Origin of the sequence: Streptomyces sp. CoH27 (assembly GCF_020181035.1) — a bacterium.
Classification (GTDB): Bacteria; Actinomycetota; Actinomycetes; order Streptomycetales; family Streptomycetaceae; genus Streptomyces; species Streptomyces camelliae.
Genome location: NZ_JAIQYY010000007.1, coordinates 1 through 56,463 on the forward strand (window position 1 = coordinate 1; position 56,463 = coordinate 56,463).

Annotated in this window: 50 protein-coding genes (1 of these 50 only partly in view); 18 read left to right on the top strand and 32 right to left on the bottom strand. The window is 71.0% G+C overall.

Translation table 11 applies throughout. The features are described 5' to 3' along the window. Positions 1–113: 113 nt before the first annotated feature. Positions 114–968: a helix-turn-helix transcriptional regulator gene (locus LE548_RS12385; protein WP_225096833.1), complete on the bottom strand. Its 855-nt coding sequence runs from the start codon at positions 966–968 to the stop codon at positions 114–116. Between the two features lie 119 nt (positions 969–1,087). Between LE548_RS12385 and LE548_RS12390 the strand changes: the two genes are divergently transcribed. Beyond that, complete coding sequence (locus tag LE548_RS12390; RefSeq protein WP_225096834.1) at positions 1,088–1,942, top strand: NAD(P)-dependent oxidoreductase; 855 nt, start codon at positions 1,088–1,090, stop codon at positions 1,940–1,942. 180 nt (positions 1,943–2,122) lie between these two features. Here LE548_RS12390 and LE548_RS12395 read toward each other — a convergent pair whose 3' ends face one another. Genes LE548_RS12395 through LE548_RS12410 form a run of 4 tightly spaced genes read right to left on the bottom strand, consistent with a single transcriptional unit; the run spans position 2,123 to position 6,127 of the window. Then, positions 2,123–3,379 carry an MFS transporter gene (locus tag LE548_RS12395; RefSeq protein WP_225096835.1) on the bottom strand — a complete coding sequence of 419 codons (1,257 nt, stop codon included), beginning with the start codon at positions 3,377–3,379 and terminating at the stop codon, positions 2,123–2,125. Further along, positions 3,376–4,713, bottom strand: coding sequence for a GH1 family beta-glucosidase (locus LE548_RS12400; protein ID WP_225096836.1), 1,338 nt, complete (start codon positions 4,711–4,713; stop codon positions 3,376–3,378). The genes LE548_RS12395 and LE548_RS12400 overlap by 4 nt, the downstream gene beginning before the upstream one ends. Positions 4,714–4,771: 58 nt before the next feature. Then, positions 4,772–5,038 (bottom strand): protealysin inhibitor emfourin, encoded by a 267-nt coding sequence (locus LE548_RS12405; protein WP_225096837.1) that lies wholly within the window; start codon positions 5,036–5,038, stop codon positions 4,772–4,774. 21 nt (positions 5,039–5,059) lie between these two features. Further along, the gene (locus LE548_RS12410) at positions 5,060–6,127 is read right to left on the bottom strand and encodes a M4 family metallopeptidase (RefSeq protein ID WP_225096838.1); all 1,068 of its coding nucleotides are present in this window, start codon (positions 6,125–6,127) and stop codon (positions 5,060–5,062) included. A 341-nt stretch (positions 6,128–6,468) separates the two neighbouring features. On the opposite strand from LE548_RS12410, the gene leuA reads away from it, so the two are divergent. After that, a complete protein-coding gene (gene leuA, locus LE548_RS12415) occupies positions 6,469–8,190 on the top strand; it encodes a 2-isopropylmalate synthase (protein ID WP_225096839.1) in 1,722 nt (573 codons plus the stop codon). 184 nt (positions 8,191–8,374) lie between these two features. Further along, positions 8,375–9,061, top strand: a complete 687-nt coding sequence (locus tag LE548_RS12420; RefSeq protein ID WP_225096840.1) for a TerB family tellurite resistance protein — start codon at positions 8,375–8,377, stop codon at positions 9,059–9,061. Between the two features lie 13 nt (positions 9,062–9,074). On the opposite strand, the gene LE548_RS12425 is transcribed toward LE548_RS12420, so the two are convergent. Then, a complete protein-coding gene (locus LE548_RS12425; RefSeq protein WP_225096841.1) occupies positions 9,075–9,737 on the bottom strand; it encodes a response regulator transcription factor in 663 nt (220 codons plus the stop codon). After that, positions 9,734–10,999: a sensor histidine kinase gene (locus LE548_RS12430; protein WP_225096842.1), complete on the bottom strand. Its 1,266-nt coding sequence runs from the start codon at positions 10,997–10,999 to the stop codon at positions 9,734–9,736. Before LE548_RS12430 ends, LE548_RS12425 begins: the two co-directional genes overlap by 4 nt. 192 nt (positions 11,000–11,191) lie before the next feature. On the opposite strand from LE548_RS12430, the gene LE548_RS12435 reads away from it, so the two are divergent. Genes LE548_RS12435 through LE548_RS12445 form a run of 3 tightly spaced genes read left to right on the top strand, consistent with a single transcriptional unit; the run spans position 11,192 to position 14,172 of the window. After that, positions 11,192–12,283 carry an ABC transporter permease gene (locus LE548_RS12435; RefSeq protein ID WP_225096843.1) on the top strand — a complete coding sequence of 364 codons (1,092 nt, stop codon included), beginning with the start codon at positions 11,192–11,194 and terminating at the stop codon, positions 12,281–12,283. Further along, complete coding sequence (locus LE548_RS12440) at positions 12,280–12,963, top strand: ABC transporter ATP-binding protein (protein ID WP_225096844.1); 684 nt, start codon at positions 12,280–12,282, stop codon at positions 12,961–12,963. Before LE548_RS12435 ends, LE548_RS12440 begins: the two co-directional genes overlap by 4 nt. Positions 12,964–13,005: 42 nt before the next feature. Beyond that, the gene (locus LE548_RS12445; protein ID WP_225096845.1) at positions 13,006–14,172 is read left to right on the top strand and encodes an exo-alpha-sialidase; all 1,167 of its coding nucleotides are present in this window, start codon (positions 13,006–13,008) and stop codon (positions 14,170–14,172) included. On the opposite strand, the gene LE548_RS12450 is transcribed toward LE548_RS12445, so the two are convergent. Beyond that, entirely contained in the window at positions 14,169–15,095 is a 927-nt protein-coding gene (locus LE548_RS12450) for a dihydrodipicolinate synthase family protein (protein ID WP_225096846.1), read from the bottom strand. The genes LE548_RS12445 and LE548_RS12450 overlap by 4 nt on opposite strands. Positions 15,096–15,335: 240 nt before the next feature. Here LE548_RS12450 and recO point away from each other — a divergent pair, with 240 nt between their 5' ends. Genes recO through LE548_RS12470 form a run of 3 tightly spaced genes read left to right on the top strand, consistent with a single transcriptional unit; the run spans position 15,336 to position 17,495 of the window. Further along, positions 15,336–16,082, top strand: coding sequence for a DNA repair protein RecO (gene recO, locus LE548_RS12460; RefSeq protein WP_225096847.1), 747 nt, complete (start codon positions 15,336–15,338; stop codon positions 16,080–16,082). 18 nt (positions 16,083–16,100) lie between these two features. Then, positions 16,101–16,937: an isoprenyl transferase gene (locus tag LE548_RS12465; RefSeq protein ID WP_225096848.1), complete on the top strand. Its 837-nt coding sequence runs from the start codon at positions 16,101–16,103 to the stop codon at positions 16,935–16,937. Between the two features lie 24 nt (positions 16,938–16,961). Next, the gene (locus tag LE548_RS12470; protein WP_225096849.1) at positions 16,962–17,495 is read left to right on the top strand and encodes a YcxB family protein; all 534 of its coding nucleotides are present in this window, start codon (positions 16,962–16,964) and stop codon (positions 17,493–17,495) included. Between the two features lie 33 nt (positions 17,496–17,528). Here the strand turns inward: LE548_RS12470 and LE548_RS12475 are convergent, their stop codons facing one another. From LE548_RS12475 to LE548_RS12490, 4 genes are all read right to left on the bottom strand, one after another. Next, complete coding sequence (locus LE548_RS12475; protein ID WP_225096850.1) at positions 17,529–17,948, bottom strand: Fur family transcriptional regulator; 420 nt, start codon at positions 17,946–17,948, stop codon at positions 17,529–17,531. Between the two features lie 63 nt (positions 17,949–18,011). Next, entirely contained in the window at positions 18,012–18,950 is a 939-nt protein-coding gene (locus LE548_RS12480) for a metal ABC transporter permease (RefSeq protein ID WP_225096851.1), read from the bottom strand. Continuing rightward, the gene (locus LE548_RS12485; protein WP_225096852.1) at positions 18,950–19,720 is read right to left on the bottom strand and encodes a metal ABC transporter ATP-binding protein; all 771 of its coding nucleotides are present in this window, start codon (positions 19,718–19,720) and stop codon (positions 18,950–18,952) included. The genes LE548_RS12480 and LE548_RS12485 overlap by 1 nt, the downstream gene beginning before the upstream one ends. Positions 19,721–19,731: 11 nt before the next feature. Continuing rightward, positions 19,732–20,691 (bottom strand): metal ABC transporter substrate-binding protein, encoded by a 960-nt coding sequence (locus tag LE548_RS12490; protein ID WP_225096853.1) that lies wholly within the window; start codon positions 20,689–20,691, stop codon positions 19,732–19,734. 150 nt (positions 20,692–20,841) lie between these two features. Between LE548_RS12490 and LE548_RS12495 the strand changes: the two genes are divergently transcribed. The 3 genes from LE548_RS12495 (at position 20,842) to LE548_RS12505 (ending at position 24,019) form a co-directional block, all read left to right on the top strand. After that, positions 20,842–22,224, top strand: coding sequence for a glycine--tRNA ligase (locus tag LE548_RS12495; protein WP_225096854.1), 1,383 nt, complete (start codon positions 20,842–20,844; stop codon positions 22,222–22,224). A gap of 135 nt (positions 22,225–22,359) precedes the next feature. Then, positions 22,360–23,382, top strand: coding sequence for an aldo/keto reductase (locus LE548_RS12500; RefSeq protein WP_225096855.1), 1,023 nt, complete (start codon positions 22,360–22,362; stop codon positions 23,380–23,382). Positions 23,383–23,422: 40 nt separating this feature from the next. Continuing rightward, a complete protein-coding gene (locus LE548_RS12505; RefSeq protein ID WP_225096856.1) occupies positions 23,423–24,019 on the top strand; it encodes a TetR/AcrR family transcriptional regulator in 597 nt (198 codons plus the stop codon). Here the strand turns inward: LE548_RS12505 and LE548_RS12510 are convergent. The 3 genes from LE548_RS12510 to LE548_RS12520 form a co-directional block, all read right to left on the bottom strand. Further along, positions 24,000–24,476, bottom strand: a complete 477-nt coding sequence (locus tag LE548_RS12510; protein WP_225096857.1) for a hypothetical protein — start codon at positions 24,474–24,476, stop codon at positions 24,000–24,002. The genes LE548_RS12505 and LE548_RS12510 overlap by 20 nt on opposite strands. Positions 24,477–24,692: 216 nt before the next feature. Then, positions 24,693–24,908: a hypothetical protein gene (locus LE548_RS12515; protein ID WP_225096858.1), complete on the bottom strand. Its 216-nt coding sequence runs from the start codon at positions 24,906–24,908 to the stop codon at positions 24,693–24,695. 104 nt (positions 24,909–25,012) lie between these two features. Beyond that, positions 25,013–26,440 (bottom strand): MFS transporter, encoded by a 1,428-nt coding sequence (locus tag LE548_RS12520; RefSeq protein WP_225096859.1) that lies wholly within the window; start codon positions 26,438–26,440, stop codon positions 25,013–25,015. Between the two features lie 101 nt (positions 26,441–26,541). Here LE548_RS12520 and LE548_RS12525 point away from each other — a divergent pair, with 101 nt between their 5' ends. Then, positions 26,542–27,438 (top strand): helix-turn-helix transcriptional regulator, encoded by an 897-nt coding sequence (locus LE548_RS12525; protein WP_225096860.1) that lies wholly within the window; start codon positions 26,542–26,544, stop codon positions 27,436–27,438. A 205-nt stretch (positions 27,439–27,643) separates the two neighbouring features. On the opposite strand, the gene LE548_RS12530 is transcribed toward LE548_RS12525, so the two are convergent. Continuing rightward, positions 27,644–29,095, bottom strand: coding sequence for an MFS transporter (locus LE548_RS12530; RefSeq protein ID WP_225096861.1), 1,452 nt, complete (start codon positions 29,093–29,095; stop codon positions 27,644–27,646). An 88-nt stretch (positions 29,096–29,183) separates the two neighbouring features. Beyond that, entirely contained in the window at positions 29,184–30,812 is a 1,629-nt protein-coding gene (locus LE548_RS12535) for an IS200/IS605 family accessory protein TnpB-related protein (RefSeq protein ID WP_225096862.1), read from the bottom strand. 75 nt (positions 30,813–30,887) lie between these two features. On the opposite strand from LE548_RS12535, the gene LE548_RS12540 reads away from it, so the two are divergent. Together LE548_RS12540 and dusB are read left to right on the top strand one after the other, a co-directional pair. Beyond that, a complete protein-coding gene (locus LE548_RS12540) occupies positions 30,888–31,331 on the top strand; it encodes a hypothetical protein (protein ID WP_225096863.1) in 444 nt (147 codons plus the stop codon). Positions 31,332–31,389: 58 nt separating this feature from the next. After that, a complete protein-coding gene (gene dusB / locus LE548_RS12545) occupies positions 31,390–32,523 on the top strand; it encodes a tRNA dihydrouridine synthase DusB (protein ID WP_225096864.1) in 1,134 nt (377 codons plus the stop codon). On the opposite strand, the gene LE548_RS12550 is transcribed toward dusB, so the two are convergent. The 3 genes from LE548_RS12550 to LE548_RS12560 form a co-directional block, all read right to left on the bottom strand. Further along, positions 32,524–34,314, bottom strand: coding sequence for a CDP-alcohol phosphatidyltransferase (locus LE548_RS12550; protein ID WP_374116069.1), 1,791 nt, complete (start codon positions 34,312–34,314; stop codon positions 32,524–32,526). Positions 34,315–34,442: 128 nt separating this feature from the next. After that, positions 34,443–36,380 carry a glycogen debranching N-terminal domain-containing protein gene (locus LE548_RS12555; protein WP_225096865.1) on the bottom strand — a complete coding sequence of 646 codons (1,938 nt, stop codon included), beginning with the start codon at positions 36,378–36,380 and terminating at the stop codon, positions 34,443–34,445. Then, on the bottom strand, positions 36,377–37,828 hold the full coding sequence (locus LE548_RS12560; protein ID WP_225096866.1) for a hypothetical protein: 1,452 nt from the start codon (positions 37,826–37,828) through the stop codon (positions 36,377–36,379). The genes LE548_RS12555 and LE548_RS12560 overlap by 4 nt, the downstream gene beginning before the upstream one ends. A 132-nt stretch (positions 37,829–37,960) precedes the next feature. Here LE548_RS12560 and LE548_RS12565 point away from each other — a divergent pair, with 132 nt between their 5' ends. Together LE548_RS12565 and ppdK are read left to right on the top strand one after the other, a co-directional pair. Beyond that, on the top strand, positions 37,961–39,184 hold the full coding sequence (locus LE548_RS12565; protein ID WP_225096867.1) for an ROK family protein: 1,224 nt from the start codon (positions 37,961–37,963) through the stop codon (positions 39,182–39,184). 454 nt (positions 39,185–39,638) lie between these two features. Continuing rightward, positions 39,639–42,359 (top strand): pyruvate, phosphate dikinase, encoded by a 2,721-nt coding sequence (gene ppdK / locus LE548_RS12570; protein WP_225096868.1) that lies wholly within the window; start codon positions 39,639–39,641, stop codon positions 42,357–42,359. 137 nt (positions 42,360–42,496) lie between these two features. Here ppdK and LE548_RS12575 read toward each other — a convergent pair whose 3' ends face one another. The 4 genes from LE548_RS12575 to LE548_RS12590 form a co-directional block, all read right to left on the bottom strand. Next, positions 42,497–43,330, bottom strand: coding sequence for a carbohydrate ABC transporter permease (locus LE548_RS12575; RefSeq protein ID WP_225096869.1), 834 nt, complete (start codon positions 43,328–43,330; stop codon positions 42,497–42,499). Beyond that, positions 43,323–44,225, bottom strand: a complete 903-nt coding sequence (locus LE548_RS12580; RefSeq protein ID WP_225096870.1) for a carbohydrate ABC transporter permease — start codon at positions 44,223–44,225, stop codon at positions 43,323–43,325. The genes LE548_RS12575 and LE548_RS12580 overlap by 8 nt, the downstream gene beginning before the upstream one ends. Further along, positions 44,222–45,493 (bottom strand): ABC transporter substrate-binding protein, encoded by a 1,272-nt coding sequence (locus tag LE548_RS12585; RefSeq protein WP_225096871.1) that lies wholly within the window; start codon positions 45,491–45,493, stop codon positions 44,222–44,224. Before LE548_RS12585 ends, LE548_RS12580 begins: the two co-directional genes overlap by 4 nt. Positions 45,494–45,617: 124 nt before the next feature. Beyond that, entirely contained in the window at positions 45,618–46,544 is a 927-nt protein-coding gene (locus tag LE548_RS12590; RefSeq protein WP_225096872.1) for an oxidoreductase, read from the bottom strand. Positions 46,545–46,801: 257 nt separating this feature from the next. On the opposite strand from LE548_RS12590, the gene LE548_RS12595 reads away from it, so the two are divergent. After that, the gene (locus tag LE548_RS12595) at positions 46,802–47,218 is read left to right on the top strand and encodes a DUF4232 domain-containing protein (RefSeq protein ID WP_225096873.1); all 417 of its coding nucleotides are present in this window, start codon (positions 46,802–46,804) and stop codon (positions 47,216–47,218) included. An 85-nt stretch (positions 47,219–47,303) separates the two neighbouring features. Here the strand turns inward: LE548_RS12595 and LE548_RS12600 are convergent, their stop codons facing one another. From LE548_RS12600 to LE548_RS12635, 8 genes are all read right to left on the bottom strand, one after another. Beyond that, positions 47,304–49,514 (bottom strand): FtsX-like permease family protein, encoded by a 2,211-nt coding sequence (locus LE548_RS12600; protein WP_225096874.1) that lies wholly within the window; start codon positions 49,512–49,514, stop codon positions 47,304–47,306. Between the two features lie 68 nt (positions 49,515–49,582). Beyond that, positions 49,583–50,263, bottom strand: a complete 681-nt coding sequence (locus LE548_RS12605) for an ABC transporter ATP-binding protein (RefSeq protein ID WP_225096875.1) — start codon at positions 50,261–50,263, stop codon at positions 49,583–49,585. Positions 50,264–50,274: 11 nt separating this feature from the next. Continuing rightward, positions 50,275–50,697: a hypothetical protein gene (locus LE548_RS12610; RefSeq protein WP_225096876.1), complete on the bottom strand. Its 423-nt coding sequence runs from the start codon at positions 50,695–50,697 to the stop codon at positions 50,275–50,277. 148 nt (positions 50,698–50,845) lie between these two features. After that, positions 50,846–51,637, bottom strand: coding sequence for an SDR family NAD(P)-dependent oxidoreductase (locus tag LE548_RS12615; RefSeq protein WP_225096877.1), 792 nt, complete (start codon positions 51,635–51,637; stop codon positions 50,846–50,848). 85 nt (positions 51,638–51,722) lie between these two features. Further along, positions 51,723–52,307, bottom strand: a complete 585-nt coding sequence (locus tag LE548_RS12620) for a TetR/AcrR family transcriptional regulator (protein ID WP_225096878.1) — start codon at positions 52,305–52,307, stop codon at positions 51,723–51,725. A 57-nt stretch (positions 52,308–52,364) separates the two neighbouring features. Next, positions 52,365–52,715, bottom strand: coding sequence for a nitrite reductase small subunit NirD (gene nirD, locus LE548_RS12625; RefSeq protein WP_225096879.1), 351 nt, complete (start codon positions 52,713–52,715; stop codon positions 52,365–52,367). Then, the gene (nirB, locus tag LE548_RS12630) at positions 52,712–55,321 is read right to left on the bottom strand and encodes a nitrite reductase large subunit NirB (RefSeq protein ID WP_225096880.1); all 2,610 of its coding nucleotides are present in this window, start codon (positions 55,319–55,321) and stop codon (positions 52,712–52,714) included. Before nirB ends, nirD begins: the two co-directional genes overlap by 4 nt. 1 nt (position 55,322) lies before the next feature. After that, positions 55,323–56,463: the 3' portion of an NAD(P)/FAD-dependent oxidoreductase gene (locus tag LE548_RS12635; protein ID WP_225096881.1), read on the bottom strand. 74 nt of this gene lie beyond the right edge of the window; 1,141 of the gene's 1,215 nt are visible here — the last part of the coding sequence; the start codon falls outside the window, past its right edge; it ends in the stop codon at positions 55,323–55,325.

Consider the following 56,463-nt stretch of genomic DNA (forward strand, 5'->3'; position numbering starts at 1 on the left):
CCTGCACGTGAAGGTGGCCAAGGACTGGCAGCGGGACCCCAAGCAGCTTCGCAAGCTGGGTTTCTGAGGGCGGGGGCTCCGTCCCCGGGCCCCGTTTCCCGCGTGGGGACTGCCTAGCCGACGGCCCCCTGGGGGGCCATGTCCTGCAACCCCACCACCCTCAGCAGCTGAAGCCGTTCGTGGGACTCCGTTCCCGGGCGGGCTGTGTGGACGATGAGGAGGTGGTGGTGTTCGTGGCTGAGCATGACCTCGCAGTCCAGTTCCAGGAGGCCCACCAGCGGGTGCTGGAAGCGCTTGGTCGCCCGGTTGCGCAGGGACACCTCGTGCTGGTCCCACAGGAGCGCGAACTCCTCGCTCGATGAACGGAGTTCGGCGACCAGCTCGGCCGGTTCCGGGTCGTCGGGGCGGGCCGCGGTCACCGCGCGCAGGTTGGCCACGTGGGAGCGCGCGTGCGGCTCGTGGTCCTCCGCCGGGAAGAGTGAACGCGCGGTCGGGTCCAGGAAGAAGCGGCGGATCAGGTTCCGTTCGTGCCGGGGGCGGGACATCACGTCGCCGACCAGCGCCTTGGCCATCGCGTTCTGGGCCAGGACCTCACCGCAGTCGTTCACCAGCTGCGCCGGAGTGTCGTACAGGCGGTCCAGGATCAGCAGCAGACCGGGCCGGACATGCGCCGACGCCGTCTCGCGGCGCGGCGGCTCCTCGCCGGCCAGGTGGAACAGGTGGTCGTGTTCGGCGTCGGTCAGGCGCAGCGCACGCGCCAGCGCCGTGAGCATCTGGCGGGACGGGCGCGGCCCCCGGGACTGTTCCAGCCGCGTGTAGTAGTCCACCGACATGCCCGCCAGCGCTGCCACCTCCTCCCGGCGCAGGCCCGGTGTGCGGCGGCGCGTGCCGGGCGTCAGGCCCACGTCCGACGGGGTCAGCCGGGCGCGGCCACGGCGCAGGAAGTCGGCGAGTTCGGCTCGGTTCACCTCTCCAGCGTGCGGCAGCCCGCCCGGCTTATCCAGGGACTGTCGATCCCCCGATCAGCAGGTCTCTCCCGGTCTCTCCCGCGTCGGCCGAGGCTGGTCACCGACGAGAGGAGCACATGATGCTGACATTGGTGACCGGGACGACGGGACAGGTCGGACGCCGCTTCGTGCCCAGGCTGCTGGCCCAGACCCGGCCGGGGGAGAGGGTCCGGGTGCTGGTGCGGGACGCGGCACGCGGGGAGCCGTTCGCGGAGCTGGGCGCCGAGGTCGTGGCGGGGGACCTGAGGGACGCGGAGGCGCTCGGCAAAGCGGTGGCCGGCGTGGACACCGTCCTGAACATCGCCGCGTCCTTCCGCGGGGTACCGGACGAGGAGGCCTGGGCCGTCAACCGGGACGCCGCGGTGGAGCTGGGCCGGGCCGCGCTGGCCTCCGGCGTGCAGCGCTTCGTGCAGGTCAGCACGGGACTGGTGTACGGGAAGGGACGGGGCCGCCCGGTGACCGAGGAGGACGAGAGCCGGCCCGGCGGCGCGATGTGGGGCGCCTACCCCGCGGCGAAGGCGGAGGCCGAACGGGCGCTGCTGGCCATGGACGGCATGGACGTGCGCGTCGCCCGGCTGCCCTTCGTCTACGGCGAGGGCGACCCGCACCTGCCCCAGTCGCTGCGGTGGGCCGCCGGCTGGGCGGCGACCCAGCGCCTGCACATGGGACACCACGCGGACGTCGCCCAGGGCCTGCTGCGCATCCTGCACGCGCCGGGCATCGCCGGCCGGATCTACAACATCGCCGACGACGCCCCCGTCACGGCGGTCGAACTGCACCAGCTCAACGGAGCCGAGGTCCCCGCCGCACTCCACGACCGCACCGACCCCGACCCGTGGCTCGGGATCATGTCCACCGAGCGGATTCGCCGGGAGCTGGGCTACCGGCCGGTGTACCCGTCGGTCTACGCGGCCCGGGATGCCGGGGCGCTCTAGTGCCGCAACAGGCAACGTTCGCCCCGTCGCGACGCCCTGCACGCTCCCCCAGAGGGGGTACCCCCACTCGCCGCACCGGCCGAAAGCCCAAGTACGTCCAGTACGAGGGCTTCCGGCCCGCACGCCGAGAGCACGCACCGGACGCCGCTCCTTGACGGGCAAACGTTGCCTGCCGCGGCACTAGTCCACGCCTCTGATCCGCCCCACCAGCACCGCCCCCGCCAGCCCGATCGCCGCCGCCACCAGGTACAGCACACGGTAGCCGCCCAGGTACGTCACGATCGGGGCGGCCAGCGCCGGGGCGGCCACCTGGGGCAGGGCGTTGGCCACGTTGATGACGCCCAGGTCCTTGCCCCGGTCCAGGGCCCTGGGCAGGACGTCCGTCATCAGCGCGAAGTCGACCGAGGTGAACACGCCGAAGCCGATCCCGAGGACCGCCGACGCGACGATCGCGCCCGGCCAGGTCTGCCACCCGGCCAGCGCCGCCGTCGCCACCGCCATCAGCACCCCGGACCAGACGACGAACGGCTTGCGCCGGCCCACCCGGTCCGACCACACCCCGCCCGCCACGACGGTCGCCATCAGCGTCAGGCTGTTGACGGCCGTCAGGATCAGCACCCCCTGGCCGGGGTCGTGGTAGTGGAGGCGGTCGCGCAGGTAGTACAGGAGGTACAGCAGCACCAGCGCGTTGCTGAGGTTCATCAGGAACCGGGTCAGCCACGCCCAGCCCAGGTCCGGATACCGGCGCGGGCTCAGCCAGAAGCCCGCCAGAAACGCCCGCCAGGACCACGGCGGGCGGTCGGCGGCGGACAGCCGCAGATCCGGGTACCGCAGCACGTACGGCAGCACCCCGGCCACCGTGCACACCGCGCACGCCGCATACCCGGCGCCGATCCCGCCGGCCGCCGTCGCGAGGCCGGTGCCGCCGACCACGCCCAGGATCTGCGCCGCCCCCAACCAGCCGCCCACCGCGCCCCGTTGGAGCCTGGGCACCCGGTCCGGCACCGCCGCCGTCACCGCCGCGAACGCCGCGTTCAGCGTGAGCTGCACCAGACACCAGCCCGCCGCCATGGACCACACCCCGCCCGCCCGCGCGAGCAGCAGCAGGGACAGCGCGCCGCCCGCCGTCCCGGCCACGATCCACGGCGTACGGCGGCCCCGGCGGGACGTCGTACGGTCCGAAAGGGCGCCGACGACCGGGTTCGCCGCCAGCGACACCGCCGCACCGGCCCCTGTCACCCAGGCCAGCATCGTCTCCTTCGACATCCCGGAGCCGGGCGCGAAATTCTTGGCCTGGGAGGCGAGCAGGATCTGCAGCGGGCCGAACCAGCCCACCCAGATCGCCCCGTTGGCCAGCGACAGCGCTGCCGTCCAGCCCCGGCCGACCCGTTCGACCGGTTCCGCGAGGGCGTCGGCCGAAGCGCCGGCCGTGGTCATCTCTGGGCCCGGAGCATGTCCCGGAACCAGTGGTAGGAGGCCTTCGGGGTGCGCTCCAGGGTGCTGTAGTCCACGTGCACCAGACCGAAGCGGCGCGCGTAGCCCTCCGCCCACTCGAAGTTGTCCATCAGGGACCACACGAAGTAGCCGCGCACGTCCACCCCGGACTCCAGCGCCGTGTGCAGGGCGCGGAGGTGGGCGTCCAGGTAGGCGATGCGGTCCTGGTCGTCGAGGCCCTCGTACGAGCAGCCGTTCTCGGTGATGACGATCGGCGGGAGCTTCGCGCCGTAGCGCTCGCGGAAGCCGGTCAGCAGTTCCGTCAGCCCCTCCGGGACCACCGGCCAGCCGAAGTCGGTGGTCGGGCGGCCCTCGATCTCCCGTACGGAGAAGGGGAGTTCGGCGGGGAGGGTCAGGCCGCCGTACTCGCTGTCGGTGCCGCCGGGCGCGCCCACCCGGGTCGGCGCGTAGTAGTTGATCCCGTACCAGTCGACCGGCTCCGCGATGACCTTGAGGTCGGCTGAGACGTCGTCCCCCGGCATCAACTCGCCCATCCCCTCCGGGTATGCGCCGAGGATGACCGGTTCGGCGAACAGGCGGTTGAGCAGGACGTCGTAGAAGCCGGCCGCCTCCATGTCCGCCGGTTCGCCGGAGGCGGGCCAGGTGGGGCCGTGGGAGTTGGCGATGCCGATGTCGGCCGCTCCGGCCGCGCGCAGGGCTCGTACCGCGAGTCCGTGGGCGAGGAGCTGGTGGTGGGCGACCGGGAGGGCGTCGAAGAGGAGCTGCTTGCCGGGCGCGTGGGCGCCCAGGGCGTGTCCCAGCAGTGTGTGTTCCGCCGGCTCGTTGAGGGTGATCCACTTCTTCACCCGGTCACCGAGGCGCTCGGCCACCACGCTCACATGGTCGGCGAACCGGGCCGCCGTGTCCCGGTCGAGCCAGTCCAGGGAGGCGGGCAGATCCCAGTGGAAGAGGGTGGGCACGGGCTGTACGCCCGCCGCGCACAGCTCGTCCACCAGGCGGTCGTAGAAGTCCAGCCCGCCGGGGGAGTTCACCCGGGGCCAGGAGATCGAGAAGCGGTACGCGTCCACGCCGAGGCCGGCGAGGAGGGCCACGTCCTCCCGGTAGCGGTGGTAGTGGTCGCAGGCCACCGCCGCCGTCGAGCCGTCCTTCACCCGTCCCGGCTCGGCCGTGAAGACGTCCCACACGGAACGCTCGCGTTCGTCGGCCGCCCCCTCGATCTGATGGGCGGAGGTCGAGACACCCCACAGGAAGCCGTCCGGGAAGCGGGGTACCGGGGGCACCGGGGATATCGGATCGCCTGCGTCGTCAGTCGCCATGGCCGGGATCATCCTTACCCCCGGTAACGGAAGTCAATGCCCCGGCGTGAAACGCCGGCTACGCCCCTTCCTTCAGCACCAGCGTCACCAACTCCCGCTGCTCCTGCGTGAGTCGGGGGTCGGCCGCGTACACCGTGCGGCCGTCGACGGTGATCTCGTAGGCGAAGCCGTCCGGGACGCCCGGCGGCGGGGTGCCCTGGCCGGCGGCGAGGACGCGTTCGGCCAGGGCCTGCAGGGACAGGGCGTCGGGCCGGCCCGAGGTGTCCACCTCGGCCCGGCGCTCGATCCCCGCGAAACCGCCCGTGCGCCGTACTTGGATACGCATGGGTCCCTGTCTAGTACGGAACTACGACGTCCGCACCCCGACCTGTGCCCACGCCTTCTGTACGGCGTCGACCTCGGCCCCGGCGCCGTACCGCTGCTGAGCCGCCTTCAGCGTCAGTGTGCCGAACGCGGCGAAGTCCGCGTCCGACGCCAGCTCGCCGCCGGTGAGCACGTCGTACCAGATCTGCCCGGCCTTCTCCCAGGCGTGCCCGCCGATGGCGGAGGCCACCAGGTAGAAGGCGTGGTTCGGGATGCCGGAGTTGGTGTGCACGCCGCCGTTGTCGCGGTTGGTGTGCACGTAGTGCGCCATGGTCGCGGGCTGCGGGTCCTTGCCGAGCCGGGGGTCGTCGTACGCCGTGCCCGGGGCCTTCATCGAGCGTAGCGCGGTGCCGTGGACACCCGGCGCGAGCAGGCCCTGGCCGATCAGCCAGTCGGCCTGGTCGGCGGTCTGGCCGAGCGAGTACTGCTTGATGAGGGAGCCGAAGACGTCGGAGACCGACTCGTTGAGCGCGCCGGACTGGCCGTAGTACTCCAGGTTCGCGGTGTACTGCGTGACGCCGTGGGTGAGTTCGTGGCCGATGACGTCGACGGAGGAGGTGAAGTCGGTGAAGATCTGGCCGTCGCCGTCCCCGAAGACCATCTGCTCGCCGTTCCAGAAGGCGTTGTCGTAGTTGGTCTCGTAGTGCACGGACGCGTTCAGCGGCAGCCCGTTGCCGTCGATGGAGTTCCGCTCGTACGCCTTCAGGTACAGCTCGAAGGTCGCGCCGAGGCCGGCGTAGGCGCGGTTGACACTGGCGTCCTGGACCGGGTCGTGGCCCTCCGCGCGGACCTCGGTGCCGGGCAGGTCGCTGCCGTGCTGGGCGTCGTAGATCGTGCGCTTCGGCTGGCTCGTGGCGGGCGCCGCGGCGGCGACGGCGGCCTGGGTGCGGACCGCGGTGACGCGGCGGCGGGTGCGCAGCGAGGAGTCGTGTTGCAGGGTGCGCAGCGCGGAGTCGGAGAGCGCCGAGTCCTCGTGCTGGGCGAGCCGGTCGAGGATGTGCGGCGGCACGATCGTGCAGAAGACGGGCTTCAAGCCCCCGTTGCTGGTCATGGCTCAGCACCATGGCACTGCGTGATGCCAGTGTCACTACCCGCAACCGTGATTGGTGAAATACGGTGACAATACGGTGATGCTTCGCCTGCGTACCGTAGTCACAGTGGTATGGTGCACTTTTTGTCCCTTTTGCTCCCGCGGTCCCGCATACTGATACAGGCCCTCGTGTCCGGCGCGGCTCGGCTAGGCTGCGGAGCATCATGCGTTTCGGGCTGCTTCTTCTTAGCTGCCGCGGTGAGGGCCTGTAGTCAAAGGCCGACTCCCTCCCCGCGGAGCTCTGGCGTTGCGTCGTCGGCCGTCCACTCGGATATCCGGACATCCTGAGGAGCCCACGCATCATGGCCAACCGCCAGCAGCCCAGCACCATGCCGATCCACAAGTACGGCCGCTACGAGCAGGTCGACATCCCGGACCGCACCTGGCCGGAGCAGCGCATCACCGTCGCCCCCCGCTGGCTCTCCACCGACCTGCGTGACGGCAACCAGGCCCTGATCGACCCGATGTCGCCCGAGCGCAAGCGCCGGATGTTCGACCAGCTGGTCAAGATGGGCTACAAGGAGATCGAGGTCGGCTTCCCCGCCTCCGGCCAGACCGACTTCGACTTCGTGCGCTCGATCATCGAGGAAGAGGGCGCGATCCCCGAGGACGTGACGATCTCCGTCCTGACCCAGGCCCGCGAGGACCTGATCGAGCGGACCGTGGAGTCCCTGAAGGGCGCCCGCCGCGCCACCGTCCACCTCTACAACGCCACCGCGCCCGTCTTCCGGCGCGTGGTCTTCCGCGGCTCCAAGGACGACATCAAGCAGATCGCCGTCGACGGCACCCGCCTGGTGATGGAGTACGCCGAGAAGCTGCTGGGCCCGGAGACCGAGTTCGGCTACCAGTACAGCCCCGAGATCTTCACCGACACCGAGCTGGACTTCGCCCTGGAGGTCTGCGAGGCGGTCATGGACGTCTGGCAGCCCGGCCCGGGCCGCGAGATCATCCTCAACCTGCCCGCCACGGTGGAGCGTTCGACGCCGTCGACGCACGCGGACCGCTTCGAGTGGATGAGCCGCAACATCTCCCGCCGCGAGCACGTCTGCATCTCCGTCCACCCGCACAACGACCGCGGTACGGCCGTGGCGGCGGCCGAGCTGGCGCTGATGGCCGGCGCCGACCGCGTCGAGGGCTGCCTGTTCGGGCAGGGCGAGCGCACCGGCAACGTCGACCTGGTCACCCTGGGCATGAACCTGTTCTCCCAGGGCGTCGACCCGCAGATCGACTTCTCCGACATCGACGAGATCCGTCGTACGTGGGAGTACTGCAACCAGATGGAGGTCCACCCGCGCCACCCGTACGTGGGCGACCTGGTCTACACGTCCTTCTCCGGCTCCCACCAGGACGCCATCAAGAAGGGCTTCGACGCCATGGAGGCCGAGGCCAAGGCCAAGGGCGTCACGGTCGACGACATCGAGTGGGCGGTGCCGTACCTGCCGATCGACCCCAAGGACGTCGGCCGCTCCTACGAGGCCGTCATCCGCGTCAACTCGCAGTCCGGCAAGGGCGGCATCTCCTACGTCCTGAAGAACGACCACAAGCTGGACCTGCCGCGCCGGATGCAGATCGAGTTCTCGAAGCTCATCCAGGCGAAGACGGACGCCGAGGGCGGCGAGATCACGCCGAAGGAGATCTGGGCGGTCTTCCAGGACGAGTACCTGCCGAACCCGGACAACCCGTGGGGCCGCATCCAGGTCAAGACGGGCCAGTCGACCACGGACACGGACGGCGTCGACACCCTGACCGTCGAGGCCACCGTCGACGGCGAGGACACCGTCCTGTCCGGCTCCGGCAACGGTCCGATCTCGGCCTTCTTCGACGCCCTGGAGTCCATCGGCGTCGACGTACGCCTGCTGGACTACCAGGAGCACACGATGAGCGAGGGCGCCTCCGCGCAGGCCGCCTCCTACATCGAATGCGCGATCGACGGCAAGGTCCTGTGGGGGATCGGCATCGACGCGAACACGACGCGTGCGTCGCTGAAGGCGGTCGTCTCGGCCGTCAACCGCGCGGCCCGCTGACCACTCTGACCGGGAGTTTCGGGGCCCCGACCGCTGTATACGGCGGCCGGGGCCCCGCCCGTTTTCAGCCATGGGGCCGGGCAGGTCACAGAAAGGTCTCTTCCGGGGTACTGACTCAGCCTCCGTGATGTGGCTAACATCACGCCAGCGCTGCGATGTTGCCGCGCGGTTACGGAGGTGCGACGTGCTGCCACTACGGGGACGAAACGGCCGGGCCCTGCGTCTTCTGGGTGCGCGCACCGCATGGACCCCGGTCGGGGACGGCGAGTTCTACTGCCCCGGCTGCGGAGGGGACCGCAACTACCAACGGCTCACCGGCCGCCGCCGGCTCACCCTGCTCGGGCTGCCCCTGCTGCCGCGCGGCACGGCCGGACCGGTCGTGGAATGCGCGGCCTGCCGCCGGCACTACGGCACCGACGTCCTCGACCACCCCACCACCCGCCGCTTCTCCGCGATGCTCCGTGACGCCGTGCACACCGTCGCCCTCGCCGTGCTCGCCGCGGGCGGCACCAGTTCCCGTACGGCCCTGGAGACCGCCGCCGCCACGGTCCGCGCGGCCGGCTTCGACGACTGCACCGAGGAGCAGCTGGCCGCGCTGGTCGAGGCCCTCGCCGCCGACACCGGCCGGGTCTTCGAGCAGGCGTACGGCGCCGGCCTGACGATAGAGCTGCACGAGGCCCTGGACCCGCTCGCCCCGCACCTCGCCCCCGCCGGCCGCGAGTCCCTCCTCCTCCAGGCCGCCCGCATCGCCCTCGCCGACGGCCCCTACACGCCCGCCGAACGGGACGCGCTCACCACGGTCGGCGCGGCCCTGACGATCTGCGCCGACGACGTCACCCGCCTGCTGGCGGCTGCCCGCACCCCCTCCTGACGCCTGAGACCGGTCAGCGGCGGATGAGCCCGAGGTCGCCGGCGGCGGCCACGGCGGCGGTACGGGAGTCGACGCCGAGCTTGGCGTAGACGCGGGCCAGGTGGGACTTGACGGTGCCCTCGGTGAGGTGGAGCCGGCGGCCGACGGCCTGGTTGGACAGCCCCTCGGCGACCAGGGCGAGGACCTCGGTCTCACGCCGGGTCAGCGAGGTGCCCGGGGTGCGCAGTCGGCTCATGAGCCGGTCCGCGACCGCGGGCGCCAGGGCGGTGCGCCCGCCGGCCGCCGAACGCACGGCCGCGGCCAGCTCCTCCGGAGGGGCGTCCTTGAGCAGGTAACCGGTCGCGCCCGCCTCGATCGCCGGAAGGGTGTCGGCGTCGGAGTCGTAGGTCGTGACGATCACCACCCGGGGCGCGTCCGGCCGTGCGGTGATCGCGGCGGTCGCCTCCGCGCCACCCATCCCCTTGCCGAACCGCAGGTCCATCAGCACGACATCGACGTCCCCCTCGGCGGCCCGGTCGACGGCCTCCTCAGCGGTCGCGGCCTCGGCCACGACCACCAGCCCCGGCTCGGTCTCCAGCACGGCCCGCAACCCGGCGCGTACGACGGGGTGGTCGTCGGCGAGGAGAAGGCGGACGGGGTGGTCGAGACGGCCGGGGTGGTCGGGGTGGTCGGTCACGGGTGGGCCTTCGTGTGGGTGGGCAGGGGGGACGGGGTACCGGTGGGGGCGGGCGGGGGCTCGGTCCCTTCGGGCGCGGGGAGCGGGAGGCGGGCCGTCAGGGTGGTGCCGTGGCCGGGGGCCGAGTCGATGGTCAGGGTGCCGTTCAGGGCGCGGAGGCGGGCCTCCATGGCGGTCAGGCCGAAGCTGCCCGTCTCGGGGTCGGGCACCGGCAGTCGGACGGGGTCGAAACCCGCGCCGTCGTCGGTGACCGTGAGGGTGATCCCGTCGTCGCGTCGGGCGAGGGTGACCTCCACGGTCGTAGCACGCGCGTGGCGCACGGTATTGGCCAGCGCGGACTGGGCGACGCGCAGCAGGGCGACCTCCTGCGCGGTCGGCAGGGCGGCCGGGTCACCGCTGAGACGGAAGCGGGCCCTGAGGCGGTGGCGGGTCCCGGTGGTGCTGCACAGCCGCTCCAGCGCGTCCGGCAGGCTGCTGCCCTCCAGAGCCGGCGGAGCGAGGGCGGCGACGAAGCGGCGGGCCTCGGCAAGGCTGTCGACCGCGGCCTGGCGGGCCTGGCCGACATGGCGCGCGGCGTTCTCCGCCGTGTCGGGCAAGGTGCGTTCGGCCGCGCGCAGCAGCAGCTGGATGCTGGACAGACCCTGCGCGAGCGTGTCGTGGATCTCGCGGGCCAGTCGCTCGCGTTCGGCCAGCACCCCCGCCGTGTGCTGGGCCTCGGCCAGGTCGGCGCGGGTGGCGGTGAGTTCCTCGATCAGACGCCGGCGCCGTTCGCTCTCCCGGTACAGCGCCTGGTATCCCCGCACCACCGCGACCGCGACGGCGGCCCCGAGCGCCGGCCCGATCACCATGGCCGCGCCGAACGCACCCTGATGGGCGGCGAACGCGACCACCGCCGCGCACGCGGTCGCGGCCACGGCGGCCGGACCCGCCCGGCGGGGCAGCAGATGGAGCTGGAGGAAGTACAGCGGGAAGGCTACCCACACCCCGTCGGCGGACAGCGCCAGCAGCACCAGCCACACCGCGCCCACGGCGGCCAGCCACCAGGCGGCGGCCCGCCGGCCGCTCCGGACCCGGGGCAGCAGCGGCCCCGCCGCGTACACCAGCCCGCACCCGGCCGCCACGGCGACGGTCGCCCCGGCATACGGCAGGGAACCGGTCACCGCCCGTACGGCGGCCAGCGCGAGCAGGCCGACGACCAGCAGGTGCAGGCACCAGGACAGGGCCCGGGTGGTCGGGGTGAGGGCGGGGGAGGCGGTGCTCACGGTTCGGCCGGCGTTGTTCACAGTCCCTCCAGAGTAGGGAAACGACGCGCCGGCCGGCCTCTGCCGAAAGTTGCAATGCGGGCGCCGCCCTTCGATCCGCGAAGTGCCCTCCGCCGCCAGATGCCCGAGCGGGGTGCGGGCGGCGACGGTGGGGGCACACCACATCCACCTCCGCAGAGAGCAGTCGCCGCCGTGTTCGTCGCCTGGAGAGACCTGAGGTTCGCCAAGGGCCGCTTCGCCCTGATGGGAACCGTCATCACCCTGATCACCCTGCTGGTCGGGCTGCTGTCCGGACTCACCGCCGGTCTGGGCCGGCAGAGCATCTCCGCGATCACCGGCCTGCCCGCCGACCGGATCGCCTTCGCCGCCCCCGGCACGGGGCAGAGCCTGTCGTACACCGACTCCACCGTCACCGCCCGCCAGTGGGAACAGTGGGCCGAGGTGCCCGGCGTCACCCGCGCCGAACCGCTCGGGATCACCACCACCAAGGCCACCGCCGGCGACCGGAGCACCGCGGTCTCCGCCTTCGGCGTCCGGCCCGGCTCCCGCCTGTCCCCCGACGGCGGCGCGATCCACGAGGCCACGGCGGTGCTGTCCACCGCCGCCGCCCACGGCCTCGGCGGCCTCACGCCGGGGGACACCCTCACCCTGGCCGGCCGGAAGCTGACCGTGGCCGCCGTGGCCGGCGACGCCTCCTTCAGCCACACCCCCGTGATCTGGACCAGCCTCACCGCATGGCGGCAGGCGGCACCGCCCGGCGGTGCGGGCGAGGGGCCGACGGCGACCGTGATCGCCCTGAACACGACGGCCGGCGCGGATGTCACCGCCGCCGACCGGACCATCGGCACCCGGACCGTCACCAAGGACGGCTCGCTGTCCGCGATCGGCTCCTACACCTCCGAGAACGGCTCCCTGCAACTGATGCGCGGCTTCCTGTTCGCCATCTCCGCGCTCGTCGTCGGCGCCTTCTTCACCGTCTGGACCATCCAGCGCAGCGGTGACATCGCCGTGCTCAAGGCGCTCGGCGCCTCCACCGCGCACCTGCTGAAGGACGCCCTCGGCCAGGCCGCCGTCCTGCTCGTCGGCGGCACCCTGCTCGGCACCGGCATCGCCGCCGCGCTCGGCGCCTTCGCCGTGGGGAACGCGGTGCCGTTCCTCCTCACCCCCGCCACCGTCCTCGCCCCCGCCGCCGTGACGATCCTGCTCGGCACGCTCGGGGCCGCCCTGTCCGTCCGCCGCATCACCTCCGTGGACCCGCTGACCGCCCTGGGGGGCGCCCGATGAGCCTCAACCTGTCCGAGATCACCCTGACCTACCCCGACGGCGAGGACCGCCTGACCGCCCTCGACCGGGTCAGCCTCGACGTGCCCCGGGGCACCCTGACCGCCGTGGCCGGCCCCTCCGGCTCGGGCAAGTCCAGCCTTCTCGCCGTCGCCGCCACCCTCGTCACCCCCGACGCCGGCATGGTCACCGTCGACGGTGTCACCACGACCGGCCTGAGCCGCGCGGAACTGGCCGAGCTGCGCCGCCACACCATCGGCATCGTCTTCCAGCAGCCCCATCTGCTGCCCTCGCTCACCGCGGCCGAGCAACTGCAGCTCATGGCCGCGATCGACGGGCGCGCACCGGGCAAGGCCCGCGCCCGGGCCCTGGAGCTGCTCGACGCGGTGGGCCTGGCCGCGCAGGCCGGACGGCGGCCCCACCAGCTCTCCGGCGGCCAGCGCCAGCGGGTCGGCATCGCCCGCGCCCTGATGAACGACCCCGCCCTCCTCCTGGTCGACGAGCCCACCAGCGCCCTCGACCACGAACGCGGCGCCGCCGTCGTCGACCTGCTCACCCGCCTGACCCATGAGCGGGCCACCGCGACCGTCCTGGTCACCCACGACCGCACCCATCTCACCGCGGCCGACCGGATCGCGGAGGTCCACGACGGCCGCCTCCGCCTGCCCACGACGGCCCCCTGACGGAGTAGGCGAACCCCGGCGAATCCGGGCAGCCATCACGGTGTGACCCCGCTCCACCGCACCCTCCTCGCCGCCCTGTCCCTCCTCACCGCCCCCCTGACCCCCCAGGTGACCCCGGCCCACGCGGCCCCCGGCTGTGTCGCCTCCGTGCCGTACGTCTCCGGCCGGGGCGGCTATCACACGTACCGGATCCCCGCGCTCGTCCGCACCCGGCGCGGCACGGTGCTGGCGTTCGCCGAGGGACGGCGGAACGGCGCCGGGGACTCGGGCGACATCGATGTGGTCCTGCGCCGGTCGGCTGACGGCGGCTGCACCTGGGGCCCGCTGACCGTCGTCGCCGCCGGGCACGGCGACACCCGGGGCAACCCGGCGCCGGTCGTGGACCCGCGCACCGGCGCCGTCGTGCTCGTCACCTGCGGCAACAGCGGCAAGGCGACGGAGCGCCAGATCAGCCGTGGCGAGGCCGACCGCAGGGTGTACGTGCAGCGCAGCCGGGACGACGGCCGCCGCTTCTCGCCCCCGGAGGACATCACGGCCCAGGTGAAGCGGCCCGGCTGGCGCTGGTACGCCACCGGACCCGGCCACGCGGTGGCCCTCACCCGGGGCCCGCACCACGGCCGCCTCCTCGTCCCCGCGAACCACTCCGTCGCCCCGCCCGCCGGCTCCTCCGGCGCCGGCCCCCGGTACGACGGCGGCCACGCGCTCTACAGCGACGACGGCGGCGGCACCTGGCACCTGGGCTTCGTGTCGGCCACCACCGGCGGAGTGACCAACGTCAACGAGACGACGGCCACCCAACTCCCCGACGGGGGGCTCTACTTCAACGCCCGCCACCAGTACGGCACCGCCCCCGGCCACCGCCTGGACGCCTACTCCGGGGACGGCGGCCGGTCCCTCGACCGCCCCTACACGGTCCAGCCGACCCTGAACGACGTGCCCGTGGTCCAGGGCAGCGTCCTCCAACTCCACGGCCCTAACGCCCCGTTGCTCTTCTCGGCCCCCTCCGTGCCGACCGCCCGCCGGGCCCTGGCGCTCTGGTCGAGCACGGACGCCGGCCACACCTTCACCAGGCTGCGCACCCTCACGGACCGCCCCGCCGCCTACTCCGACCTGGTCCAACTGGGCCCCGCCACGGTCGGCGTCCTGTACGAGACGGGCACCGCGCACAGCTACGACACCCTGGAGTTCCGCAGACTCACCCTGCCCTAGAGAAGCCCGGCCGCCGCCAGGAACTTGCCGACCTTCTCGGTCTCCTCGCCGGACAGCGGCACCTGCGGCTCGGCCGTCACCGGGCAGCCGATGATCCCGCGCAGGTGCAGTGCCGCCTTGAACGCGCCCAGCGCCGAGGAACCCCCGCCCATCCGCGCCGGATCACCGGCCCGGACCATCCCGAACAGCGCGCACAGCCGCTCCTGTTCGGCCCGCGCCCCCGCCCAGTCACCCGCTCGGCACAGGCGGTAGAGGCGGACGTAGCCGTGCGGGTCGACGTTGCCCAGCCCCGGCACGCACCCGTCCGCGCCCAGCGCCAGTGACGCGTCCACGATCAGCTCGGAGCCGGTCAGCACACTGAACCCGGGATGCGCACGGGCCCCGGTGACGACCTCCCGGAAGGCGCCCAGGTCCCCGCTGGAGTCCTTGAGCCCGGCCAGCACCCCGTCGGCAGCCAGGCCCAGCACCAGGTCGGCGGGGAGCTTGGTGTGCACGGCCATCGGGATGTCGTAGGCGATGACCGGCACCGGGCTCGCGGCGGCGATCCGGCGGTAGTGGTGGACGATCTCCGAGCGGTGGGTGCGGGTGTAGAAGGGCGCGGTGACGACCACCGCCTCCGCGCCGGCCGCCGTCACCGCCGTGACGTGCTCCAGGACGCGGGGCGTGGTCATGTCGATGGCCCCCGCGAGGACCGGCAGCTGGCCGCCGATGTGCCCGGTCACCGCCTCCACCACCAGTCTGCGCTGCCGGTCCGTCAGAAACGCCGCCTCCGAGGTGGACCCGAGCAGGAACAGCCCGTGCACCCCGCCGTCCACGAGATGGTCGACCAGCCTGAGCAGCGAGGGCACATCCACCTCGCGGTCCGGCGTCAGGGGCGTGCAGACGGGCGGGACGACACCGGTGAGCGGGGCGGGGAACGTCATCAGGGCTCCTGAAGCAGGCTCTGGCGCAGACTCTGTCGGGCCGGATCGTGGACTGATCCTCCTCCACAGGATGGTGGCAGCGGTAGCGGTGTCCAGGGCATGACGCGGCCGACAAGCCCGGCATCGACCCGCCGCACACCGCGTCCGCTTTCCGGCAGCGGCAGCGGCTGCGGAAGGGAAGGCCGGTGGTTTTCACTCGGACGGGCAGTGCAGCGGTTCCCGTGCGCGAGAATGGACGGCATGAGTCTGTTCCGCGACGACGGCATCGTGCTGCGCACCCAGAAGCTGGGTGAGGCGGACCGGATCATCACCATCCTCACGCGCGGTCACGGCCGGGTACGGGCCGTGGCGCGCGGGGTGCGGCGGACCAAGTCGAAGTTCGGCGCGCGGCTGGAGCCGTTCTCCCACGTCGACGTGCAGTTCTTCGCGCGCGGCAGCGAGCTGGTCGGGCGCGGGCTGCCGTTGTGCACGCAGAGTGAGACCATCGCCGCGTACGGTGCCGGGATCGTGACCGACTACGCGCGGTACACCGCCGGCACCGCCATGCTGGAGACCGCCGAGCGGTTCACCGACCACGAGGGCGAGCCCGCCGTACAGCAGTATCTGCTGCTCGTCGGCGGCCTGCGGACGCTCGCCCGGGGCGAGCACGCGCCCCATCTCGTCCTCGACGCGTTTCTGCTGCGCTCCCTCGCCGTCAACGGGTACGCGCCCAGCTTCGGCGCCTGCGCGAAGTGCGGTATGCCCGGTCCCAACCGGTTCTTCTCCGTGGCCTCCGGCGGCTCCGTCTGCGTCGACTGCCGGGTGCCCGGTAGCGTCGTACCCTCGCCGCAGACTCTGGTACTCCTCGGCGCTCTGCTTACGGGAGACTGGGAGACGGCCGACGCGTGCGAGGCGCGGTACGTCCGGGAGGGCAGCGGGCTGGTGTCCGCCTACCTGCACTGGCATCTGGAGCGCGGGCTGCGGTCGCTCAGGTACGTCGAGAAGTAAGAGGGAGACGAGAAGCACATGGTCGTACGCGGGATCCTGGGGCGCCAGCGCCGCGAGTACAAGGCGCCGGAGCCGCACCCGTCGGGTGCCCGTGCGCCGAAGCTCCCCGGCGAGCTGGTGCCGAACCACGTGGCCATCGTCATGGACGGCAACGGGCGGTGGGCGAAGGAGCGGGGGCTGCCCAGGACCGAGGGGCACAAGGTCGGTGCCGAGCGCGTGCTGGACGTGCTCCAGGGATCGATCGAGGTCGGCGTCCGCAACATCTCCCTGTACGCCTTCTCCACCGAGAACTGGAAGCGCTCGCCCGACGAGGTCCGCTTCCTGATGAACTTCAACCGCGACTTCATCCGCAAGACGCGGGACCAGCTCGACGAACTCGGCATCCGGGTGCGCTGGGTGGGCCGTATGCCCAAGCTGTGGAAGTCGGTCGCCAAGGAACTCCAGGTGGCCCAGGAGCAGACCAAGGACAATGATCTGCTCACCCTGTACTTCTGCATGAACTACGGCGGCCGGGCCGAACTCGCCGACGCCGCCAAGGCGATGGCCGAGGACGTGAAGGCGGGCCGGCTCGACCCGGCCAAGGTCAGCGAGAAGACCATCCAGAAGTACCTGTACTACCCCGACATGCCGGACGTGGACCTCTTCCTGCGGCCCAGCGGCGAGCAGCGCACCTCCAACTACCTGCTCTGGCAGAGCGCGTACGCCGAGATGGTCTTCCAGCACGTGCTGTGGCCGGACTTCGACCGACGTGACCTGTGGCGGGCCTGCATCGAGTTCGCCTCCCGCGACCGGCGCTTCGGCGGGGCGATCCCGAACGAGGAGCTGCTGGCCATAGAGGGCCACCAGCAGGCCTGAGCACTGCCGGTACGATCCCGCCTCATGGTCATGGACATGGGGCGGGAGGCCGTCCAGGAGGCGGTGGAGCTGACGTACCGGCACGAGGTGCGGGACTTCGCGTCGGCGGTGCGGGCGCGCCGGAAGGTCAGCAGGTCGGCCAGGCTGATGAGGGGGACGATGGGACTGGCGTTCGCCGCCTTCGCGTTGATCACCGCTGCCGGACTGGCCGCCGGCCGGGTGGACCCGTTTGCGTTGATCCTCATGTGCTACTTCGGCGTCGGGCTCCCCTTGGTACCCCGGCTACAGGCGCGCAGTCTGGCCCGGGTGGCCGACCTGATCGGGCCGTGCCGTGCGACGGTGACGGACGCCGGGGTGACGATCCGCGCGGAGCACACCACGGTCGTCCACGGCTGGGGCGCCCGGCCGGTGTACCGGGAGACCCCTGAGGCGTTCGTCCTGTTCAGCGGTGACCGCAACGCGCGCTGTCTGACCCTGCTGCCCAAGCGCGGGCTGGCCGATCCGGCGGACGCCGACCGGCTGCGGGCGGTCCTGGACCGGCACAGCGCCTGCGCCTGAGCGGCCGCCAGTTCGCCTGGGCCTGAGCGGCCGTCAGTTCGCCTGGGCCGCCGCGCAGTCGGCGCAGGTGCCGAAGATCTCCACTGTGTGCGCCACATTGACGTAGCCGTGCTCGGCGGCGATCGCCTCGGCCCACTTCTCCACGGCCGGACCCTCCACCTCCACCGCCTTGCCGCAGGCGCGGCACACGAGGTGGTGGTGGTGTTCGCCGGTGGAGCAGCGGCGGTACACGGACTCGCCGTCGGAGGTGCGCAGGACGTCGACCTCGCCGGCGTCGGCGAGGGACTGCAGCGTGCGGTACACCGTGGTCAGCCCGACCGAGTCGCCCTTGTGCTTGAGCATGTCGTGCAGTTCCTGCGCGCTGCGGAACTCGTCGACCTCGTTCAGGCACGCCGCCACGGCTGCACGCTGCCGGGTCGCGCGGCCCTTCACGGGCGGTCCAGCGGTCGTCACCGTCGTCTCCTCACGTCTCGCTTCTGCCCGGGCGGCCATTGTGCCAGCCCGGACTGACAGCGGTCAGACGCCGACCTCGTCCCCGGCGCCTCTCGCACCCGGAACGGCACCGGGAATCGCGCCCGGAACCGTGGCCGGGATCGTGCACTCCGCCGGGTCCCCGGCGGGTCCGGCGAGGGCCGCCGCGCGGGCGCGTCGCCGGGCCAGCGGGGTGGCCAGCGCGGTCAGCGCGATGAACGCGGCGATGGTCAGCAGGACGATCGTCGCACCGGGCGGCACATCCTGGTAGTACGAGGTGATCGTGCCGCTGACGGTCACGGCGATCCCGATCGCGACGGCGATCACGAACGTGGCGGTGAAGCTGCGGGTGAGCTGCTGGGCCGCCGCCACCGGCACGACCATCAGCGCGGACACCAGCAGCAGGCCGACCACGCGCATGGCGACGGTCACCGTCACCGCCGCCGTGACCGCCGTCAGCAGGTTCAGCGCGCGCACCGGCAGACCCGTGACCCGGGCGAACTCCTCGTCCTGGCTCACCGCGAACAGCTGGCGGCGCAGGCCGAGGGTGACCAGCACCACGAACGCGGCCAGCAGACAGATCGAGACGACGTCCGACTGCGACACCGTCGACAACGAGCCGAACAGGTACGACGTGAGGTTCGCGTTGGAGCCGCCGGGCGCGAGGTTGATGAACATCACGCCGCCGGCCATGCCGCCGTAGAAGAGCATCGCGAGGGCGATGTCGCCGCGCGTCCTGCCGTACCAGCGGATCAGTTCCATCAGGACCGCGCCGAGGACGGACACGGCCGTCGCCATCCACACCGGGGAGGTGGAGAGCAGGAAGCCGAGGCCGACGCCCGTCATGGCCACGTGCCCGATGCCGTCGCCCATCAGGGCCTGACGGCGCTGGACCAGGTAGATGCCGACGGCGGGGGCGGTGATGCCGACCAGGACGGCGGCGAGCAGCGCCCGCTGCATGAAGGCGTAGTTCAGGAAGTCCATCAGCTCAGCAGCCCCGTCCGCAGGGATTCGGAACCCGCCGGTGCGTGCGGGTGTACGTGGTCGTGGCCCGGCAGCGCATGCTGGCCCACGGCCTGCGGCGGCGGGCCGTCGTGCAGCACGCAGCCGTCCCTGAGGACGACCGCCCGGTCGATCAGGGGCTCCAGCGGGCCCAGCTCGTGCAGCACGAGCAGGACCGTCGTACCGGCCGCGACCTGGTCCTTCAGTGTCCGGGCGAGGATCTCCTGGCTGGCCAGGTCGACGCCCGCCATCGGTTCGTCCATGATCAGCAGCTCGGGCTCGGCGACCAGGGCGCGGGCGATCAGCACGCGCTGGTGCTGGCCACCGGAGAGGGCGTTCACCGAGTCCTTCGCCCGGTCGGCCATGCCGACCAGCTCCAGGGCCCGCCGCACGGCCTCCCGGTCGGCCTTGCGGAAGACGCCGAAGCGGGTGCGGGACAGCCGGCCCGAGGAGACGATCTCGGTGACCGTCGCCGGGACCCCGCCCGCGGCCGTCGTGCGCTGCGGTACGTAGCCCACGCGCGCCCACTGGCGGAAGGCGCGGCGCGGGGTGCCGAACAGCTCGATCGTGCCGCCGCTCGTCGGCACCTGGCCGATGATCGTGCGGATCGCGGTGGACTTGCCGGAGCCGTTGGCGCCGAGCAGCGCGACGACCTCGCCGCGGCCGACGGTGAGGTCGATGCCGCGCAGCACGGGGCGTGCGCCGAGTTCGGCGGTGACCCGGCGCAGGGCTATGACGGGCTCACTGGTCATCTGGTCCCCTGTCATTTCGCGCCCAGCGCCTGCTGGAGGGCCTTGAGGTTGGCTTCCTGGACGGAGAAGTAGTCCTTGCCGCGGGACTTGGCGGTGATGCCCTCGATCGGGTCCAGTACGTCGGTCTTCAGGCCCGCGTCACCCGCGATGGTCTTGGCGGTCTTGTCGCTGACGAGCGTCTCGTAGAAGACGGTGCTGACGCCGTCGGCCTTGGCCATCGTCTCCAGGTCCTTGACCCGGGCGGCGCTGGGCTCCGACTCGGGGTCGAGGCCGTTGATGGCCTCCTCGGTCAGGCCGTAGCGCTCGGCGAGGTAGCCGAAGGCGGCGTGGGTGGTGATGAAGACCTTGTTCTTCGTGTGGGCCAGGCCGTCCTTGAACTGCTGGTCCAGGTCGTTCAGCCGCTTCACCAGGGCCGCGGTGTTCTTCTTGTAGTCGGCCGCGTTCTTGGGGTCCGCCTTCTCGAAGGCGGCGCCGACGCCCTGGGCGACCTGGGCGTAGCGGACCGGGTCGAGCCAGAGGTGCGGGTCCTTGCCGCCGGACTCCGCGCCGGTGTGGGTGTCGTGCGCGGCCGCGTGTCCGCCGACCTCGTTGCCGTGCTCCTCCAGCGTGGTCAGGGAGGCCGCGTCGATCTTGGTCTTGACCGGGGACTGGGCCACCGCGTCGTCGACGGAGGGCTGGAGGTTCTTCAGGTACAGGACCGCGTCGGAGTCCTGGAGCTGCGCGATCTGCTTCGGGCTGATCTCCAGGTCGTGGGGTTCCTGGCCGGGGGAGGTGAGACTGGTGACGTGGACGTGCCCGCCGCCGATCTGCTCGGCCAGGAAGGCCATGGGATAGAAGGACGCGACGACGTCGAACGTGCCGTTGCCCGCCGCGTTCGCCTTGTCGCCGGAGCAGGCGGTGAGAGTGCCGAGGCCGAGGGCGGTCACGGCGGTGATCGCGGCGGCGGGTATGAGGCGTCGTCGTACGTTCATGACAGTCATTTTCAACAAATATGGAAACCGTTGTCAACAAAGCTGCTGAGCGGTACCGATTTGGTTGAGGGGGAGTCCCCGCCGGTACCCTGAATCATTCGCTGGAAGCATCTCGCTTCAACGCCCGTCGTCGTTAATGAAGAGAGCACCGTGGCCGCCGACAAGATCGACACCATCGTCAGCCTGAGCAAGCGCCGTGGCTTCGTTTTCCCGTGCAGTGAGATCTACGGCGGACAGCGTGCCGCCTGGGACTACGGACCGCTGGGTGTCGAGCTCAAGGAGAACATCAAGCGCCAGTGGTGGCGCTACATGGTGACGTCGCGCGAGGACGTGGTCGGTATCGACTCGTCCGTCATCCTGGCCTCCGAGGTCTGGGTCGCCTCCGGCCACGTCGCCACCTTCACGGACCCGCTGACCGAGTGCACCGCGTGTCACAAGCGGTTCCGCGCGGACCACCTGGAAGAGGCGTACGAGGAGAAGAAGGGCCACGCCCCGGCGAACGGCCTCGCCGACATCAACTGCCCGAACTGCGGCAACAAGGGCCAGTTCACCGAGCCCAAGCAGTTCTCGGGTCTGCTGTCGACGCACCTCGGCCCGACCCAGGACACCGGCTCGGTCGCGTACCTGCGCCCCGAGACCGCCCAGGGTATCTTCACCAACTTCGCCCAGGTGCAGACCACTTCGCGCCGCAAGCCGCCGTTCGGCATCGCGCAGATGGGCAAGTCCTTCCGCAACGAGATCACGCCCGGCAACTTCATCTTCCGCACCCGCGAGTTCGAGCAGATGGAGATGGAATTCTTCGTCAAGCCGGGCGAGGACGAGCAGTGGCAGGAATACTGGATGGAGCAGCGCTGGAACTGGTACCGCGGCCTGGGTCTCCGTGAGGAGAACATGCGCTGGTACGAGCACCCCAAGGAGAAGCTCTCCCACTACTCCAAGCGCACCGCCGACATCGAGTACCGCTTCCAGTTCGGCGGCAGCGAGTGGGGCGAGCTGGAGGGTGTCGCCAACCGCACCGACTACGACCTCAGCGCTCACTCCAAGGCCTCCGGCCAGGACCTCTCCTACTTCGACCAGGAGGCCGGCGAGCGCTGGACGCCGTACGTCATCGAGCCGGCGGCGGGTGTCGGCCGGACGATGCTGGCGTTCCTGCTCGACGCCTACGTCGAGGACGAGGCGCCGAACGCCAAGGGCAAGATGGAGAAGCGTACGGTGCTGCGCCTGGACCACCGCCTGGCCCCGGTGAAGGTCGCGGTCCTGCCGCTGTCCCGCAACCCGGAGCTGTCCCCGAAGGCCAAGGGTCTCGCCCAGGCACTCCGTCAGAACTGGAACATCGAGTTCGACGACGCCGGCGCCATCGGCCGCCGTTACCGCCGCCAGGACGAGATCGGTACGCCGTACTGCGTGACCGTCGACTTCGACACGCTTGAGGACAACGCCGTCACCGTGCGTGAGCGTGACTCGATGAAGCAGGAGCGCGTGTCGCTGGACCAGATCGAGGGCTACCTCGCCCAGCGCCTCATCGGCGCCTAGTCCGCCTAGTCACACCGCACCGGAAGCCGGGCGAGCTGAATCCGTTCAGCTCGCCCGGCTTTTGTGTGCCCTGCGGATGACAAAGTTGGAGTGACAGATATTGAAATCTGTCAGTCGTCATGGCAAGGTGAAGGCATGACGATGCGAACCCGAAACCTCGGCACCACCGGTCCTGCCGTCTCCGCCCTCGGCCTCGGCTGCATGGGCATGTCCGCGCTGTACGGCGACGCCGACCGCGCGGAGTCGATCGCGACCATCCACGCCGCCCTGGAGGCGGGCATCACGCTCCTCGACACCGGCGACTTCTACGCCATGGGGCACAACGAGATGCTGATCGGCGAGGCCCTGCGCAGCGCCCCGGCCGCCCTGCGCGAGAAGGCGCTGACCAGCGTGAAGTTCGGTGCCCTGCGCGACCCGGAGGGCAACTGGATCGGCTACGACGGCCGCCCGGCCGCCGTGAAGAACTTCGCCGCCTACTCCCTGCAGCGCCTCGGCGTCGACCACATCGACGTCTACCGGATCGCCCGCCTCGACCCGGACGTCCCCATCGAGGAGACCGTCGGCGCGATCGCGGAACTGATCGAGAAGGGGTACGTCCGGCACATCGGCCTCAGCGAGGTCGGCGCCGACACCATCCGCCGGGCCGCCGCCACCGCCCCGATCGCCGACCTGCAGATCGAGTACTCGCTGATCAGCCGGGGCATCGAGCAGGAGATCCTGCCGACCGTCCGCGAGCTGGGCATCGGGATCACGGCGTACGGCGTGCTCTCCCGCGGCCTGATCTCCGGCCACTTCACCCAGGACCGGCAGCTGGCCGCGAACGACTTCCGCGCCCACTCGCCCCGCTTCCAGGGCGAGAACCTCCAGCACAACCTGAACCTGGTCGAGGCCCTGCGCAAGATCGCCGAGCAGAAGGGTGCGACGGTCGCCCAGACCGCCATCGCCTGGGTGCTGGCCCAGAGCCCTCGGCACGACACGGACATCGTGCCGCTCGTCGGCGCCCGTACCCGCGAGCGGCTGAGCGAATCGCTCGGCGCGCTGGACGTCACCCTGGACGCGGCCGACCTGGCGGCGATCGAGGAGGCCGTACCGGCGGACGCGGCGGCCGGGGACCGCTACCCGACCGCGCAGATGGCCATGCTCGACAGCGAGCGCTGAGCGGACAAGCGGGTGCCGACCATGACGTACGGTCTATGACATGGCACCGACCAGCGAGACCCTGACCGCCGAGCGCATCCTCGAAGCCACCGAGGAGGTGCTGCGCCGTCACGGCCCGGCCAAGGCCACGGTGGTCGACGTGGCCCGCGCGCTCGGCGTCAGCCATGGCAGTGTCTACCGGCACTTCCGCACCAAGGCGGCGCTGCGCGAGGCGGTCACCAAGCGCTGGCTGGACCGGACGTCCGAGAGGCTCGCCGGGATCGTGGAGACCGGCGGGAGTCCGGAGGAGCGGCTGCGGGCGTGGCTCGCGGCGCTGTTCGAGGCCAAGCGGCACAAGGCGGGTGACGACCCCGAGCTGTTCGCGACGTACACGGTGCTGGCGGACGAGAACGGCGCGGCGGTCGGCGAGCACATCGCCGACCTGACCGGACAGCTGACCCGGATCATCACGGCAGGGGCCGGGTCGGGCACCTTCGAGGTGTCCGACCCGGCCGCCGCGGCTCGTGCCGTCTTCCAGGCCACCGGCCGTTTCCATGACCCCTGTTACGCCCGGGAGTGGATCCGCCCCGGCGTGGACGAGGAGTTCACGGCCGTCGTGGACCTGCTGCTGAGGGGACTCAGCTCACCGTCACCGTGACGGTGTTCGAGATGACCTTGCCGACCTTGCCGGCCCTGGTCAGGCTCGCTACCCGCACCGTCTCGGTGCCCTTGGTCGTGAACTTGGTGGAGATGGCGAACGAACTGCCCGTCTTCACCTTGCCGGTGGCGCCGAGGGCGGTCCACTTGCCGTTCTTCAGGTGCTGGAGCAGCAGCGGAGAGCCGACCTTCAGGCCCTTGGTGCGGCCGCGGAACACCACGGTCTGTCCGGCCTTCGCCGAGGTCGGCCTCGCCGTGAGGCTGATCGAAGCCGCCGTGGACGTCGGCATGGGCACGGGCTTGTGCGTCGCGGTCATCGTCGGCGACGCGGTCGTCGTGGGCGTGGGACTCGGCTTGGCGTCCGCGGCGAGGGCTCCGGCCGTACCGGTCGACAGCAGCGCGGCGGACAGGGTGCCGGCTGCGAGCGCTCGGGCGCGACGGCTCCGGGTGAAGCTCATGTGGGTCTCCTGTTGGTGGGAGTTCCCCCCTGGTCGCGAGCGGGGCCCGTTCAGGCCTGCTCGCGACATCCAGGCTGGCCCGAGTCCGGCGGCGCGGCATGTCGAAATCCGTTGAAATGTCTACTGATTTCGGCGAATCCGCAGGCAGGACAACGTTTTCCCGGATGTTGGTTTTGCCTGTTTCTTACCTGAGCGCTCATGGATGGTCACCGAGGGTCACCGCGGCAGAGTCGCCGGATCGACCGTCGCCTGGTGGGCCTCGGTCAGATGCTCCTCGGCCTTCAGCCAGGGCAGGAACTGCGCGCTCCGGCGCCAGCCGCAGGTGTCGCACCGGATCACGCGCTGCACTCCGGTGCGCTCCACCCGTACGACGTGCTCCCGGCCGTGCCGGTCCCAGCGGCTGACCTTGCTCGTACTGCTGCCCCGCGCCATCACGCCTCCTCGCGCCCCGCCACATCCCGACCGGAGGGAGTGTGCAGCACAACGAACATCAACAGGGGGAGATTCACCGGCGGTTGGCCGAGCCTGCCCGGAGCTCAGCGGACCTCGCGCGGCAGCCGCAGGCTCAGCAGGCCCGTCAGCACGACCCCGGCCAGCTGCACCAGCAGCGTCGTGACCAGGGCGTCCCGCATGCCCTGGTGCGGTACGAGGGTGAGGAACAGGGTGCCCAGGGTGGCCACGCCCAGGGCGAGCGAGGACTGCTGAGTGGTGACCATCACACCGCTGCCGACCCCGGCGCGGGCCGACGGCACCTCGGACAGCACGATCCGCATCACATTGGGCAGTTGGAGCGCCTGCCCGGCACCGGCCACGGCCACGCCCGGCAGCAGCGAGACGAAGCCCAGGTGCGGCCAGTCACGCCACACGGTCAGCACGATCAGCAGCACACCCACGCCCTGGACCGCGGACCCGGCTGTGATCACCCGGGTGCCGTGCCGGGCGATCAGCCGGGGCCCGGCGAGCGAGACGAACAGGAACGCCACAGCCATCGGCGCGAGCGCGAGTCCGGCCGGCACCGGACCGAGCCGGGCGCCCTGCTGCAACGCCAGCGCGATGACGAACATGAACCCACTGAATCCGATGGAGAACGGCAGGATCAGCACCAGACCGCGCCGCAGTGAGGCCAGCGCCAGCAGGCTCGGCGGCACCAGCGGGGTCCGGCCCGCCCGGTCGGCCCGCCGCTCCACCGCCCAGAACGCACCGGCGGCGAACGGGAACGCGGCCAGCGACAGCCACGTCCACAGCGGCCAGCCCGCCGCCCGGCCCTCGGTGAGCGGGGCGAGCAGCGTCAGCAGGGACACCGCGAGCAGCACGGTGCCGGGGCCGTCGACGGGCTCGGGACGCTGCGAGCGGGTCTCCGGTACGACGCGCAGGGCGAGGACGTACCCCACCACGACGACCGGCACGTTGACGAGGAACACCGACCGCCAGCCGGTCCCGGCGATGTCGGCGGCGACGAGGACCCCGCCGAGTATCTGCCCGGCCACCATGGCGAGTCCGGCGGTGGCCCCGTACAGACTCATGGCCTTCGCGCGGCGCGCACCGCTCGTGGTGGCCTGGATGGTGGCGAGCACCTGCGGCAGCATCGCGGCGGCCGACGCGCCCTGCGCGATCCGCGCCGCCACCAGGGTCCAGGCGTCGGGCGCCACCCCGCAGGCCAGCGAGGTCAGCCCGAACGCGGCCATTCCGCCGAGGAACAGCCGGCGCCGCCCGAACAGGTCCCCGAGCCGCCCGCCGAGCACGAGCAGCACGGCGTACGCGACGCCGTACCCGGCGACGACCAGCTCCAGCACGGCCTCGCTCGCGGCGAGATCGCGGCCGATGGTCGGCAGGGCGACATTGACGATGAAGAAGTCGATCAGCGGCAGCGCCGCGGCCAGCAGGACGGTGAACAGCCCGAGCCCGCCGAGTGCGGGCGGCGCGGCCGTCGTACGGACGGCCCGGGTGGTGACGGTCTCACTCATGTCCCCGAGCCTGCGCCGCCGCCCAGACTGGTACCAGAGTCTCTTCATCCTGGTAGCAGAAGTACCTGGCAACAGGATGAAGTACACGGCACCCTGGACCCATGACGACCACGGCCACGGACAGGCGGACGACCGCAGCGCAGCCGTCCCGGGGCGCCGAGATCCGCCGGCACGAGCTGGCCGCGTTCCTGCGCAGCCGCCGCGAGCGCATCACCCCCGAGCAGGTCGGCCTGCCACGCGGGGCCCGGCGCCGCACGCCCGGACTGCGCCGGGAGGAGGTCGCCCACCTCTCCGCGGTCGGGGTGACCTGGTACACGTGGCTGGAGCAGGCCCGGGACATCCAGGTCTCGGTGCAGGTCCTGGACGCCCTCGCCCGCACCCTGATGCTGGACGCCAGCGAGCGCGCCCATCTCTTCCAGCTGGCCGGCGCGACCGATCCGACCCCCGCCGCGAGCTGCCCGAGCGTCACCCCGGCGCTGCGCGAGATGCTGCGCCGGCTGGAGCCGGTCCCGGCCTGCATCCAGAACAGCCGCTACGACATCCTCGCCTACAACCGCCCCTACGCCCGCCTCTTCGGCGACCTGGACGCGATCCCGCCGGAGGACCGCAACTGCATGCTCCTCGTCTACACGAACAAGGACTGGCAGGAGGCGATCGTCCACCTGGAGGAGACCCAGCGCATCATGGCCGCCCGGCTGCGCGCCGCCCTCGCCGGCCACCTCGGCGAACCGGCCTGGAAGATGCTCATCAAGCGCCTGGAGTCGGTGTCCCCGGCGTTTCGCGAGCACTGGGAGCGCTACGAGGTCCTCGGCGCCCGCAGCAAGACCAAGGAGTTCCGCCACCCCCACGTCGGTCACCTCAGCCTGGAACACACCGACCTGTGGCTCGGCCCCGAGGCGGGCGCCCGGATGGTGACGTACACGGCGAAGGACGAGCAGTCCCGGGAGCGGCTGGAAAAGCTGCACGAGCTGGCCTGCGCGCCGGTACCGGCCGGCTAGTGCCGCAACAGGCAACGTTCGCCCCGTCGCGACGCCCTGCACGCTCCCCCAGAGGGGGTACCCCCACTCGCCGCACCGGCCGAAAGCCCAAGTACGTCCAGTACGAGGGCTTCCGGCCGGCACTCCCCCAGCCTTCGGCCGGGGGGACCCCCAGAGCACGCACCGGACGCCGCTCCTTGACGGGCAGACGTTGCCTGCCGCGGCACTAGGTCCTGGCCCCCGCGTTCACCGGCTCGCGGATCTCCGGTGCCTGCAGGGTCCGCGCCGTGCGGTCCGCCGTGGCGCGGGCCCACCGCCCGCTCGTGAGCAGCCCGAGCACCAGCACGGCCAGCCCGCACCCCGTGAGGATCCACCAGCCGGGGCGGGCCGCCGGGACGAAGGCCTGGTGGTACGAGGCCGCGCCGATGCCGGAGGCCAGGACGGAGCCGATCACCGCGACGCCGAGGGTCTGGCCCAGCTGCCTGCTGGTGGAGGCGACGGCGGCGGCGACCCCGGCCTGGGTGCGCGGCATGCCCGAGACGGCCGTGTTGGTGATCGGCGCGTTCACGAAGCCGAAGCCGATGCCGAACAGGACGTAGCCGAGGAAGCGGGTGACGTCCGAGGTCTCCGCGTCGAAGGCGGCGAAGAGGACACCGCTCGCCGTCATCGCCGTACCCGCGATCAGCAGCGGCAGGCGGGGGCCGCGGCTGCCGACCAGGCGGCCGGAGACCGGCGCGCACAGGAAGGTCGGCGCGGCCATCGGGAGCATCCACAGGCCCGCGTGCAGGGCGTCCAGGCCGCGGACGTTCTGCAGGTACAGGGTCGACAGGAACAGGAAGCCGCCCAGCGCCGCGAACGAGCCGACCGCGATCACCGTGGCCCCGCTGAACGGCGCCGAGCGGAAGAAGCGCAGGTCGATGAGGGGTTCGGTGCGGCGGGCTTCGTACCACAGCAGGGCCGACAGGGCCACGGCGGCGATCGCGACGAAGGGCGCCACCGCGGCCGCGCCCGAGTCCGGTGCCTCGATGATCGAGTACGTCAGCGCGCCGAACAGGGCGATGACCAGGAGCTGGCCGACCGGGTCGGGCCGGCGGCCCTTGGGGGCGCGGGACTCCGGGACGAAGCGGAGGGTGAGCAGGAGGGCGGCGAGGCCGACCGGGAGGTTGATCCAGAAGATCGAACGCCAGCTCACGGACTGCACGAGCAGGCCGCCGACCAGTGGGCCGGCCGCCATGGATATGCCGACCACCGCACCCCAGACACCGATCGCGCGGGCCCGCTCACGGGCGTCCGTGAAGGTGTTGGTGATGATCGACATGGCGACCGGGTTGAGCATCGAGCCGCCCACCGCCTGCACCATCCGGAAGACGATCAGCAGGGAGAGGTTCGGCGCCAGCGAGCAGAGCACGGAGCCGATGGTGAAGATCACCAGGCCCGCCATGAAGACCTTCTTGCGGCCGATGCGGTCGGCCGTCGAGCCCGCGAGCATCAGCAGCGAGGCGAGCACCAGCGTGTAGGCGTCGATCGTCCACTGCAGACCGGAGGTCGTGGCGTGCAGGTCGCGCTGCATGGCGGGCAGTGCCACGTTCAGCACGGTGTTGTCGAGGCTCACGATCAGCAGGCTCATGCAGCAGATCGCGAGCACGAGCAGACGGCGGCGGCGGCTGAGCTCGGGCATGGATCCCATCGTACGCCTATTTCAATAGTGCGTCTAACTAATGACTGTTGCACGATCTTTGTGAGCGCGCGCTGCTGATGGACCGTTTCTAAGGACTGAGCGGGAGTGGGTCCTGCTGCCAGGACGCATGCTCAGCCGCGTGCCCCGAACGGTGTTGGGTACGCTGGTTGCCCGCTTTCGCTCCGTATCCGGCGCGCACGGATCGTGTCCGTGGTCCGGGGATACGGGGGCGGGTTCCCTCACGCCCGGGGGCCACCGGTGCGGCCTGGACGGTCCGATGCCCGCACCCATCGCTCTGGTGGGTACGGGGCGGTGCCGTCCGTCGCCGGATCGAGTGCCCCAGGGCGCGCCTACCGATCGCCACAGCTGCCGCGTCGTGGCGAGTGGTCTTTGTGTTCTTGTTGGTGAGGGGCTTCTGCCAGTGCTGGGCGCCCCATCGGGAGGTGTAGGAAGGGTCGACTACGACGACGGCGATGCCGAGTTCGGCGGCCATCGACACCAGCCTCGCCCGCAGCCGGGCCACAGGCATGCCGGAGATAAGCTTCCGGAACCGCCTGCGGCGCCCGTGTTTCTCCCGGGTCTTCTCCGCGGCGAAGTCCAGGTCCTCGACGGCGATGGCGAGGCCGTGGCGCCTGGCGAAGTGGAGCAGCCGGATCAGGGCGTGGCGGACCTGGGCGTCGCGATGCTGGGCGGTGCCGGACAGGTCGTAGTTGAAGCGGTGCGGCCTGCCGACCGGGTTGCCGTGGACATCGAGCCGCCAAACGGCCAGGTGGTCGGCGTTGGTGTCGACGCCGACCAGCCCACCGGCACGGACCTGGACCAGGGGAACAGTCCTGACCAGTGGGATCTGCCAGGAGGCGGTAAGGTACCAACGGCGGCGGTGGATGTCCTCGTGGATGCGGTACGCCACCGACCGGTTCGCGGCTATGCGGTCGGTCCACTCTTGCCCCCGGTGATGGAAGACCACGCGGCAGGCGAGCCTGTACCGGCCGTTCTTACTGTTGGCCAGATGCGCAAGCGGGGCGGGCAGTTTGATGCTGACTTCGCCGTCCGGGCTGATCCGGATCGTCTCGTTCCCGAATCGCCTGCCCGACTCGCCATCGGCCTGGAAGAACCGGCGGGACGCTTCCCACTGGCGGCGCCAGGCGTTCTCGTTCAGTCCGGCCGCTTCGAGGTGATGCCGACTGTTCAGCAGCCGCTTGCTGCCGCGCACCACCCGCACCCGCCCGATCTCTCGGTCGGCGCGCTCGCACTCCAGACGTTCCGCGAGCACATGCAGCCGCCGTGACTTCGCGTGCCACTCCTGCCGGGAGCGGTACCCGCCCGGGGCCCGCCTGGTCCCCGCCTCCCCCACCGGCAAAGACAACCGGTGCGCGATCGTGCGCACACCCGCTTCAAGGCCTTGGATTTGCGCCGCCTGAGCGCGCCGGGCCAGCGCCCACTGATCATGCGTCGCCCTCGTGATTGACCCGGCCCAACGTGAGGAGGACTGCCCGGTCAGGGCCCGCTTGCGCTGCGCCCACGCGTCCATGTCGTGCTCCAGACCAGCCGCACACCGGGCCCGTAGATCCCGCCCGGCCAGCTTGCCGAGATGATCGCCGACCAGACGCAACACCTCCACGTCTTCGGGTGTCAGGTGCTTGAGCCGGGCACGGATGGCAACACCCGACGCGCCGAGAGCAACGAACGGCGCCGCAGGCTCGCGCAGCCCACCCATGCCCCACCCCCTGCCTGGTACCGAAGAACCCGTCACCGCATCCAACGAGCACTATCCGAAAAGGTCACACATTCGATGCAAGAACTTCCGTTCCTCGGAACACTGTGCGCGCCTCAGACACAGCGCCCCCGGGCCGACCGGAACTGCCTGTGGCTGCTGACCACCAGCGAGCGCTGGAAGCGGGACTTCCTCGACCGGGACGAGATGCTGCGCGACCTGATCGCGAAATACCGGGCCGCCATGGCCGAGCACGTGGCCGAGCCGGTGTGGAAGGAGCAGCTGGACCGGCTGCTGGGGGCGTCCGCGGAGTTCCGCGCGCTGTGGGAGCGGCACGAGGTCGCGCCGATGTCCCCGCACGTCAAGCGCTATCTGCACCCGGTGGTCGGGCTGATCCGGCTGGAGCACCGGAACATGTGGCTGGCCCCGCAGGCACCCGCCCAGCGGGTCGTGGCGTACGTCCCCGCCGACGAGGACAGTGAGGAGCGGCTGGAGCGGCTGGCCGAGGCGGCGGCGGAGTGAGGGACAATGGGTGCTTGCCCTGTGTCCCCGTGTCGTAGATCCGTCCCGGAGTCGTCTGATGTCCCACCCGCTCTCCATCGGCCCGCACGCCGTGACGCCGCCGGTCGTGCTCGCACCCATGGCGGGCATCACCAACGCGCCCTTCCGCACGCTGTGCAGGGAGTTCTCCGGCGGCAAGGGATTGTTCGTCAGCGAGATGATCACGACCCGGGCGCTGGTCGAGCGCAACGAGAAGACCATGCAGCTGATCAGGTTCGACGCGAGCGAGCAGCCGCGGTCGATCCAGCTGTACGGCGTCGACCCGGCCACCGTCGGCAAGGCCGTCCGCATGATCGCGGAGGAGGACCTGGCCGACCACATCGACCTGAACTTCGGCTGCCCGGTCCCGAAGGTGACCCGCAAGGGCGGCGGCTCGGCCCTGCCGTACAAGCGCAACCTGCTGCGGGCGATTCTCCGGGAGGCCGTGAGCGGCGCCGGTGACCTGCCGGTGACGATGAAGATGCGCAAGGGCATCGACGACGACCACATCACCTACCTCGACGCCGGCCGCATCGCCGTCGAGGAGGGCGTGACGGCCATCGCCCTGCACGGCCGTACGGCCGCCCAGCACTACGGCGGCACGGCGGACTGGGAGGCCATCGCCCGCCTCAAGGAGCACGTCCCGGAGATCCCGGTCCTCGGCAACGGTGACATCTGGTCGGCCGGGGACGCGCTGCGGATGGTCCGCGAGACCGGCTGCGACGGAGTGGTCGTGGGGCGCGGCTGCCTGGGGCGGCCGTGGCTGTTCGCGGACCTGGTGGCGGCGTTCGAGGGGCGGCTGGAGGGCCTGGCCCGCCCGTCGCTGCGGAAGGTGGCCGACGTCATGGTCCGGCACGCCACCCTGCTCGGCGAGTGGCTCGGCGACGAGTCCAAGGGCGTGGTCGACTTCCGCAAGCACGTCGCCTGGTATCTGAAGGGCTTCGCGGTGGGCTCCGAGATGCGCAAGCGGCTCGCGATCACCTCGTCGCTGGCCGAACTGCGCGCCGGGCTGGACGAGTTGGACCTCGACCAGCCGTGGCCCGCCGGCGCGGACGGACCCCGGGGCCGTACGTCCGGCAACAACCGGGTGGTGCTGCCGGACGGCTGGCTGAAGGACCCGTACGACTGCGCGGGCGTGAGCGAGGACGCCGAACTCGACACCTCCGGCGGCTGATCAGTTCTTCTTCGGATGCGGCGTCGAGCCGAACGCCGTCAGGAAGCGGTCGCGGAACGCGCTCATCTTCCAGACCGGTGCGGTGTGCGCGGGGCGCAGGCCGTCGGTCCAGCCCCAGCTCGCGATCTTGTCCAGCACCGTGGGGTCCTTGGCGACGATCGAGACCGGTACGTCACGGCTGGCATGGTTGCCGCTGGCGTGGGCGTTCGGCTGGTGGTCGCCGAGGAAGACCAGCACGGTGTCCTTCGTGCCGTACCGCTCCAGCCACTCGGTCAGGGCCGTCACCGTGTACTGGACGGACTTGCCGTACTCCTCCTTGGTGTGCGTGTCGTCGGTGAGGGTGTAGGAGGACGGGTGGCCCGCCTTCTCTATGCCGTTGAAGATGGAGCCGTCGCCCAGCTGGTCCCAGCCGACCATCTTCGGGATCGGTGCCCAGGGCGTGTGGCTGGAGGTCAGGATGAGCAGCGACATCCGTGACTTGCCGTCGGCGGGCTGCTTGCTGTGCACCCGGTTCTGGAACTGCTGGAGGGTGTACTGGTCCGGCATGGTCGACCAGCTGAACTTCGGCCCCTTGTAGCCGAGTTGGAAGGCGTTGTAGACCTTGTCGAGGCCGTACCACTTCTGTTCCGGCCAGGCCTTCTGCACACCCGGCATGACCCCGACCGTGTCGAAGGCGCCGGTCTTCTTGAACGCGTCGGTCAGGCTCATGTGGTCGCTCGCCATGACCGTGCGGTAGCGCTGCTGGTTGCTGATCCACAGGCCCGACATGGTGGTGGAGTGCCCGAGCCAGCTGCTGCCGCCGTAGGTCGCCGAGGTCAGCCAGCCGCTCTTGGCGTGGAAGCCGGCCTTGGCCAGTGCCTGGGTGCGGGCGTCGAGGGTGGCGTCGACGCCGGGCCCCATGATCGGGTCCTCGACGGCGCTGCGGCCGTAGCTCTCGATGAACGTGAAGACCATGTCCTTGCCCCGCAGATCCGGGACCAGCTGGCTGCCCGGCGTGTTCCCGAAGGCGTCGACCCTGGCCACCTTCCGGAACTCCGCCTCGTCCTTGAGCGTGTCGGAGATCCGGTGGGCCTGGTCCTTCAGGGCGTTCGCGGTGCTGTCGGCGGCGAGCGGCACGCCGGACAGCTGGAGGCCGAGCGTGGAGCAGGTGATCCAGGCGACGCCGGCGACCAGCGTGCCCCGGGTCGCGGTGGCGGGGTGCCGGGCGAGCAGGTTGCTCAGCCGGACCATGGACAGCGCCAGCACCACGAAGACCGACAGCACGAGGACGATCACACCGGCCACGGCGACGAGGGTGGCCGTACGGCCGTAGGAGTCCTCCAGATACGACTCCGCGTCGCCGAACAGGCTCCAGTCGAGCACGACGTTGAAGCCGCGGCCGAGGTACTGGTTGAACCCCGCATCGAGCAGGTTCAGCACGGTCATCGCGGCCAGCGACACCCCGGACACCACGGCCAGCGCCACCCGCGGCCGCCGTGGCAGCGCGATCAGCACGGCGGCCCCGATCACGGCCTCCGCCGGTATCCGCACAAACCGTCGAGGGTGCAGCTGGGCCATGGAGTTGGGCATCACCAGTGCGGCGACGACGAGCATGGCGGCGAGCACGGTGACGGTGACGGACAGCGCCTGCGCGGCGGCCGGATGCGCCGCCCGCCATCGCCGGGTCCACGCGGACGCCATGGCCCAGGGCCGGGGAAGGGATCTGGGGAAGGACGGGAGGGACGCGAGCACGGGCGTGGGACTCTCCTCCTCGCCACCCTCGACCGTGCTCGCCGCCTGCCGCGTACTCATGTCCTGAGACAACCCGAAGGTCCTTCCGTGCGAGACCCGTACCACAGTCGAGTACGGCCCCGCGCGGACAGGTGTTCAGGGCACTGTGCAAACACCGGGCAAATACAGCGCCTGACCTCACCCGGCGCCTAAGCCCCACCCACCGCCGTGAGCAGAGCGAGGGGCGCCGCAGCCGACCGGGACTCCCGCACACAGGCGTGCGGATACGGCACCGGCTCCGGATGCGTGTCCCGGCCGTACCCCGCCAGCACCTCGGGCAACCGATGCCCGCCCATGGTCGCCGCATCGACCAGCGCATGAGCGACCACCCGAGCCTCGTCATGCAGCCCGTACCGTGCCAGCCCCAGCGTGATCAGCGCGTTGTCATGGGGCCAGACGGAACCCCGGTGATAGGAGAGCGGATGGTACGCCGACTGGCCGGAGGCCACCGTGCGGACCCCCCAGCCGGAGAAGAAGTCCGGCTCCAGCAGCCGTCGGCCCACCACCTCGCCGTACTCCTTGTCCAGCAGCCCCGACCACAGCAGATGCCCGGCGTCGGAGGCGAGCGCGTCCACGCGCCGGCCGTCGCCGTCGAGCGCGAGGGCCGGGAAGGAGTGCTCCGGCATCCAGAAGTCCCGCTGGAAACGGTCCCGCAGATCGGCGGCCGCCTGCTCCAGCAGCGCGGCGTACGTCTCGTCGGCCCACACCGTCCGCGCCACCCACGCCGTGCGGCGCAGCGCGTCGTACGCGTACCCCTGCGCGCCCGCCGCCATCACCGCGCCGGTGGGCCGGGTGCCGTCGGCGGAGCAGATCGCGCCGGGGGAGTCCTTCCAGTTCTGGTTGGCGAGACCGCCCTCGTCGGCGCGGTAGACGAGGTAGCCGCGCGAGGTCAGCCCGCCGTGGTCCAGCATCCAGCCGACGGCGGCACGCGCGTGCGTCTCCAGACGGCGGGCCAGGGCCGAGTCCCCGGTGTGCTCGACGTACGCGCCGAGCAGGATCAGGAACAGCGGGGTCGCGTCGACGGAGCCGTAGTACCGCCCGAACGGCACCTGCCCGAAGTGCGCCAGCTCCCCGTGCCGTACCTCGTGCACGATCTTGCCGGGCTGGGCGACCGGGGACGGTCCGGAGCCGGTCGCCTGGGTCGCGGCCAGGGCGAGGAGCGTGGCGGCGGCCGGCCGTGGCCGGTACGGCAGCGCGAACAGGGAGGTGAGCAGGGCGTCCCGGCCGAGCAGGGTCAGGAACCAGGGCGCGCCGGCGGCCGGGACGCGCAGCTCCTCGCCGTCCGGTCCGGTGGCCGGCACCTGGAGCACGGCCAGGTCCGCGAGCCCGCGCGCACAGGCCGCGGACAGCTCCGGCCAGCCGGCCGGGAAGGCCACGCCCTCCATGAACTCCGTTTCCAGCGCCGCCCGTTGCTCCTGTATGGCGGCCGGGTCGCGGGGCACGCGCAGGGCCCGCTTCTCGCCGTGCGGGCGGGCGATCACGCGCAGCACCAGCTCCGTCGTGCCGTGCGCCGCGAGGTCGAGGGCCCACACCAGGCGGCGGGCACCGGTGCCGGTCTCCTCCACGGCGTCGGGCGCCGGGTCGGCCGTGATCGACGTACGGGAGTGCCATTCGGCGCGCCGGTAGGTGAACTCGATCCCGTCGTCCAGGATCTGGCGGGAGCGTACGGCGCCGGGCTTGACGTAGGTGCGGTGGTCGGCGCGCAGCTCGAACTGGTCGGTGAAGTCGGCGTCCACGGTGAGGGCGAGCCGGACGGTGGTCGGCACCGGGCGGTTGCTGGTGACCCGCAGGGACTCCGTGAACGAGCTGTCCCCGACGGCCTGTTCCCGGAAGACGGTGTGCGCCGGGGGCTCCCGCCGGCCGCCGCGCGGGACCAGTACGCAGCGGGCCGCGTCCGCGTCGGTGACCGGGGTGAGCACCTCGGGCACGGCGCCGTCGAGGGTGAGCTGCCAGCGGCTGAGGTGCCGGGCGTCCCGGACGAACAACCCGTCCGGGGCGCCGCTGCCCCGGACCCCGCTGATGTCGCCCCGGTCGCCCACGGCGGCGAACGTCGCCCCGTGCACGAGCAGATGATGCCGGTCCGTCATCGCCGGTCCCCTCCTTTGTCACTCGTGTCGAACGTGTCGGTGGCCGGGCTGGACACGCCCTCGCGGGCGCCCTTGACAAGCTCTTGGTGCAGCTCGTGATGCAGGTCCAGGGCGAGGGCCGCGGTCCAGCCGAAGCCGGTCGCGCCGCAGGCCTCGCCGGTGTACGGGTCGACGTACTCGGCGAAGCCGGTGGTGTCGGCGAGGTGGAGTACGGCCGCGCGCAGGGCGTCGGCCAGGTGCAGCTCCCCGTGCGCGCGCAGGCCCCGCTCCAGCAGCCAGCTGGTGTTGAACCAGGCGGGCCCGCGCCAGTACCGGTGCGGGTCGAAGGCCTCGCCGAGGAGGTCGTAGCTGGGGGCGAGCCGGGTGCGGTCGCCGAGCGAGAAGTGGGGGCCGCGCAGTGTCCGTACGAGGGCGCCGACGAGGTCCCTGGGCAGGCCGGGGAGGAGGAGCGGGACCAGCCCGGACACGCCCCGTTCCTGGATCAGCCCCCCGCCCTTCAGGTCCCGGCACAGGAACATGCCCGCCGCCGGGTCCCACAGCCGCTCCACCAGCGCCGCCGTGAGCCGTTCCGCGCGCGCGTGCCGGGCGGTGCCGGTCGCCCCCAGTTCCTCGGCGATCCGGGCGAGCGCGTGCTCGGAGGCGATGAGCAGGGCGTTGAACGCGGGGTCCTCGACCGCGAACTCCCCCTGCCCGTCGGCGTATCCGGCATCCCGGTAGTCCGCGGCCAGCCGCACGTACCGCCCGTAGTCCAGATCCGTCGGCCGGTCCTCGGCGGCCCCGTGGTCGAGGTCGGCGCGGCGGAAGGAGCGGGCCGGGGCCGGGGTGATCCGGGCCAGCGGGGCGTCCCAGCAGGGGCTGTTGTCCATGCCCTGCTCCCAGGGGTGGACGACCGACGCCAGCCCGCCGCCGCCCAGGTCGCGCCGGTGCAGCAGATAGCGGTGCCAGGCGGCCAGGCGCGGGTAGACCCGGGCCAGGAAGCCGCGGGAGCGGGACGTCTCGGGGTCGGCGTGGTGCACCAGCCAGGCCGCGAGCGCGTGCACCGGTGGCTGCACGATGCCCGACGTCTGTACGGTGCGCGGGGCGCCCGCGGTGTGCCCGGCGGTGGAGGAGCGCCAGAAGTCGGGGCTCGGGAAGTAGGCGTCGAGCGGTACGGAGGGGTTGAAGACGATGTGCGGGACGCGTCCGTCGGCCCACTGGGCGGCCAGCAGCGTCTCCAGCTCGGTCTGCGCCCGCAGCGGCGAGACATGCCGCAGGCCGATGGCGATGAACGCCGAGTCCCAGGACCACTGGTGCGGATACAGGCTCCGGGACGGCACGGTCGCCCGGCCCGTCCAGTTCGCCTCCAGCACCCGGGCCGCCCTGACGTGCAGGGAATCGCTGGAGCCCGGGGGATCGTATGCGATCTCGAACTCGGTGGAACGGCTGGTGAGCTGGGCAGTGCGGTCCACTCGGGGCTCCCCGAAGACTGAAGACGCCCGGCCGGGCCGACCGGGTTTGGCTATGTCTACCGTAGGGTTACGTCTATTTAACACGCAAAACTCACTATGTAATGCAGAGTTGGGAAACACAAGGGGGTGCGCATGACTGGACGTCCGGGAAGAGCTGTCAGGAGCGGCGGCGCCCAGGTCGGCGCCGGAGACCTGCTCGAACTGGTGCGCAGTGGGCGGGCGGTGACGCGGGGTGCGCTGCAGCAGGTGACCGGGCTGTCCCGGGCCACCGTCGGCCAGCGCCTGGACCGGCTGTTCCGGGCCGGCTGGCTGCGCGAGGGCGCCGGCGGCCCGGTCGATTCACCGCTCGGCGGCCGCCCCTCCATCACCCTGGAGTTCGACGGCTCCCACGCCGTCGTCCTCGCCGCCGACCTGGACACCCGGCACGCCCGCGCGGCCGTCCTCTCCCTGACCGGCGAGATACTCGCGGAGCATGCGGGCACGCTGGTGGTCGAGGACGGCCCGGAGACCGTACTGGCCGAACTCGGGCGCTGGTTCGGCGAACTGCTGGAGAAGGCCGGGCATCCGGCGGCGGAGGTCTGCGGCATCGGGCTCGCGGTGCCCGGCCCGGTGGACAGCGAGACCGGCCGGGTGGTGCAGCCGCCGATGATGCCGGGCTGGGACGGCTACGACATACGGGGCCGCCTCTCCCGCGCCTTCACCGAGCACACCGGGGCCCCGCCCGTCCCCGTCCTGGTCGACAACGACGCCAACCTCATGGCGTACGGCGAACAGCGCGCCGGACACCCGGACTGCCGGGCGTTCGTGCTGGTCAAGGTCTCGACCGGTATCGGTGCCGGGGTCGTCGTGGACGGCTCCGTCTACCGGGGGATCGACGGCGGGGCCGGTGACATCGGGCACATCCGGGTCGGCGCGGACGCGCTGTGCCGGTGCGGTTCGTACGGCTGTCTCGCCGCCGTCGCGAGCGGCGGGGCCGTGGCCCGGCGGCTGGCCGAGTCCGGGGTGCCGGCGGCCTCCGGCTCGGACGTACGGGACCTGCTGGCCGCCGGGCATCCGGAGGCGGCGGCGCTGGCCCGGGAGGCGGGGCGCCGGGTCGGGGACGTGCTGGCGACGGTCGTGACCCTTCTCAACCCCGGCGTGCTGATGATCGCCGGCGATCTGGCCGGAACCCCCTTCCTCACCGGCGTGCGCGAACTGCTCTACCAGCGGGCGCTGCCCCGCTCCACGGCCCACCTGGACGTCCTCACCTCCCGGCTCGGCGAGCGGGCCGCGCTCATCGGAGCGGGGGCCCTGGTCGTGGAACACCTCTACGCGCCGGAGCGGGTGGAGGAGCGCCTGCTGGCGCTGGGTGTGTGACAGGGGCGTGTGACATGGCTGTTTCCGGGTACCTGAAGCGGTCCGCAGTGGTCCGCGGCCGGTCCTGCAATCGGTCCGCATGGTGAAATCCGGGCCGCTGTGGCAGCGTGATTCTCGCCACCCTTGATAAGGGCTGCGCTCAGATGAGCGGATCATGGGCGACTGCACTTCTCCAAGGGGTGGCACTGGGTGCCACCCCTTGATCGTTCATCGATCGAAAACAGACGTGCACGATGGGCGCTCATGTGAGCAGAAAATCCGGCATCTGGGCGTACTTGCGTTCAAGAAGTGAAAACATAAACGGGCCACGGCTTGCCAAGCCTTGACTTTCGATCCAGTGGCGGACGGGTGGTTACAGGCGCATGACGGGCAAGTGGACATACCCATAGACCTTCGATCTGGGTATGTTCCTGGCCGTCAGGGCAGCCACCGTGGCCTCAAGGAGTCGAGACCCGTGTCGGAAAACAAAGATCCCCACGTAGCGAAGTTCGTTTACGACTTCACCGAGGGAAACAAGGACCTCAAGGACCTCCTCGGTGGCAAGGGCGCCAACCTCGCCGAGATGACCAACCTCGGTCTGCCGGTCCCTCCCGGCTTCACCATCACCACGGAGGCCTGCAAGGTCTACCTGGACAGCGGCGAGGAGCCCGCGGACCTGCGTGACGAGGTGAGTGCACACCTCGACGCCCTTGAGCAGCGGATGGGCAAGAAGCTCGGCCAGGCCGACAACCCCCTCCTCGTGTCCGTCCGCTCCGGCGCGAAGTTCTCCATGCCCGGCATGATGGACACCGTCCTGAACATCGGCCTCTCCGACAAGTCGGTGCAGGGCCTGGCCAAGCAGGCCGGCGACGACCGGTTCGCCTGGGACTCCTACCGCCGCCTCATCCAGATGTTCGGCAAGACCGTCCTCGGCGTCGACGGCGAGCTCTTCGAGGAGGCCCTCGACAAGGCCAAGGAGGCCAAGAAGGTCACGGTCGACACCGACCTGGAGGCCGCCGACCTGAAGAAGCTGGTCACCACCTTCAAGAAGATCGTCAAGAAGGAGGCAGGCCGGGACTTCCCGCAGGACCCGCGCGAGCAGATGGACCTCGCCATCAAGGCGGTCTTCGACTCCTGGAACGGCGACCGCGCCAAGCTGTACCGCCGCCAGGAGCGCATCCCGCACGACCTCGGCACGGCCGTCAACGTCTGCTCGATGGTCTTCGGCAACCTGGGCCCCGACTCCGGCACGGGCGTCGCCTTCACCCGCGACCCCGCCTCCGGCCACCAGGGCGTCTACGGCGACTACCTCCAGAACGCCCAGGGCGAGGACGTGGTCGCGGGCATCCGCAACACCGTCCCGCTGGCGGAGCTGGAGTCGATCGACAAGAAGTCGTACGACCAGCTCATGCAGATCATGGAGACCCTGGAGAACCACTACAAGGACCTCTGCGACATCGAGTTCACCATCGAGCGCGGTCAGCTGTGGATGCTCCAGACGCGCGTCGGCAAGCGCACCGCCGGGGCCGCCTTCCGGATCGCCACCCAGCTCGTCGACCAGGGCCTGATCGACGAGACGGAGGCCCTCCAGCGCGTCACCGGCGCCCAGCTGGCCCAGCTGATGTTCCCGCGCTTCGACGAGCACGCGAAGGTCGACAAGGTCGCGCGCGGCATCGCCGCATCGCCCGGCGCCGCGGTGGGCAGGGCGGTCTTCGACTCCTACACGGCCGTGAAGTGGTCCCGCTCGGGCGAGAAGGTCATCCTGGTCCGCCGGGAGACCAACCCCGACGACCTGGACGGCATGATCGCGGCCGAGGGCATCCTCACGTCGCGCGGCGGCAAGACGTCCCACGCGGCCGTGGTCGCCCGGGGCATGGGCAAGACCTGTGTCTGCGGCGCGGAGGAGCTGGAGGTCGACACCAAGCGCCGCCGCATGACCGTCCCCGGCGGCCAGGTGGTGGAGGAGGGCGACCTGATCTCCATCGACGGCTCCTCCGGCAAGGTCTACCTGGGCGAGGTCCCGGTCGTCCCGTCCCCCGTGGTGGAGTACTTCGAGGGCCGGATGCACGCGGGCGCCCACGACGCCGACGAGCTGGTCGAGGCCGTGCACCGGATCATGGCGTTCGCCGACCGCAAGCGTCGGCTGCGGGTGCGGGCCAACGCGGACAACGCCGAGGACGCGCTGCGCGCCCGTCGCTTCGGCGCACAGGGCATCGGCCTGTGCCGCACGGAGCACATGTTCCTCGGCGACCGCCGTGAGCTGGTCGAGCGCCTCATCCTGGCCGACACGGAGGACGAGCGCGAGGAGAGCCTGAAGGCGCTGCTCCCGCTGCAGAAGCAGGACTTCGTGGAGCTGTTCTCGGCGATGGACGGCCTGCCGGTCACCATCCGTCTCCTCGATCCGCCGCTGCACGAGTTCCTGCCGGACATCACGGAGCTCTCGGTCCGCGTGGCCCTGGCCGAGTCCCGCCAGGAGCCGCACGAGAACGAACTGCGCCTGCTCCAGGCGGTCCACCGCCTGCACGAGCAGAACCCGATGCTGGGCCTGCGCGGCGTACGCCTCGGCCTGGTCATCCCCGGCCTGTTCACCATGCAGGTACGCGCGATCGCGGAAGCGGCGGCCGAACGCAAGAACGCCAAGGGCGACCCGCGCGCCGAGATCATGATCCCGCTCGTCGGCACCGTCCAGGAGCTGGAGATCGTGCGCGAGGAGGCCGACCAGGTCATCGCCGAGGTCCAGGCGGCGACGGGCACCGAGCTGAAGCTGGCCATCGGCACGATGATCGAGCTGCCGCGAGCCGCCCTCACGGCCGGCCAGATCGCGGAGGCGGCGGAGTTCTTCTCCTTCGGCACCAACGACCTGACCCAGACGGTCTGGGGCTTCTCCCGGGACGACGTGGAGGCCTCGTTCTTCACGGCATACCTGGAGAAGGGCATCTTCGGCGTCTCCCCGTTCGAGACCATCGACAAGGACGGCGTGGGCTCCCTGGTCAAGGCGGCGGCGGAAGCCGGCCGCCGCACCCGCCCCGACCTCAAGCTCGGCGTCTGCGGCGAACACGGCGGCGACCCGGAGTCGGTCCACTTCTTCCACGAGGCCGGCCTGGACTACGTCTCCTGCTCCCCGTTCCGCATCCCGGTCGCCCGCCTGGAGGCCGGCCGCGCCGCCACGCAGTCGGCGGGCAGCGACCACCGATAGGCCCTCGCGGGCCGGTTGAACCCCGGAGCCGCCGCTGGTCCCCGACCCTCACCGATCGGCGGCGGCTCCGGCGCATGAAAGAGGAGAGGCGGCACCCTGTGCGGGGGTGCCGCCTCTCCGGCGTGTCGGGCCGTGGCTCAGTCGATCCCCGACCGCTCCACCCCCGCCACGATCCACCGCTGGAAACACAGGAAGACCAGCAGCAGCGGCAGGACGGACATGACGGCGGCGACGAACAGCTCATGCAGCCGCACGACCTGGGACGTGGTGAAGGACGACAGCGCGACCTGCACCGTCCAGGCGCTCTGGTCCTGCCCGATCACCAGCGGCCACAGGAACGAGTTCCACGCCCCGAGGAACACGATCGTCCCGACGGCGGCGAACACCGGACGCGCGTTGGGAACGACCACGAGCCAGTACGTGCGCCAGTACCCGAGCCCGTCGACCTGGGCCGCGTCCTCCAGCTCCCGTGGAAATCCCAGGAAGTACTGCCGGAAGACGAAACAGGCGAAAGCGGAGAACAGCGTCGGGACGATCAGCCCGCGCAGCGTGGAGATCCAGCCCAGCGACGACACCAGCACGAAGCTCGGTACGAAGGTCACGGCGGCCGGGACCAGCAGGGTGCCGAGGATGCCGTAGAAGACCTTGTTCGCGTGCCGGTAGGGGATGCGGGCGAGCCCGTATCCGGCGAGGGAGGCCGGCAGCAGGGTGCCGACGGTCGTGGCCACGGCGATCAGCGCGGAGTTGAGCAGCGACCGGGCGAAGGGAACGGACGGATCGTCGAACAGCTCCCGGACGTTCCCCCACCTCAACTCACCTGGAAAGAACGTCCATCGGGGCGAGGTGATGTCCTGCTCGCTCGACAGCCCGTTGCGCACGAGCAGATAGAAGGGAATGAGGAAGAGCAGGGCGAGCACGATCAGCAGCACCACCCGCAGGGCCCGACCGGCCCGCACCAGGGCGTCATCCATCGGCGTCCGTCCTTCCCAGCCGCAGCCACCGCGCCTGCCCCACCGTGACCACCGCGATGACCAGCGCGAGGATCACCGCACCCGCGCTGCCGAGCCCGAGGTTCTGCCCCTGCCCCAGGGCGGTGTAGTAGAGATAGACGAGCGGCGGCCGGGCGTACGGCGGGTAGCCCCTGGCGTCGGACAGCAGGTTGTAGAACTCGTCGAAGGCCTGGAAGGCGTTGATGACGAGCAGCAGCACCACCGCGACCGAGGTGGCCCGCAGCTGGGGCAGGGTGATGTGCCGCAGCACCGTCCAGCCGGGCCGGGCCCCGTCCACGGCGGCCGCCTCGTAGAGCACCGGATCGATCCGCTGCAACCCGGCCAGGAAGAGGATCATGTAGAAACCGGCTTGCAGCCACAGCCGTACGGTGACGATGACCAGCCAGTACCAGGGCGGATCGGTGATGGACAGCCAGGCGACGGGATCGCCGCCGAACCACCTGAGGACGGTGTTGGCGAGCCCGAACCGTACCCCGTTGAAGATCGACATCTTCCAGACCAGGGCGGCGACGACGTAACTGCACGCGGCCGGAAGGAAGAACACGGACCGGAAGAAGGCCCGTGCCCGGCGGACCCGGTTGACCATGAGGGCGAGGGCGAGGGAGAAGACATAGGTGGCCGGCACGATGAAGGCCGTGAAGACGAGGAACGTCCTCAGACTGCCGACGAACGCGTCGTCCCGCAGCATCGCCGTGTAGTTGTCCAGGCCGACGAAGTGGGTGGGCGTGACCGTGTTGTGCGCGTCGAAGAAACTCAGGGCCACGCTCCACAGCAGGGGAACGTAGGTGAAGAGCGCCAGCCCGGCGGCGAACGGCCCGACGAACACCCAGAACCAGAGGGCCCTACGGCGCCTCACGACGACTTCTTCGTGTTCCGGAGCTTCTTCACACGGTCGAGTTCGGCGCTCACCTTCCGTACGACGCCCCGCAGTTCACTCTCCGGACTCGCCCCACTCCTGATGATCCGGCTGAGCGCGTCCTGATAGGCGGTCTGCGCGGCCGGCGTCCACAGCAGTGGCTGGGCGTAGCCGTGGTCGGTGGTGAAGCGCACGGCGTCCGCGGCAGGGCCGTTCTTCAGCTTGGTCGCCTTCTTGGCGAGGGAGATCCGGGCGGGGATGTGGAAGCCGTAGCTGAGCGCGAAGTCCTCCTGATAATCGGTCCGTTCGACCCACAGCCACTTCACGAACTCCTTGGCGGCCTCCTTGTGCCGGCCACGCGCGCTGACGGCGGCCCCGTACGCCCCGACGGGCACGGTCGGCTTGCCGTTCCCGCCGTCGCCGGGGAACGGCAACACCCCGAAGTCTTCTCCGAGTTGCTGCTGGATCTGCGGCAGCGCCCACAGCCCCGACCACTGCATCGCGGTCAGCCCCTGGATGAAGGCGGACGGGTCGGCCCAGTCGGCGGGGGCGCCGAGGAGGAGGGACTTGCCGGCGTACAGCTGATGGAGCTTGCCGAGGGTGCGGGCGGCGGAGGGATCGTCGAAGCCGACTTTGCCATCGTCGGTGACGAGCCGAAGTCCGGCCGCATAGAGGGGAGTTCCCCCGAGCACGCCGGCTCCCCCGTCATTGCCCAGGAAGAGCCCCTTGACCTTGCTGGTGCTGAGCTTGCGGGCGGCGTCCACGAGGGCGTCGAGCGTGGTGGGCGGCTCTACTCCCGCATCCCTCAGCAGACTCTTCCGGTAGTAGAGCATCTGCATGTCGATGACCTGCGGAATGCCCCAGACCCGCCCGTCGTACGTCTTGGGCGTGAGCACGGCCGGATTGAAGTCGGCCTCGACCCCGGCCAGCAGCTCGGTGAGATCGACGACCTGACCGCCCTGGATCTGGTCGAGCGTGGGACCGTTGACCTCGAAGACATCCGGCCCGGAGTCGGTCAGCAGCGCGGCGGCGGTCTGCTGGTCGTAGTCGCCCGGCCGCCACTGCACGGTGACACGCGCCTTCCGGTAGGCGGAGGCATACCGCTGAACGGCCCGCTGAGTGCCGGCCTCCCCATACTGGTGATACCACTGGGACAACGCCGTCCCCGAACCCCCGCCCCCACGCCCGGTGTTGGACCCGCACGCGGCGAGCAGTCCCGCTCCGGCCCCGGCACCCGCGGCCAGCAGTCCCCTACGGCTCATGGTCATCGTCTGTGCCCCCTGACGTCGGTCATCGATGCACGGTCCAACGATCAACCTTGCGGGATGATTACGAAAGGGCGGTTGCAGCCGTGTGTCACCGGGGCCGCGTGCTGTGTGTTCGGGGCCTGTGTCACGGGGCGAGGGAGTCGTAGGAGACTCCCGTCAGCCGCACGGACTCCTCCCAGAGTCTGCGCGAGACCGCGTCATCGACGGTCCAGGGCGCCCGCCAGGAGCGAGCCGGCGCACCCCGCCACATACCGAACCACGGCCCGAAGAACTCATCGGCCCGTACGCCGTCCGCGGTCGCCGCGTACAGCACCGGCAGCGCCCCCGCCTCGGCCGACTGCGCGAACACCCGGTTGGCCACCTCCATCACCCGCTCGGCACCCCGCCGCCCCTCGGCGCGTGGCCCAGCGGTCTGGAGATTGGTGGCGGCGTACCCGGGGTGCGCGGCGACGGCGACGACATCGGCACCGCGTGCGGCGAGCCTGCGGGCAAGCTCGTGGGTGAAGAGGAGGTTGGCGGTCTTGGAGCGTGCGTAGGAGATCCAACGACCGTATCGTTGTCGGCTGTTGAGATCACGGGGGTCGATGTTCGCCAGGGCGTGCATGAGGCTGGAGACGGTGACGATGCGAGCGCCGGGGGTGGCGAGCAGCCGGGGCAGCAGCAGCCCGGTGAGCGCGAAGTGCCCGAGGTGATTGACTCCGAACTGCGTCTCGAACCCGTCCGCGGTCGTCCCGTACGGTACGGCCATCACGCCGGCGTTGTTGACGAGCAGGTCGATCCGGTCGTACGGCAGCCGGCGCGCACATGTGTGCACCGAGCCGAGATCCCCCAGGTCCAGCACCAGAAGCTCGACGTCGGCACGAGGCACCTCACGCCGGATTCTCCCGACGGCGGCCTCACCCCGCGCCGCACTCCGACAGGCCAGTACCACCCGGGCGCCCTTGCGGGCCAGCTCCAGGGCGGTGACCTGGCCGAGGCCGCTGTTGGCGCCGGTGACGACGGCGAGGCGGCCGGTGAGGTCGGGGATGTCGGAGGTGCTCCAGCCACGCATGGTCCGATTCCTTCCGGGTTGCGAAGATGAGAGGGCGCAACTTTTCCGGGCCGGGGTGCATCCAACATAGTGACCTTCATCCACCTATTCGCCCGATGGAGGCGGATATGCGCATGATCCCTCATCGGAACCCTCTGAACCCTCTGAGCCGATCCCGAGCCCTCTCCCGCACATCCCCCGGGCGCGGCGCGGCAGCCGTGCTGACCGCGGCCCTCGTGGGCCTGACGGCGGCGGGAGCGGCATGGAGCGCGCCCTCGATGACGGCTTCTCTCCGTACGTGCACGGTGAACGATCTGTATCTCTCGATGGGCCGCAAGGAGGGGGCAGCCGGGTCGCTGTACTGGCCGATCCGGTTCACCAATACCAGCACCACCAGCTGTGCCCTGCGCGGCTACCCGGGCGTCAGCGTCCTGGACACCGCCCACCACCAGCTCGGTCCCGCCGCCACCCGCAGCGGCAGCCCCTACGGCACGGTCACCCTCACCCCGGGCCACTCGGCCTCGTCGGTCATCCGCACCACCAACGGCCCGATCGGCGGTCCCTGCCTGCGCACCGGCACGTACCTCCGTGTCTACCCACCGGCCTCGCGCACACCGGCACTGATACCGGCCGCTTGGACGACGTGTTCCGGTGTCTTCCAGGCCGGTCCAGTGAATGTGGAGGGGTCGATCTGAGGGGGTGGTGGTGGCAGAGGAAAGCAGAGGAAAGGGGGGGCGGCACATCAGGTGTGCCACCCCCCTTTCCTCTCAGCCCCGACTTTCAGTCCCGCCGGATGAGCTCAGGGTCGATGCGGCGGCCGACCAGGGGGAGCGAGCCGAGGGCGGCGACGGCTACGACGCACAGGGTGCCGGTGAGGAGGAGGGGGAGGCCGGCGGTGTCCCAGAAGACGGTGCCGCCACCGGTGATCAGATAACTCGCCTCGGCCATCTTCCCCATCACGACGGCCAGCAGCAGCCCCACCGCCAAGGGCAGCACGACCTGGGCCACCTGCACCGCACGAAGGGTGCGGCGGCGGGCGCCGAGGAGGGTGAGGGCGGTGACCTGGGGGCGGCGTTCTACGGCGCGGTCGGCGGCGGCGACGAGGTAGGCGGCGATGCCGATGACCACGGCGAGGAACATGCCGATGGCCAGGAGGGTCTTCACGACCGCGATCTGCTGGAGGGCGGTGACGTTCAGACCCTGGGGTGCCACAGCGATGGTGGGCACGACATGAGCGATCCCGTCCAGAACCGCACGCACGGTGTCCGGGTCGGAACCGCTCATCAGACTGAGCGTGGCTTCCTCAGGACGCGCTCCCTGAGGAAGCGCGGAGGGAGGAACGAGAATCATGCCACTACCGAGAGCCGGGAGACCTGCGTGATCCCGGTAGGGCAAGGTGCGCCGTGGTGCCTTGAACTCCAGGCTGCCGCGCCCGCCAACTAGCGTGACGACCACCTTCTTGCCCGCCTCGGCAGTCCCGCTCTGCTCCTGCACGGAGGAGTCCCGGAGGCGCTGGGGCTGGCCGTCAGTGCACTTACCGACCCAGGGCAGGGCCTTTCGCAGCTCGGCGCAGGTGGCCAGGACGATCTCGGGTGGCCCGCCGACCGCGGTCTCGTCGCCGTGCGTCGGCGCAGTGGCCCAGTGAGCGCGGATGCCTGGTATACGTTCGAGGGCCGCTCGCTGAGCTGCAGTGAGTCTGCCGTCGGGCATGTCGTACATCTGGATCGGAGCTGTGTTCCTGGAGACCTGGTCCAACTCGATCAGCACGCCCTGCGCAAGAGACGCTGCGAACACCAGCAGTACCAAACCGGCGGCCACCCGAAGCGCACCACCCGGTTCCGCCTCGTTGCGCCGCATGGCCAGCCCGAGTGTCAATGAACGGGTGGACCGGGCGATCCGTCCGGCAAGGGACCGGGACAGGCGCGGCAGGATCGTCACAAGGCCGACGCCGATGAGGACGACCATCGAGGGAATCAGCAGCGCGGACGGCCCACTGTCCGAGGGCACATGCCCGGTCGCCCCGGCGACGCAGTACCCGGCGGCGACGCCCGCTCCGGCGAGCAACGGAACGAAACCCCAGGCGGACGGAGACTTCTGCGGAGCTGTTCTGCGGACGGCCAGCGGATTGGTGGCGGCCTTCCGCGCACTGACCCGTCCCACGACCCAGGCGAGCGCCGGGCAGCCCACCAGGCATGTTCCGACCGTCGAGCCGGCCAGTGTGCCATCGCTCGGGTACCAGGTGAATCCGGGGAGCCCGACTCTCGACACAAGTTGATTCAGCACCCAGTACACGCCCAGCCCCAAGAGTGAGCCGATGCCGGCGGCGGCGACCGTCTCGGCAGCGTTGACCCGTTGCACCTCCTTGGCACTCATGCCGAGCAGGCGTAGCGCGGCCAGTCTGCGGGCCCGCTCGGCTGCGGACAGGCGTGCGCAGACCGAGAGGAACACGGCCAAGGGGACCAGAACGATCCCCACCATGGTGAAGCGCAGGATGCCGAGTGTTGCCGCCGCCACGGTGGGATCCGGAGCCTCCTCCTTCCCGAAGCGCGCGACGGGTACGCCGTCCGGTAGCTCAGCACGGCGTACACCGATGTAGGCCACCAGTTCCTCGGGCCGCGCGAGCCCTTGGGGGCCGATCAGTCCCGATTCCCGCCCCGGGAGACGTTGGGCGAGAGCCGGCTCGGCACGCAGCACTTCACGCAGCCCGGGAGAGACGAGGACCTCTCCCGCACGCGGGAACGACGACAACCCCGGTGGTGGCTCGATGTCCTTGGAGCCCTGAGCGAGGAAGATACGGGTGAGGGGCCTCGCGCCGTACGGGTCGGTCCGCCGCAGTAGCAGCGGGAACCCCGCGAAGACCGGGTTGCGCGACTCGTCCCGCGCCACAACCGGCTGTCTCGCCGCGACACGCGCGTCCTGGGCGGCCAGGATCCCGGGAATTGTCAGCACGATCGCCAGACAGCACACGCCGATTGCGCCACCCAGACTCATCAGGGCGAATCGCACACGGTTCCCGCGTCCGCTGCCCAGCAGCAGACGCAGTCCCAGAAGTAGTTCTTTCACGATCCGACCGGCCCTTGTGTGGTGAGGACGCCGTCGACCATGGAGTAGCGACTGTCGGCGCGAGCCGCGACGTCGGGGTCATGCGTGACGATGAGGACCGCCGTGCCCTGTGAGCGGGCCAAGGTCAGGAACTCGTCCAGTACGGCCGAGGCGTTGGCACTGTCGAGGGAGCCCGTCGGTTCGTCGGCGAAGACCACGGCCGGGCGATGAACCAGGGCTCGGGCCACGGCCACGCGCTGGCTCTGCCCACCCGACACCTGGGACGGCCGGCGTTCCCGCAGCTCCGACAGACCCAGCCTGCCCAGTACTTCGCCCGCGGCGGCGAGCGCGGCCCTCTTCCGCTGACCGGCCAGGCGCAGTGGAAGGGCAGCGTTTTCCTCCACCGTCAGCTCCGGCAGCAGCTCGCCGTACTGGAAGACGAAGCCGAAGCGGTCGCGGCGCAGAGTGCTCAGCTCGTCGTCGTCCAGCTCATTGAACGGGCGCCCCTCGAAGCGGATTTCGCCCTGGCTGGCGGGGAGCACACCGGCGAGGCAGTACAGCAAGGAGGACTTGCCTGAGCCGCTTGGTCCGGTGATCGCCGCGATTTCGCCCCGGCGCAGCAGGATCGACGCGCGTTTGACCGCTTGCGATGCTCCGTAGAAGAGATCGACGTCTTTGGCGACAAGAGTTTCCGGCACGACGACCTCGGTCAGCCGTGGAGTCGGTAGCTGAAAAGCAGGTCGGGCGCGCAGTTGTCAGGACGAAGAGTGCCTTTGTCGCGGCAGACGTGAAGGCGTGCGTCGTCGGTGTAACGCTGGGCGCCGTCCCAGTTGGAGTGGTGCATGAACACCGTCTGCCGCTGCTTGCCGTAGTAGCGGACCCAGTCATGGCCTTCGACCTTGACTTCTACGTACCCGTTGTGACCATCTCCCGGATCGGTGTCCCGCAGGTACCCGCGCCACTCGAACGAACCGTGGTTCTGCTCGGCGGGGTTGAGCCGGTACTGGCCCCTTTCGAAGGCGACTCCTGCCGTACGCTGCGCCCGCAGGCTCTGCCAGGTGGAAGCAAACGCCGTACCCGCTCCGGTGATGAAGACCCCCGCCGCGATCAGACCCGCTACTGCCTTGTTCATACGCCACCTCTCAACAAACCCCACCTGCCCTACTGACAGCCGGAGTTACAGAAAGTAGCGTTACGATCACGTGGTGAATCCTTTACCCGCTTCTTCACCACCGCATCAGGTGATCCAAAACAAGCCAGCACTCACATCACGCCACACCTCAGGCCGTCGACCCCCCGTCCACCACCAGATCCGCCCCCACGACCGACGCCGCGTCGTCCGAGGCCAGGTAGAGGACCGCTGCCGCGATCTCCTCGACCGTCGACACACGGCCGACCGGGGACTCCGTGCGCATGCGGGCCGCGCGGTCGGAGTCCGTTTCGCCGGGCTTGAAGGACATGTCCGTGGCGGTGGGGCCGGGGCTGACCGCGCTGATGCGGATGCCGTCGGCGATGTGGTCCAGGGCGGCGGCGCGGGTGAGGATCGAGACGGCCGCCTTGGTGGTGGCGTATGCCGCGGTGCCGGGCAGGCGGCTGTGGACGCCGATGCGGGAGGCGATGTTCACGATGGCGCCGCCGGTCGGCTGGGTGCGCATCTGGGCGATCTCGGCCTGGAGGGCCAGGAAGACGCCGGTGACGTTGATGTCGAGCATCGTTCGCCAGTCCTCCTCCGGCAGGTCGGCCACCGAGCGGCCGCGTCCCGTCAGGATGCCCGCGTTGTTCACCGCCACGTCCAGTGAGCCGAAGTGTGCCACCGTCCCGGACACCAGCGCCCGCAGGTCTTCGGGGCGGGTCACGTCCGCCGTCATCGGCAGGGCCTTGCCGCCCGACTCCTCGATCAGGGCTGCCGTCTCCTCCAGAGGGGATGTGCGGCGGCCGGCCACGACCACCTGCGCGCCCTCCCTGGCGAAGGCCAGCGCGATGCCCCGGCCGATGCCCGTTCCGGCGCCGGTGACGAGGGCGGTGCGGCCCGCGAAGCGGGTGCGTGCGGTTGCGGTGATCCCCGTGGTCATGTCTCCCCTTTTCCTGAATGATCGGTTTCTTGAATGATCGGTTCAGAATGAACCGATGAAAAACGGCGCTGCTCGACCAGTTCACTCAGTCGAGCAGCGCCAGCGCCTGCTCCGCCGCGTCCCGGACCCTCGCCGGGTCCGTGGACGCCTTCCCCGCCACCCGCAGGCCCTGGAGCAGGACCAGCAGCATGCGGGCGAGGGTCAACGGGTCGCGGTTCTCCGGCAGTTCGCCCTGGGCCTGGGCGCGGGTCAGGGCCGAGTGCAGGAGGGTTTCCATGTGGTCCCAGCTGTGTGCCACCCGGCGGGCGGCGGCCGGATCGTGCGGGGCCAGTTCGACCGCCGTGTTGGTGACCAGGCAGCCCTGTTCCCGGGTCGGCTCGGTCGTGGCCTCGGCGGCGAACCGCCGGACCACCGCGCGTACCGCCGGCAGTACCGGGCCCGGCTGGGACAGCTCCTGGGTGAGCAGGGGGTTCTGGATCTGTCCGTACCGGTCCAGTGCCCGCACGTACAACTCGTGCTTGTTCCCGAACGTCGCGTACAGGCTCGCCCGGCCGATTCCGAGGTGCTCGACCAGGTCGGCCATCGACGTCGCCTCGTAGCCGCGCCGCCAGAACAGCTCCAGGGCTGCCTGCAGCGCGGCGTCCGGGTCGAACTCCTTGGTCCTGGCCATGTGTCAGAGCCTAGGATTGTCTGGAACGATCAGTCAAGTAAGGGAAGGAGCAGTGCGTCAGACGGCGCGGACCTCGTACGACGTCACCCGTACCGTCTCGTCGTCCAGGCACTCGCCGGTGACCAGGTCGAAGCGCTGCTTCAGCAGGGGGGAGGCGACGAAGGGGCGGCCTTCGTGGGTGCCGGTCAGGCCGCGGGAGAGGACGGCCGCGCCGCTGAACGGGTCGCGGTTGTCGATGGCGTAGAGGCGGTCCGAGCGGTCGCGGAACAGGGCCACCTGGCGGCCGTCGGGCAGCAGGGCGGCCGCCCCGCGGCCCGGGAGCAGCGCGTTCAGGTCACAGGCCGTGAACCAGCCGTCCGCGAGCTGGAGCTGGACCTTCAGAGTCGTGGCTTCGACAGTCAGGGTCATCGCTGGGTGCTTCCTTCCAGGACGTCGGCGGCGGGCCGCATGCCGATCGCGAGCAGCGGCAGGTCGGGCTTCATCTGGTCGCGCTCCGGGACGAACGCGACGACCGGGTCGGGGGTGTCCGGGGCGTTCACGAAGGACACGAACCGGGCCAGCTTCTCGGGGTCGCTGATGGTCTCGGCCCACTCGTCGCGGTAGTTGGCGACGTGCGCCCGCATCAGCGCCTCCAGCTCGTCGCAGATGCCGAGCTTGTCGTGCACCACCACATCGCGTACGTGGTCCAGGCCGCCCGGGATCCGCTCCAGCCAGACGCTCGTGCGCTCCAGACGGTCGGCGGTGCGGATGTAGAACATCAGGAAACGGTCGATCAGGCGGACCAGTTCGGCATCACTCAGATCCTGTGCGAGCAGGTCCGCGTGGCGCGGGGTCGCGCCGCCGTTGCCGCCGACGTAGAGGTTCCAGCCGTTCGACGTCGCGATCACGCCGAAGTCCTTCGACTGGGCCTCGGCGCACTCGCGGGCGCATCCCGAGACCGCCGACTTGAGCTTGTGCGGGGAGCGCAGGCCCCGGTAGCGCAGCTCCAGGTCGATCGCCATGCGGACCGAGTCCTGCACGCCGTAGCGGCACCAGGTGGAGCCGACGCAGGACTTCACCGTCCGCAGCGCCTTGCCGTAGGCGTGCCCGGACTCGAAGCCGGCGTCCACCAACCGGGCCCAGATCATGGGAAGTTGCTCGGCGCGGGCGCCGAACATGTCGATCCGCTGGCCGCCGGTGATCTTCGTGTAGAGGCCGAAGTCCCGGGCGATCTCGCCGATCACGATCAGCTTCTCGGGTGCGATCTCGCCGCCGGGGATGCGCGGCACGACCGAGTACGAGCCGTTCTTCTGGAGGTTGGCGAGGTGGTGGTCGTTGGTGTCCTGAAGGGCCGCCTGCTCGCCGTCCAGGACGTAGCCGCTCGCGCCGATCGTCGGGGCGAGGGAGGCGATGATGGACGCCACCGCCGGCTTGCAGGTCTCGCAGCCCTCGCCGCCCCGGGCGCCCTCGCGGCCGTAGCGGTCGAGGAGATCCTGGTACGACGTGATGCGCAGGCTCAGGACGATCTCGTACAGCTCCTCGCGGGTCTGGGCGAAGCAGCCGCACAGGCCCTTGTCGACCTCGACGCCGGACGCCTCCAGCTCCGCGTCGACCAGCTGGCCCAGGACCTTGACGCAACTGCCGCACGTCGTACCGGCCTTGGTGCACTTCTTGACCTCGGGCACGCTCATGCACGTGTGCTCGGTGACCGCCCCGCGGATCGTGCCCTTGGTGACGTTGTTGCAGGAGCAGATGATCGCCTCGTCCGGCAGCGCCGACGGGCCGAGCTGAGCCCCCGAGTCCGCTCCGGCGGGCAGGACGAGGGACTCGGGGGAGAGGGGCGGCACCGAACCCGTCAGCGCGCGCAGGGTGCCGTACGCCTCCGCGTCACCGACCAGGATGCCGCCGAGCAGCGTGCCGTCCCGGCCGATGACCAGCTTCTTGTACAGGCCGGCGCGGGAGTCGGAGTAGACGACGTCCAGGCAGTCCTCGGTGGCGCCGTGCGCGTCACCGAAGGACGCCACGTCCACGCCGAGCAGCTTCAGCTTGGTCGACAGGTCCGCGCCGACAAAAGCAGCCTCGTCGGAAGCGATCGTCGCCGCGGCCGTCTCCGCCTGCTCGTACCCGGGCGCCACCAGGCCGTACACCCGGCCGTCCGCCGCCAGCGCGCACTCGCCGATCGCGAACACGTGCGGGTCGGTGACCGTACGGCACTGCTCGTCGACCGTGATGCCGCCGCGCTCGCCGACCGCGAGACCGCAGTCCCGGGCCAGCTGGTCGCGGGGCCGCACGCCGGCGCTGAACACCACCATGTCGACGGCGAGTTCGGAGCCGTCGGACAGCTTCATGCCGCTGACCGCGCCCGCGTCGTCCGTCAGGATCTCCTGCGTGCCCACGCCCGTGTGCACGGTCAGGCCCATGCCCTCGATGGTGCGCAGCAGCGCCGCGCCACCGCCCTCGTCGACCTGCACCGGCATCAGGCGCGGCGCGAACTCCACGATGTGGGAGGTCAGCCCGAGGCCCTTGAGCGCGCCCGCCGCCTCCAGGCCGAGCAGACCGCCGCCGACCACCGCACCCACCTGGGCCTTGGACGCCGCGTACGCCTCGATCGCGAGCAGGTCCTCGATCGTGCGGTAGACGAAGCAGCCCTCGGCGTCCTTGTTCGGCACGGGTGGCACGAACGGGTACGAGCCGGTGGCCAGGACCAGCGTGTCGTAGGCGAAGACCTTGCCGGAGCGGGCCGTCACCTTCTTCGCCTCGCGGTCGATCGTCTCCGCCGGGTCGCCGACGTACAGCTCGATGCCGTGGTCGTCGATGAACTCCATGTCCGTCATGGAGAGGTCCTCGGGGGTCTTGCCCGAGAAGTACGACGTGAGGGCGACGCGGTCGTAGGCCGGGCGCGGCTCCTCGCAGAGCACGACCACGCGGTGCGTGGCGGTCAGGCCGCGCTCGGCGAGCGCCTCCAGGAAGCGCTGGCCGACCATGCCATGGCCGACGAGGACGATCGTGGGGGCGGCCCCCGGGGTGTCGGTCATTTCAGGAGCCTCCGTCGTTGGTGAGCAGGTGGAGCAGGGGGCCGTCGTCGGGGAGCGGCTCTGCTCCCTCCCAGGCGCGGGCGAGCGCGCCGACGGTGCCGAGTTCGCCGACGAGGACCCCGCCGACGAGACGGTCGTCTCGGACGACGACCTTGCGGTAGGTGCCGCGGGTGGCGTCGGTGAGTCGTACGACGTCGTCGCCGGGGCGGGCCTCGGTCTCGCCGAACGCGGCGAGGTCGAACGGGGAGCCCGGCCCGGTCAGGGTCAGCCGGGTCAGGGAACGGGTGCCGCGGTACCGGGAGTCGGCGTCCCCCGCGAGCAACTCGGCGAGCAGGTCGGCCTGTTCGAGGGCCGGGGCGGCGAGGCCGTAGACCGTGCCGTCGTGCCGGGCGCAGTCGCCGATGGCGTGGATGTGCGGGTCCGAGGTGCGCAGTTCGTCGTCGACGAGGACGCCGTCGTGGACGGCGAGCCCGGCCTCCGCGGCGAGGCCCGTGCGCGGGCGCACCCCGCAGGCGAGGACGACGAGGTCGGCGTCGAGGACGTAGCCGTCGGCGAGTTCCACCGAGCGGACCGCGCCGGCGACGCAGCGCATGTCCCGCACCCGGCACTCGGTGTGGACCTCGACGCCCAGGTCGGTGAGGTGCCGTCGCACCAGGCCGGAGGCGTCCGGGTCGAGCCGGCGCTCCATGAGCCGCTCGGCCTGCTGGGCGAGGACCACCTTCGCGCCGCGTACCGCGAGTGCCCGGGCGGCGGAGACACCGAGCAGCCCGCCGCCGATCACCACCGCGCGTACCCCGGGCCGGACCGCCTCGGACAGCGCCAGGCAGTCGTCCAGGGTGCGGAACGCGTGGACGCCCCGGGGCAGTTGATGGCCGGCGGTGAACAGGGCGCGCAGCGGCGGCAGCACCGGGTTGGCGCCCGTGGCGAGGACGAGCGTGTCGTAGGCGATCGGCGGGCCGTCGGCGCGGCTGACGGTCCGGCCGGCCCGGTCGATCCCGGTGATCCGGGCGCGCAGCAGCCGCTCGGGCTCCGGGAGGCTGATCACCTCCGGGGCGTACCGGCCGGCCAGGACCTCGGCGAGCAGGACCCGGTTGTACGGCGGGTGCTCCTCGTCGCCGACGAGCAGCGCGGGCACTCCCAGC

What these genes read in the sequence shown, in the direction of transcription:
- LE548_RS12600 (WP_225096874.1), bottom strand. Translation starts at nt 49,514, where the DNA reads ATGAGTCTGGGTGGCGCAATCGGCGTGTGCTGTCTGGCGATCGTGCTG.
- LE548_RS12470 (WP_225096849.1), top strand. Translation starts at nt 16,962, where the DNA reads ATGGTCATGGACATGGGGCGGGAGGCCGTCCAGGAGGCGGTGGAGCTG.
- LE548_RS12610 (WP_225096876.1), bottom strand. Translation starts at nt 50,697, where the DNA reads ATGAACAAGGCAGTAGCGGGTCTGATCGCGGCGGGGGTCTTCATCACC.
- LE548_RS12595 (WP_225096873.1), top strand. Translation starts at nt 46,802, where the DNA reads ATGACGGCTTCTCTCCGTACGTGCACGGTGAACGATCTGTATCTCTCG.
- dusB (WP_225096864.1), top strand. Translation starts at nt 31,390, where the DNA reads ATGTCCCACCCGCTCTCCATCGGCCCGCACGCCGTGACGCCGCCGGTC.
- LE548_RS12590 (WP_225096872.1), bottom strand. Translation starts at nt 46,544, where the DNA reads ATGCGTGGCTGGAGCACCTCCGACATCCCCGACCTCACCGGCCGCCTC.
- LE548_RS12535 (WP_225096862.1), bottom strand. Translation starts at nt 30,812, where the DNA reads ATGGGTGGGCTGCGCGAGCCTGCGGCGCCGTTCGTTGCTCTCGGCGCG.
- nirD (WP_225096879.1), bottom strand. Translation starts at nt 52,715, where the DNA reads ATGACCCTGACTGTCGAAGCCACGACTCTGAAGGTCCAGCTCCAGCTC.
- LE548_RS12400 (WP_225096836.1), bottom strand. Translation starts at nt 4,713, where the DNA reads ATGGCGACTGACGACGCAGGCGATCCGATATCCCCGGTGCCCCCGGTA.
- LE548_RS12520 (WP_225096859.1), bottom strand. Translation starts at nt 26,440, where the DNA reads ATGAGTGAGACCGTCACCACCCGGGCCGTCCGTACGACGGCCGCGCCG.
- LE548_RS12550 (WP_374116069.1), bottom strand. Translation starts at nt 34,314, where the DNA reads ATGAGTACGCGGCAGGCGGCGAGCACGGTCGAGGGTGGCGAGGAGGAG.
- LE548_RS12505 (WP_225096856.1), top strand. Translation starts at nt 23,423, where the DNA reads ATGGCACCGACCAGCGAGACCCTGACCGCCGAGCGCATCCTCGAAGCC.
- LE548_RS12565 (WP_225096867.1), top strand. Translation starts at nt 37,961, where the DNA reads ATGACTGGACGTCCGGGAAGAGCTGTCAGGAGCGGCGGCGCCCAGGTC.
- LE548_RS12515 (WP_225096858.1), bottom strand. Translation starts at nt 24,908, where the DNA reads ATGGCGCGGGGCAGCAGTACGAGCAAGGTCAGCCGCTGGGACCGGCAC.
- nirB (WP_225096880.1), bottom strand. Translation starts at nt 55,321, where the DNA reads ATGACCGACACCCCGGGGGCCGCCCCCACGATCGTCCTCGTCGGCCAT.
- LE548_RS12490 (WP_225096853.1), bottom strand. Translation starts at nt 20,691, where the DNA reads ATGAACGTACGACGACGCCTCATACCCGCCGCCGCGATCACCGCCGTG.
- LE548_RS12450 (WP_225096846.1), bottom strand. Translation starts at nt 15,095, where the DNA reads ATGACGTTCCCCGCCCCGCTCACCGGTGTCGTCCCGCCCGTCTGCACG.
- LE548_RS12395 (WP_225096835.1), bottom strand. Translation starts at nt 3,379, where the DNA reads ATGACCACGGCCGGCGCTTCGGCCGACGCCCTCGCGGAACCGGTCGAA.
- LE548_RS12500 (WP_225096855.1), top strand. Translation starts at nt 22,360, where the DNA reads ATGACGATGCGAACCCGAAACCTCGGCACCACCGGTCCTGCCGTCTCC.
- LE548_RS12405 (WP_225096837.1), bottom strand. Translation starts at nt 5,038, where the DNA reads ATGCGTATCCAAGTACGGCGCACGGGCGGTTTCGCGGGGATCGAGCGC.
- LE548_RS12555 (WP_225096865.1), bottom strand. Translation starts at nt 36,380, where the DNA reads ATGACGGACCGGCATCATCTGCTCGTGCACGGGGCGACGTTCGCCGCC.
- LE548_RS12440 (WP_225096844.1), top strand. Translation starts at nt 12,280, where the DNA reads ATGAGCCTCAACCTGTCCGAGATCACCCTGACCTACCCCGACGGCGAG.
- LE548_RS12465 (WP_225096848.1), top strand. Translation starts at nt 16,101, where the DNA reads ATGGTCGTACGCGGGATCCTGGGGCGCCAGCGCCGCGAGTACAAGGCG.
- LE548_RS12525 (WP_225096860.1), top strand. Translation starts at nt 26,542, where the DNA reads ATGACGACCACGGCCACGGACAGGCGGACGACCGCAGCGCAGCCGTCC.
- LE548_RS12410 (WP_225096838.1), bottom strand. Translation starts at nt 6,127, where the DNA reads ATGACCAGCAACGGGGGCTTGAAGCCCGTCTTCTGCACGATCGTGCCG.
- leuA (WP_225096839.1), top strand. Translation starts at nt 6,469, where the DNA reads ATGGCCAACCGCCAGCAGCCCAGCACCATGCCGATCCACAAGTACGGC.
- LE548_RS12615 (WP_225096877.1), bottom strand. Translation starts at nt 51,637, where the DNA reads ATGACCACGGGGATCACCGCAACCGCACGCACCCGCTTCGCGGGCCGC.
- LE548_RS12480 (WP_225096851.1), bottom strand. Translation starts at nt 18,950, where the DNA reads ATGGACTTCCTGAACTACGCCTTCATGCAGCGGGCGCTGCTCGCCGCC.
- LE548_RS12530 (WP_225096861.1), bottom strand. Translation starts at nt 29,095, where the DNA reads ATGCCCGAGCTCAGCCGCCGCCGCCGTCTGCTCGTGCTCGCGATCTGC.
- LE548_RS12390 (WP_225096834.1), top strand. Translation starts at nt 1,088, where the DNA reads ATGCTGACATTGGTGACCGGGACGACGGGACAGGTCGGACGCCGCTTC.
- LE548_RS12620 (WP_225096878.1), bottom strand. Translation starts at nt 52,307, where the DNA reads ATGGCCAGGACCAAGGAGTTCGACCCGGACGCCGCGCTGCAGGCAGCC.
- LE548_RS12485 (WP_225096852.1), bottom strand. Translation starts at nt 19,720, where the DNA reads ATGACCAGTGAGCCCGTCATAGCCCTGCGCCGGGTCACCGCCGAACTC.
- LE548_RS12575 (WP_225096869.1), bottom strand. Translation starts at nt 43,330, where the DNA reads ATGGATGACGCCCTGGTGCGGGCCGGTCGGGCCCTGCGGGTGGTGCTG.
- LE548_RS12510 (WP_225096857.1), bottom strand. Translation starts at nt 24,476, where the DNA reads ATGAGCTTCACCCGGAGCCGTCGCGCCCGAGCGCTCGCAGCCGGCACC.
- LE548_RS12585 (WP_225096871.1), bottom strand. Translation starts at nt 45,493, where the DNA reads ATGACCATGAGCCGTAGGGGACTGCTGGCCGCGGGTGCCGGGGCCGGA.
- LE548_RS12540 (WP_225096863.1), top strand. Translation starts at nt 30,888, where the DNA reads ATGCAAGAACTTCCGTTCCTCGGAACACTGTGCGCGCCTCAGACACAG.
- recO (WP_225096847.1), top strand. Translation starts at nt 15,336, where the DNA reads ATGAGTCTGTTCCGCGACGACGGCATCGTGCTGCGCACCCAGAAGCTG.